We start from the raw sequence: 57,671 nt of genomic DNA on the forward strand, positions 1-57,671 counted from the left end.
TGATAGGCCTTTTTGCAACAGTTGGGCGATGACTTGCAGGTAGACCTCCGTCTTGCCGGATCCCGTCACCCCATGCAGGAGAAACGGCTGCACTTGTCCCAATGCCGCGAGGATCGACTCTACCGCTTTGGTTTGGGCCGCCGTCAGGGGTTTAGGCTGATCCTCCTCTGAGCACAGGGAAGCGCTCTCCCCCAGCCGCAGCAGAGGCCGTTCGTAAATGTGAATGCGGCCTTTGCGGGCCAGCCCTTGCAATACGGCGCGGCTCACCCCTGCTTTTGAAGCCCATTCCGTCAGCAGCAGTTCCCCACCCCCCTGCTGCAGACAATGCAGCGCTTTTTGTTGCGGAGGGCTCAATCCGTCTAGGGAAGGATCCGCCAGACTGGCCGCCTGCTGAGTTTTGAGTTTTCCACCCCCACTCTCCTGCCAGCGGCTTTCCACCCAACCCTGGTGCTGTAATTCCCGTAGGGCGACTGCGGCATTGGGCACCTGTTGTTGTAGGTAGCGCCAAGAGAGATCCCCACCCCGAGCACGCAGAACCTCCAGCAGTTTCTGAGCCGCAGCAGAACATTGGCCGGGATCCCGGCTAGCTGTGGCCAGTAACCGGATGCGGCGCTGGGAACGATTCAGCAACCCCGGCGGCAGAACAGTGCGCACCACCTGGGGCAGGGGGGTGAGGTAGTAGTTTGCCACCTGCTGCAACAGCGGCCAAAACTCGCTGGGTAGGATCCCTTTGGCCACTACCGCCTCGATGTCTCGAATGGACTGAGGATCCACCCCTTCGGGTAGATCAGAGCGCCAGCCCAAAGCCACGGCCCCCGCCGTTTGCTGACCAAAGGGCACGCTGAGCAAATCGCCCGCTTGGGGATCCCATTCTTCCGGCACGCGGTAGGTAAAACAGCCTCCTAGATGGGGATGATCCACCCACACCTCAAGCCAGCGGGGAGGCACCTGTTGCAGCACGGGATCCCTCACGGACGGGGCAAAAACCTCGGCAAGTCTACCGCCTTTTTGTTCACCCGCGCCGGTAGAGGCCGTGGTAGAGGCTGGATAGAAGGCTTGACAGGGGTAGGAGTTTTGGTTGTCGGCTCGGGGGGCATCTCCTGTCCCTTTCGCTCCAGAGCAGCCTTCAAGCTGAGGATATGCATCTGTTGCTCATCATATTTGTCTTTCAAGCCCCGGTTTTCTTCGTAGAGGGCGGCGCGTTCTGCCTGTAGGAGCCTCAGTTGCTCCTCCCGTTTCTCCGCCTGAGCTTGCAGTGCTTCGGTCTGTTCCTGTAAATGGGCGATGGTGGTTTGAGCAGCACGCAACTCCGGTTGCCAGTCCGGTTGGGCAGCGAGTTGGGCCAAAGCTGCTTGTAGCTGCTGCTGAACCTGGGTGTACTGTTCCTGCAGATGTTGGTGCGCCTGCTGCCAGTGGGTTACCTCTGCTTGAGCTTGGGATAGGGCCGCTTGCAACTCCTCAGCCTGGACTTGCCAGTATTGCTGTAGATGCTGCTGTTCCAGGGATCCCTGGCGCAGTTGTTCTTGACTGGCTTGGAGAGCGACCACTTGAGCTTGTACCGTCTCTAGGGCTGCTTCTAATTCCTGACGTTGCTCTTGCCAACGTTGCTCAGCTTCTGCTTCGGTTTCCGCATAGCCTGCCAGCCGCGCCTCCAGGTGTTCCCGTTGTTCCTGCCAGGCGGCCTGTTGGTCGCTGTGGAGAGCCCGCAAACTGCTGAGCTCGGTTTGGGTTTCGGAAATTTGCGTCCGGGCTAGAGAGAGTTCCGCCTTAAAGCGCTGCAACATGTCCACCCGTTTTTCCGCCAAATCCTGTGCTTCTAGGAGGGAGGCTTGTAACTCCTGTTGGCGATGTTCCCACTGGCGACGCTCCTGGGCATGGGCTAGCTGCAACTGCTCGATCTGTTCTTGTAGGGCTTCAATATCCTGCCGTTGACGGTCATTCAGCCGCTGACGGGCCGCGATCTGGGCCTCTCGATCCGCCACTTGCACAGCCTGATCCGCTAAAGCCTGTTGCGCCTGTTGCAGAGTCCGCTCCTGCTCCTGTAACCGCTGTTGCTGTTCAGCCACTTGCTGCCGCAGGGCTTGATGCTCTGCCTCCCGGCTGGGATCAGGCGTGGGCTGAGCCTTCAATTGCAGCAGTTCTAGCTGTTGCTGCTGTTTGCGCGCCTGCAGTTCGGTTTGGGCCAGTTGAGTGCGCAAGGCCTGCACCTGGGCTTGCAGTTGCTCCTGAAGGGTCTGCCGTTCCTGCAGTTCGGCCTCGGCTTTGAGCAGGCGGGCTTCTAGCTGTTGTCGCTGTCTCAGGGCTTGGTGGTGCTCTGCGCCGAGATCCCGCTCTGGGGGCAAGCCATCGACGGGCGGGATTGGATCCAAATCACCTGAGGGAGAGACATGCATAGGTTGAAGAGAAGATGAAGAGTCAGACAATAAAGTTCCTTGCAGTATAGAGAGATTTTTCAGGGGACTCAAGCGAGGAGAATTCCCCTGTAAAGATCCCTTCTCTGTGGGCGTTTTTGAACCTATTTCTTCCCCTTGAGCCGGTTCCAAATCGGGGAGTTGCCCATCTGCTGAAGTCGTTTTGCTTGTTCGTCTGGGGGCGCGAGTCCGGCGAGAGGATGCTTCCCCACGTTTAGGAGTGGACTCTGGCCCGTTGTTGCCTCGAGAACCTGCCACAATTGCCCCCTATCATCACCAACAACACTCACCCAATACACCCAGGATGGTTCGCACCATCTTAATCGGTTGCATTCAAAAGCGTCTCCGCCCCAATTGTAGGAGGGCTTTGGCAAAGCTTTAGAGGTCTGTTGAGGAGTATGACGAGCGGATCACCACAGCAACAGCCGTCCAGAGCAGAACGGGGGCCTGTGGAAAACCGTCTTACCTTTGTCCCTCACTTTGCGATACTGCTAAAGGTGATGTTAAGAACTACAACATTATGGTGATGCAGGATGTGGCAAAGGCTCGAGTTCAACTGCACCCACAGCACCGGCCCCGACAGGGATCCCGTTTAGCCTGTTCCACCCCTTGGAGCCTGCTATTTGGTTTGGTTAGCATAGCCCCTGCCTTGGCTCAACCAGATCCTTCTGCAACATCGTCCAACCCAGCTGCCAGCCCTGCCGCCTTTACCCTGCCGGATAGCCGCGAAATCGTCACCCCCCCCCTGCCCCCCTCCTTATCCGTACCCCCTGACGCCGCCCTCCCTGCTGCCCCGGTTCTGGAGGGATCCCTGACGGCAGAAGAATTGGTGGTACCGCAATCTCCCCTGGAAGTGCGGATTGAGCGCACCGAAGGTTTGTCTTTACAAGAGGCCCTGGATATCGCCATCGCCCAAAACCCCGCCATTCAACAGGCAGAATTGGCTGTACAACGAGCGGAGGCGGGAATTGCCCAAGCAGAGGCTGCCTATACCCCCACCCTCTCCAGTAGTGCCAACTACCAATACAGCGATGCCCCTTCCCCGGGGGGTGGGCCCAGCCGCGAATCCCACTCCCTCTCGGCGAGCGTGGTGCGGGTGGAGTACACCGCCTTTGACAGTGGCTTGCGGGATCAAAACCTGAAGCTAGCCCAAGAAGCGCTGCGTATTGCCCAGTTGCAACTGCAGCAAACCCTGCAGACAATAAAACAAAGTGTGGCCAATGCCTACTACGATTTACAAAGCTCCGATGCCAGGGTTGCCATCAGCCAAGCTGCCATCGAAAGCTCTGAAGCCACCCTCCGCGATGCCCAAGCCCGAGAACGAGCCGGACTGGGTACCCGCTTCGAGATCCTGCAAGCAGAGACAGAGGTGGCCAACAACCGACAAACCCTGCTGGCGGCCCAAAACACCCAACAACTGAACCGTCGCCGCTTGGCCGAATTGCTCAACTTTCCTAACCCCACCGATGTGGTGGCCAGTGACCGCGTTGAACCGATGGGGGAATGGGATTTGAGTCTAGAAGAAACAATTGTGGCTGCCTTTGCCCAACGGCAGGAATTGGAGATTCAACGGCAACAACTGGAACAAGCCCAAAGCCGTGTACGCTTGGCGCAAGCCAGCAATGGCCCGCGTATTGGCCTGTTTGCCACCCTCGACGCTGCCAACGATTTCAACGCCAGCCGCGACAGTTTCGATGTTGGCTATTCGGCAGGGGCCAATTTCAGCTTTACTTGGTTTGATGGGGGAGAGGCGGAGGCCCAAGCCCGCCAAGCCCAGATTGATGGGCAAGTGGCCGTGAGCAATTTTGTCGGATCCCGCAATGAAATCCAACGGGGGGTAGAAGAAGCCTTTCTCACCCTCAGCTCCAGCCGCGAACAGATCGATTCGGCCAAGGTGGCTATTGCCTCGGCAGAAGAAAGCCTGCGCCTAGCTCGGTTGCGCGTGCAAGCGGGGGTGGGCACCCAAACGGAGGTGATCAACGCCGAGACCGCCCTCACCACCGCTCGCGGCAACCTTTCCAACGCCGTTATTGCCTACAACCGTGCCCTTGTCCAACTGCGGCGGGCCATCGGTACCCTTTGACGGCGACTTAATTGGAGGCTTGACTGAGGTGTTTCTGCAGCCAGGTGCGCAACTGGATCACTGTCAGTCGTGGTGAGGGTTGCGGTAGAGGTTGCTCGGGATCCCCTGCCAGGCTAAGCACCGGAATGGCCAACTGATAGCGTTCCCACCAAGTGGAATTAGTGGTAATGTCGCGGATTTCCAGAGAGGGGATCTCGGGGATTTGCCGCAACTTGTCTGCCAAGCCTTCACAAAGGTGGCAGCCGGGTTTGCTATAGAGAATCAGGGGCGGCCAAGAGGGAGACATGGCTTGCCCTCAACGGGTGACCGCACAGGCCAGGCGACGATGTTGCAGGGAGGGCATCTGCCGCCGCACCGACTGAAGGCGTTCTGGGTCAATTGCGGCGATCGCCGCCCCCGGTTTTTCCCCGCCCGCATCCGCCAAGATCGCCCCCCAGGGATCCAAAATCATGGCATGGCCATGACATTGTCGCCGTTCGTAGTGGTTGCCCACTTGGGCAGGAGCGATCACATAGCAGGTATTCTCGATGGCCCGACATTGCAGCAAAATTTGCCAATGATCTCGCCCGGTGTAGGCGGTAAAGGCCGCTGGGATGAGCAAAATCTGGGCTCCTCGATCCACCAAGGAGCGGTACAGCTCGGGGAAACGCACGTCATAACAGACCGATAAACCGAGGTTCCCCAGAGGCTCTTGCTCGCAGGTCACCAGTTCATCTCCACTCACCACCGTGCTGGATTCGCGATAAGTGTTGCCATCGGGCAAATTGACATCAAACAGATGGATTTTGCGATAGCGGGCCAGTTCTCTGCCATCGGGGTCATAGAGGGCGGCGGTGTTGTAGACCCTGCCCTGGCGATCCGGTACAGGATACCCTCCACCCAAAACAAACACCTGATAGCGCTGGGCCATTTTGCCCAAAAAGGCTTCGGCCCGCTCCGAAATCTCTTGGGCGAGGCGGGTTTTCTCCGCTTCTGGCCCCATAAAGGCGAAGTTTTCCGGCAGTGTCACCAGCTCACAGCCCTGTCGCACCGCAAAATCGATCCACTCTTCCGCTTGCTGCAAATTGCTGGCCAGATCGGGAATGCTGGTCATCTGGATGGCGGCTGCCAGGTAGGGACGCATAGAGAAAACTCCGGAGGATGCTGAGGTGGGATCCCGAGGATCCTAAGAGGCTTAACCAGAGGCTTAACCGACCAAATGCCACCAGCCAAAGGTTGGGCCCACGAATCGTACTACGACCCAAAAGATGGCCAGCAGAATGATGCCCGCCCAGGCTCCACGGGTTGTCCAATCGTAGATCGTGCGCGCTTGCCCTTTGGTGAGGGGAATATCCTTGAGTTGGGGAAATACCAGTTCTTGATCAGGATCCTGGGGATCGCGGTTTTTGCGGCGCTTAGCTTCGCCCATAGGGTTGCCTCCACGTTGCCTACTGCATTGCCAGGGTGGCGACTCCTATCTTAATCGCAAGGGATCCCGAACCTGAGCGCGGGCTGCCAGTAGCGCCTGCAAAGCTTCGGGATCCGACTCCCCCACCTGAAAGACAAACGATCCGCTCACCGGATGGGAATCTGCAGAAATAGCCTGCCAACTGACGATGTAAATCCCCTCCGGGATCTCTTCCGACAAATCCGCCTGTGGCCCATCGCCCGTAGTCAGCAGGTTCTCCAGTTCCAGCGCTTGTCCGGTGGTATCCAAAACCTGCAACTGAGTGATTTGCACTGACTCATTGAACTGCAGCCGCACCTGTGCTGGAGCCTCCTGTAACACTGCCCCATCCGGTGGGAATGTGGAGAGCAAACTGGCATGGGCAAAACTGGGTTGGATCCCTATCAGCCACAGCAACAGACAGAGGATCCCGCTCGCACCAGGGAGACGGAGTCTTTTCAGGACGGACTTGGAGAAATAGGACAAATAGGACATAGTGACCCGGGATGCCTATCCAACTCAGTGGATCTGGTTACGGGGACTGATCTGCTAGAGCCTTTCAAAAGTTTCGCCCAGCTCTGTCCAGTTTCGGATCCTAGGGGTTGGAGTGCCCGTGGGAGTGGTCGTGACTGTGACCATGGCCATGGGAGGATTGATCTCCTGTAAGCTTCAACAGAGGGGCCGGTTTCGGCAGCGCATGGGGATCCTCACCGGGTTGAGCCACCTGGATGTCAAGCCCCGGATGTCGGAGAGCCCGGATACTATGGGGGCAGGATCCCAATCGAGTCCATGAGCGGTCTACCCCCTGATACGATCAACTTGGTGCGCCAAAAGGCTGACCTCGCTGAGGTGGTAGCCGAAAAGGTGGTGCTGCGTAAGCAGGGTAAGAACTTTGTCGGGCTTTGCCCCTTCCACAACGACCGTAAGCCCAGTTTTCAGGTCAGCCCCAGCAAACAGATCTACAAATGTTTCTCCTGCGGTGCTGGGGGGGATGTGCTGCGTTTTGTCAGCCAGATGGAGCACCTCTCCTTTGCTGAGGCGGTGCGTAAGCTGGCCCAGCGCTATCATGTACACCTTCCTGAGGGATCCCTGCAACAGCGACAAGTCTATGAACGTAAGCTCTCTCACCAAGAAAAGCTGCTGGACATTTTGGCCATGGCCGCCGATTTTTATCAGCATGCCCTCAGATCCAGCTTGGGATCCGCTGCCCGCCGCTACCTACAAAACCGCCAACTCAGCGAAGTCACCCTGCAAAAATTTCAGGTTGGCTTTGCCCCTCCTGGCTGGCAGTCCCTTTATGAGTATTTGGTCAATCAAAAACGCCAACCGGTTCATCTTTTAGAAGAAGCAGGATTGTTGGTGGCCCGCCAACAGGGATCCGGCCATTACGATCGCTTTCGTCACCGGATTATGCTGCCCATCTTTGATTTACAAGGGCGGGTGATTGGTTTTGCAGGCAGAGCACTTGGAGAGGAACAGCCCAAATATCTCAATTCCCCAGAAACAGAACTGTTTAGTAAAAGCCAGGTGGTGTATGGCCTCAATTTTGCCCGTGATGCCATTGTTAAAGCCGATCAAGTGTTGATTGTTGAAGGCTATTTCGATGTCATAGCCCTGCATCAAGCTGGGATCCCTCAAGCTGTTGCCGCCATGGGTACGGCCCTCACCTCACAACAGATAAAAACCCTCCTGCGCTATACTGAATCAAAGCGATTAATTTTTAATTTTGATGGGGATCGGGCTGGGCTAAAAGCAGCTGAGCGAGCAATTGAGGCAATCGAAGAGCAGGCGCGGCGTGGCGAAGTGGAACTGCGCATTCTCACCATTCCCGACGGCAAAGATGCCGACGAATTTCTGCGGGATCATCCGGTTGGTGAGTTTCAAGCTCTGCTAAATCAAGCTCCCCTTTGGCTGGATTGGCAGATCGAACAGGTGCTCTCCGGTCGGGATCTTAGCCGGGCTAGCGATTTTCAACAAGCCCATCAAGCCTTTGTCCAATTGCTCGCCGGTTTGGGTGGACAATGGCGCTCTTTATATTTGCACAAAGTGGCGGAATTACTCAGCCGGGGCAATGGCCGCCTTAGTCGGGATTTGGAAGAAGAACTACGCCGAGGAGTACGGCAATATCGCTGGGCCAAACCGGAGCAACTTTCTCCGGCTAAGGGATCCAAGTTGTTGCAATCGGAATCCCATTTGCTACAGATTTTTCTGCATTTTTGTGAGTACCGCCGCGAAATTCGTGAGGCTTTGTTGGAGCGAGAACTGCAATTTAGCTTTCGTCCCCACCGGGATCTGTGGCAGCGGATTTTGGAGCTGGTGTATGGGCAACCAGAATTAGAAACCCAAGAAGAAGCTCTGCTCACGGCCTTGCGTACCATTTGTGCCCATGATGAACAACTGAACGAGCGGCTCAGCCATCTGCTCTGGTTGGATGAAAATACCCGCGTGGCCCTAATGCGCCCCCGGATCGTGGTGCGGGCAGCCATCGCCAATATGGAGCTGGAAATTCGCCAGAAACGCTACCGCTACTGGACACAACTGTGGGATCAAGCCTTTTCCGAAGGCAACACAACCCTAGCCGCCCAATATCAAGCTAGCATTCAGCAGGAATACCAGGCGATTCAAACGCTGCAACGGGATGTGCAACTGAGCGTAGAAGACATGCTAGAGACGCCACTAACTGAAGATTTACTTTGATTGTCGATTTAATCCATGAGTTTAATCTATGAGTTGGAAATCTTATCTGTTGCGGCTTGCTGTCTGGGGATTGCCCCTTCCTCTACTGGTTCTCAACGGCTGGGCACTGCTCCTTTTGCTTGATTACTTTCGCAGCATCTTTACCGTAGTAGTAGCAGCAATTCTGCTAGCCTTTGTGCTGGACTATCCCGTACTTTGGATACAACACTGGCAGCGACAGCGATCGCGGGCTGTAATTCTGGTGCTTCTTCTGTTAGTTGTGGTGCTTAGTGTTTTGGGTGTTACCCTCATCCCTTTGCTTATTCAGCAGGGCAATGAGTTGGCGAAACGCCTACCCGAGTGGATTGCCTCTGGCAGCCAACAACTCAACAGTTTCCAGACTTGGGCAGCATCACGTCAGTTGCCAATAGATGTTAGCCATTGGACTATCGAGCTTGAAAACCAGGTGGCTGGCCAACTGCAGATGGCCACTGGGAGAGTGGCCAGCACACTCAGCAGTGCCATTGACGGTGTAATCAACATCATGCTTACCCTATTGCTAACTTTTTACCTACTGCTGCACGGTCAAACCCTTTGGGACAATGTGTTTCAGGTTCTACCGGTTCATCTGTCCAGACGGCTACGGCAAAGCTTAAAGCAAAACTTTCACAATTACTTTGTTGGTCAAGTCACAGTGGCATTATGTATGGCAGTAGCGATGGCGATCGCATTTGTAATTATTCGTGTGCCCTTTGGATTGGTCTTTGGCTTAAGCATTGGCATGATGGCACTATTTCCATTTGGGGCAGCGTTAGGCATTGTCATTGTTAGCTTTCTAACTGGACTCAATACGATTTGGCTAGGAGTTAGAGTGCTGCTGGTCGCTACAGCAATCGACCAGATTATTGAAAACGGCTTGGCTCCCCAACTGCTTGGAGGCTTCACAGGACTGAGTCCAATATGGATTTTAATCTCACTGTTGGTGGGAGCTAAGGTAGCTGGACTACTGGGGCTAATCGTGGCAGTACCTATTGCCGGATCAATTCGCGATACCTTAGTTGCGCTGATACCACCATCCAACCTATCAATGACAACCATGACTGATCCCAGAACATTAAACCCCTTGGATCATTGATAAAGCCGAATGAAATCTTTGCGTCGAGATGACATGAAAACAAATACTGATTGAAGTTATCTCAATAGCTGGATCTTATCCATATCTATCCATATCCAGATCTAGCCAACCCCACGTAACTTGGGCATCACTTGCATGGAGTATGTTAGACTCATTTTTGTTCTTAGTCTGTTTTTGTATTCTTAGCTTTATCGAACTGCATACCTAATATATATGTAATTGTAGACAAATAATGATTCTGATAGGTTATGATGATTGGATTTAAGCATAGGCAGAACCCAAATTTAGAGCAAGCTGCCATATATGTAGTGTCTGGGCTGATTGCCCTAGCTGGGTTAATCAATCTATGGTCGGCAGTTACCCCAAGTGTACCTGAGCGATTGGCTTGGTTGGACGGTATTTTTCCAGTTGAGTTACGAGCTGGTGCTCATCTCTTTGCTGCTTTGAGTGGATTTTTTTTGTTGATGATAGCTGCAAATCTACTGCGCCGCAAGCGACTGGCCTGGGGGTTGGCAGTGGGTCTATTAATCATGTCGATTGTGAGCAACTTGCTCAAAGGGCTGGATTATGAAGAAGGGCTATTGTCCTTCGGCTTGTTGGTGGTGTTAGTGGTATTGCAGCCTCTTTACACAGCTCAGTCTGACCGACCATCCTTAATTCAGGGATTTTGGGCGTTAGCTGGGGCGCTACTGTTCACGCTGGCGTATGGCACCTTAGGTTTTTGGGCTCTTGATCGCAATTATGCCAGGTCGTTTAGTCTGCCGGAGGCACTGGGCCAAACCCTGGCCATGTTTTTTTTGGCCGACAATGCTGGCTTGCAGCCCACTAACCGCTTTGGACGATATTTTGCCGACTCAATCTACATAGTGGGATCGGTAACCCTGTTGTATGCGGGGTGGATGCTATTTCGTCCAGTAATTCTTCGCGGTGGAGCCAGTGAGCTGGAGCGACAGCAGGCTAAGGCGATTGTGGAGCAGCATGGCCGCTCTTCGTTGGCTCGGTTTGCACTGTTAGAGGACAAATCCTATTACTTTACTCCGTCAGGACAATCAGTTGTTGCCTATGTAGCCAAGGGGCGAGGAGCGATTGCGCTAGGGGATCCGATCGGCCCAACTGAGGATCGGCCAGCAGCGATTGAGGGTTTCCGAGACTTTTGTGCCAAAAATGACTGGCATCCTGCCTTTTATCAAACCCTGCCTGATGATCTAGATCTGTATCAAAGTCTCGGCTTTCATATTTTGAAAGTGGGGGAAGAAGCTACAGTTGACCTGCATACTTTCACTCTGGAGGGTAAAGCTGGACGTAGTCTCCGCTCCGTGATGAATAAATTCATCAAGCTGAACTACCGAGTTGAGTACTATACACCACCGATTAGAGATGAGCTACTAGATGAGCTAAAGGTCATCAGTGACGACTGGTTAGAGCAAATGCAGGGGGCTGAAAAAAAGTTTTCCTTAGGTTGGTTTGATCATGAATATTTACAGGAATGCAATATCGCTGTGGTCAAAAATGCCCAGGATGTTCCTATCGCCTTTGCCAACCTAATTCCTGAATATCAGCACAATGAAGCCACCATTGACCTGATGCGTCATCGGCGCGATGCCGAGCGGGGAACCATGGATTTCTTATTTATTTCGCTGATTCAGCATTGCAAAGACCAGGGTTACGACAGCTTTAATCTGGGTTTAGTGGTTTTGTCTGGAGTTGGTGAATCTGTTACTGCATCGCGTCTCGAAAAGGTTTTGCACTATCTCTATCAGCACCTTGATGAATTCTACAGTGCGCAGGGACTGCGGGCCTACAAGGACAAGTTTCATCCCAATTGGGAGCCTCGCTACTTAGTGTATGAACATCTAGCTGATCTACCTGATGTAGTGATTGCTTTGGTTAGAGCTGATTCGGGTGATCGCCTACAGGACTATTTTGGGGCACAATTTTTTAGTATGGTGCTGACGCAGAGCCTGAAATGGGCATCTCAAGTTGCTCCAATTGTGCTGAGCCTGGGATTGTTTGTTCTCTCTGTCTGGGTGATCACAAATGAGCTGAGACACCACAGGCTCGGCGATGTTCTCAACAATATGGCAGCCATTCCGATCTGGACACTTGTGGGGGCAGTTGTACTAACAATCCTCAACTATGTTTTTCTGACCGGCTACGACACGCTGGCTACCCGCCTTGTGGGTTGTCCGCTTCCCTACCCTAAAACTGCTCTGGTCGCGGTGATTAGCTATGCCATCAGCAACAGCATCGGCCTATCACTGCTGAGTGGCAGTGCTATTCGTTACCGCTTCTACAGTAACTGGGGGTTTAGCCCTGGCCAAATTGGCCAGATTATTGCCTTTTGTAATCTGAGTTTCTGGGTTGGCTTATTTGCGGTGGGGGGAGTAGTATTTTCAGTTGAGCCCTTATCGGTGCCAGGTGTTTTGCATCTGCCCTTTTCAGGGGTGCATCCTCTGGGCATTTTATTTTTGGCAATTATCTTCACCTACCTCTTGCTCAGTAGTAGGAGTCGTCGCAGAATCAAACTTGGGGGGTGGGTATTGCCTCACATACCTCTGAAACTATCGTTAGGGCAAGTTGTTGTTACCTCATGCGACTGGGCCTTGGCGGCTGGCGCTCTCTATCTCTTGCTGCCTGATCATCCAAACCTTACCTACTTCATCTTTTTTGGGAACTATTTGCTTGCTCAAATTGCTGGTATTGTCAGCAACGTACCGGGTGGACTAGGTGTTTTCGAAACTGTGTTCATCTTGCTGCTCTCTCCTCCAATCGCTTCTGAGCAGATCTTGGGAGCGCTGCTTGTCTACCGTACGATTTATTATTTTCTGCCCTTTCTGGTTAGCATTTCGTTGCTAGTTCTGTGGGAACAAAGAAAACTCAGGTCTGTGTCAAAACTTCAATCTTAGTATTGTGTTTTTTTATTGGGCACCTTGATTTATTCCAAGGTAGTGAAAAGAGTGAGGGCTAGACCCTTATCGTCTTGAGCTGGTGGCAGGCTAAGGCCAACGCTTAGCATCCGTAATATCAATTCTCTAAATACCCGCTACACATAGAGAATCGACAATCCAATCCCACTGAGTCAGCGATCGCAGCGACTCAGCCGACAAACCCACTGGCTGATGGCGTGCTGGAGTTGGCCAACATCATCAAAGTGAACCCAAGCTAGCTCCCGCTTGAGTTCCCGCCAGACCCGCTCAATGGGATTGACCTCAGGGCAATAAGGCGGCTGAAACACCAAGATGACATTGTCCGCTATCGTCAGGTTCTGAGCCGTATGGGCTGCGGCATTATCCACCTGAATCAGATGTAAATCATCGGGGAACTGAGCCGCAAAGCTGTGCAAAAACGCCTCAAAACAACAACTGTCGAGATGAGAAAACTCGACCATCCACGAGGCACCGCTCAGCGGTTCCACGAGACCGTACAGCCACCGATACACAAACTCCCATTGAATTGAACCCATCGGCTGCACCCCAAAGCCCGTCAACTTGCGATGTTGAACCGTCAGCAGTCCGACGCGGCTCTCATCGCTGCACCAATAGCGGATTCGCCTCCTGTAGCGTTGTCTCAAGGCTGGCGGAAGCGACTGGCTGATCTGGGCTGCAAGGTTTGCTTAAAGGATTCGCACGCCCCAGGAGTCTGCTTCTTTGACACCGGACGGGGCACTTTGAGCTTCGCTTTGAGCCGATAGCGCACCGTCTTATGCACCGTCTTGTAGGGCACCCGTTGACCATGCACCGCTGCGAGCCACTGCTGCACCGCTCCATAACTGCTAAAGCCTTCTGGATCTTGCAGTTCCCGCTCTAAAGATGCCAGGACTTCACCGCTAATCGCTCGCGGTCGTCCACTGCGAGATGCTACCTCCACCAACCCTTCGAGTCCACTCTGTCGATACTGGCTCAGCCACCGAGACACGGTCGTGCGATGGCAACCGCTCAGTTGGGCTAACTGCTCAACACGCTTCGCTTGTCCTGTTTTGAGCCACCACAACACCTGTACTTTACGGCGCTGTGATGACCGTTGCTGTTGTTCCAAGACGGCTTTTAGTTCTTCTGCTGTTTCAGCGATATCGATTTTGAGGACTCCACTCATGGCGGTTGGCTCTAACGTCTTCTTATATGTAGCAAATCTTCGGAGATTTGATATGAGCTGCGATATTTGTAACTCGAATTAAGTCCTCGCTGTTCGATTGTCCATTGGAGCTTTGACTGGATGCCGAAGACACTCGTGGGAGTCTCATAGGGCGAAATGTAAAGTTTTATGTCTCCATTCAACACTTCTGCCCCTAACTAAACCTCCTGCACAGTTAAAAGTCGGGATCCGACCAATCGTTGTAGCCAAGGGGTGAGGAATTCCCGGTTTGCCAATTGTTGCTGGGGATCCTGAGTTTCTAGGGGAAAAGGAGCTAGGGCGCGCAAGGCAGCGGTGGTGACACAAAACATGGATTTCTGAAAGCTTAAACAGATTTTTACCCGCAGATCATCTTCTCCCCGCAGGCTACGGCGATAGTGTTCCCGTAAATAGGGGGGCAAATGCCGCATCATATCCTGCATCAGCAGGGTGGGTGGGATCCCAGCACTGCCCACTGGCAGCGGATCCGCATACAATGCCCCATAGGCAAAATCCGCCTGTTCCTCCGGGATCTGCCCGGCCTGGGCATTGTAAGACAGGGTACCCATGAAGGGAAACGAGCGGAAGAACACCGCCTCCACGTAGGGAATGGCGGTATCCGGCAGGAAGGTCAGCCCCACCGACTGCGGGATCACCTCATGGCGTTGACCCCAAATGCGCGGGGCATAAGTAATCGGTTTGTCAGCAGCATCCACCAACCCCTGCTGCACATGGGCCACCACATCGGTAATGGTCAGGTGAGGTTCCGTCTCGTAGCGCTTGGCCAAAGCCAAGAACAGATCGCTCATCACCCGCCAGAACTGGCCCAAACCGCTGTACATGGCCAGCATCCGCACCTGTTCCAGACCAAAATCGGGGAAGAACAGCCCCAAGCCCCGCAAAAAAGGGTTGAACTGGATCTTGGCTCGAATGGCGGCCTTGGCCCGTTCGATAAACTCCGGCGTATCCAGATGGGCATCCAAACCGCCCCCCCCATGCCAAAGCATGGCCTTCATGCAGTATTCAGCAAACTCGTAGTTGATGCGGTCATGCCAAAGGTAACGCAGCCACTTGCCAGGGGTAATCTCGCCATTGAAATACTTAAAGGCTGGGAACAGCTCCAGAAATTGGTGGTCGGCGATGAAGATCAAATTGCGGGAATAGGCATCCAACACCTCCCCGTAGCTGTGGAGGATCCCGATCACCTCCAGACGGTTGATCAGCGAATCCGGCAGCAGGGCACCCCCCGCCTCCAAGCGCTGCAAAATCGGGCGAATCCGCACCTGATCCAACGGATCCAGACCCACCAGCAGAAAACAGGAGGGAGAAAGAGAAGAGCCATCACGAGGCAAAGTGGAAGTCATGGGAGGAAGGAAGCATCAACAATCAGCCAAAAATCAAACTAAAAATTCAAAGCCATTCAAAGCAAAGTTGGATGACCTACATCGCTCACCGGGGCAAGCACCACCGCTGTTGAGGCCGGATCCAGGATATGAACCATCGTCGGCTCTACCCAGCCCGTCACCCAGGCCGGTTGCAACCCCAGCAGCACCACGATCACCGCCAACACCGCCGCTGGCAACCGTTCCCCCAAGCGTCGCCGGGGCATAGCAATCGCGACATCGGATAGACGGCCAAAGAAAGCGCGGTTCACCATCAGCAGGAAATAAGCTGCCGTCAGACCCGTCCCGATCATGCACAGCAGGGTCTGCAAGGGGAACACCGGAAAGCTGCCGCGAAAGACGATGAACTCGGCGATAAAGCCCACCATACCCGGCGTGCCGCCGCTGGCCATCACCCCCAACACCATCAAACTGCCGATCAACGGTAAGCCCCGCTCTGGATTGAGCAAGCCCTCTAGCAGCTTCAGATCTCGTGTGCCGGTGTTGGTGTAAACCGCCCCCACCAACAGAAACAGCAGCGCCGAGATCAGACCGTGGCTGATCATTTGAAAGATAGATCCCACCAAAGCCAGAGGAGTGGCCGCCGCCGCCGCTAGCAAAATGTAGCCCATATGGGCAATCGAGCTGTAGGCCACCAACTTCTTCATATCCTGCTGCACCAGGGCATTGAAGGAGCCGTACAGCACGTTCACCACCGCCAAACCCGCCAACCACGGCCCCGCCTGCTCCCAGGCATCCGGCAACAGCTGCAAGCCAAAGCGCAACAGGCCATAGGTGCCCAATTTCAGCAGCAACCCTGCCAAGAGCACAGAAATAGGGGTGGAAGCCTCCACGTGCCCATCCGGCAGCCAAGTATGAAAAGGCACCAAGGGGATTTTAATGGCCAATCCCAACAAAATCGGGATCAACAACAAGCTCTGCTGTACCAAGGGCAGGGGATGAGCCTGCAACACCGCGTAGGTGAAGCTGTTGGTATCACTCAGCCAACTGAGGCCAAAGAAGCCAATCAAAAGCAGGATCCCGGATAGGGCCGTATACACCAAAAATTTGGTGGCCGCATAGGTGCGGCGTGGCCCGCCCCAGATGGCAATGAGCAAATAAAGCGGGATCAGCTCGATCTCATAAAACAGGAAAAACAGCAGTAAGTTCTGCGCCAAAAAGGCCCCTGCCACTGCCGCCGCCAACATCAACAACAGACTGTAATAAAGGCGAGGCCGCTCCACTTTGCCACTAGCCCAAATGGCGATTAGCACCAGCAAGCCATTCATCACCACTAAAGGTAAGGAAATACCATCCACCCCTAACTCGTAGATCAAGCCCAATTGCGGGATCCAAGGCACCGTCTCCGCCAGTTGCAAAGATCCCAGACTGGGATCAAATTGCAGCAACAACCCCATACTCAGGCCGAACAAAATCAGCCCAAACGTTAGGGCTAATGTTCGATGGATCTGCCGATCCAATTGCTCCGGGATCAACCCAATCACCGCTGCCCCCAGCAATGGGATCCCGATCAATAGGCTTAACATTCTTCTCTCCTAGCCAATCGCACCCTCACCACAAAACCTCTGCTAATTGCAAGTCTGAAATGTTCTGATATGTTTTGATCCCGAGTTAACGCCCTCAAGTCGAAGCTAAAGGTAAAGCCACTGCTCATTCTTTAGGCCAACCCCAAGCCAGGAGAGCGCATCAACCAGGTCACCACCACCACCACCCCAATCAAAATCAGCAGCACATACAGTTGCATCCGCCCTGACAAGGTGTACTTCAAGGTTTCGCCACTAAATAAAAAGGCCAAGCTCACCCCGTTCACCAAGCCATCCACCCAGTTGCGGTCGAGCCATTCCAACCCCCGCGAGAGGGCACTGACCGGCTGCACCACCAGGGCTTGATATAACCGCCCTGTATAAAAGTCGTAGGCCAGCAGATCTTGCACCTCCGGCCAGGGGAGATGCAGCATCCGTTTGCCCCCCCAGTACAGCCAGCCGCCCACACCCGCTCCCACCGCACCGGAGAGAACCAGCAAGGCTGCCATTAGCTTCAATTTGGGGATCCACCCCGGATAGAGCTGCCAGTGCCAGAGCAGCCAGGGCATGAGCAGGGTTTGCACCGCCAGGATCCCCATTGGCAAAGCCATCAACCAGCCCACCTCCGGCGCACGGCGGGTCTTGGGCTGTATGGATCCCTGAAATACTAGGCCAAACACCCGCATCAGGTTTAGGGCAGTGAGGCCATTCACCAACAGCAGCACCCCCACTAAGGCCGGTTGCAAAACGCTATATACCAACGCTAGGCGGGCCATTGTCCAGAAGCAGCCCAGCGGCAACAGCGCTACCATTCCCAAAGATCCCACCGCAAAGGCGGTCACTGTAGCAGGCATGCGGCTGCGCAATCCCCCCAATTCCGTCAGGTTCTGGGTTGCAGTGGTGTAGATGATGGATCCCACCCCCGTAAATAGCAATGCTTTGGCCATGCCGTGCATCAACAACAGCTCCAGCGCCAAATCCGGCTGCTGCATCCCTACAGCTACGAACACCAAGCCCAAGTAGGCACTCGTGGAATAGGAAAAGGTGCGTTTGATATCAATTTGCGCCAGCGCCACCAGGGATCCGCCAATCGCCGTAACCGTACCGATAGTAACCAAAAAGCCATCCGTAATCGGGGAGAGAGCCAAAAGGGGTTGCAGTTTAATCAGCACAAAAGCCCCGCAGGCCACCACCACCGAGTTGCGCATAATTGAGGCCGGGTTTGGCCCCTCCATCGCCTCATCCAACCACAGGTGCAGCGGAAATTGCGCACATTTTCCCAGTGGCCCCGCCATCAAAGCCAACCCCATCAAGGCCGCCCAAGTGGGCTCCAAGCTGGCCGTCGCCGCCCAATCCCGCAAATCGGAAAACGTCAAAGCCCCCGAGAAATTGGAAACCGCCACCACCCCCATCAGCAGCAGCAGATCCCCTACCCGCTTGGTTAAAAAGGCATCCCGCGCCGCCGTCACCACCAAGGGCTGGGCGTACCAGAAGCCCACTAACAGATAGGTAGACAAAGTGAGCATCTCCAGCAGCGCGTAGCTCAAAAACAGCGAATCACTAATCGCAATGCCAGTGAGAGCTCCCTCAAAAAAGCCCATCAACGCCGAAAAGCGCCCCAGCCCCCAGTCTTTATCCAAGTAGCCGAGAGCGTAGATCTGCGCCAACAAACTGAGACCGCTGATCCAGACCACTGCCCCCATGGTGATGGGAGAGATTTCTAGGGACAGGGACAAATCTAGATCCGCCACCTGAAACCAGGGATAGTCCACGATGTAAGGAGCATGACCCCACACCTGCTGCAGCACCAAGGCACCGTGGGCCAGAGCCACCAAAGTCAGCGAAATGTTGATGTAGGCCGCTGGACGAGGGCCACGGCGCTTGACCCATCCTGTCGCCCAGGGAGTGGCCAAGGCTGCCCCCGCTAACCCGTAGGAGGGGATCCACCAACTGCTCTCTAATAAAACACTGCCTGACATTCGTTTGTTAAGAAACTTTTTAATTGTTTTGATCACCGTTTTGATCACTATATACCTTGTCCGGTCGGCCTCAAACTTGGGCCAAATCTCTCATTAGCCAGACTTGTATTTGAGCTGCGATGCGCTGAGCAGCACCAGGGGCTCCCATGCGTTGGCGTCCGTGAGCTTGCAGATGTGCGGTGTAGGTGGGATCGGTGGCCAAGCGCTCTAGAAGCTGGCGAAGTAACGTGGGGGCGTGCTCCACAGACGTGAGGTGAACCGCGGATCCCAGCAGGCGAGTTTGGGCTTCGGCAAAACGGGGGGTAAATTGTGGCCCTTCTCCCGGCAGCGTCATCACCGGCTTGCCTAGGCCTACGCATTGCTCCGTTGCGGTTCCGGCCATGGCCAGCACTATGGTGGCTCGTTGCGCGCAGGCGCCGAAATCTGTGCAGATGAGGGGCATATCACGTCGTTGCGGCGGGATCCAGGCCTGAAGTTGGGCTGGCTCTAGGTTGGGGCTGAGGGCGGCATAGACCTGAATCTCGGGTGGGATCCCCTGCACCACCTGCATCATCAAGGCCCAGTTGCGATAGGCTTCCGGCGGACGGGATCCGGGTAGCAGCAACAACGCCGGTCGGTTCGGATCCAGCGGCAAGTCCCTTTGTGCATCCAGCCCATCCATCATCGGGTTGCCCAGGTAAAAGGTTCTCAATCCGCGTTTGTACAGGGCGGTGGTCGTCAGTTCATCCCGCAGAAAGGATCCGCGACAGCGCTCTCGACCCATCAACCAGCGTTCCCAGGGCAAATAATCAGAAACCTGCTTTGCAAACGGGATCCAGGCTGGGTGATAGGGGCCTTGTTCATCCCGCCAGTAGTAATCCGACTTGGCCGTACCCACAAACCCATAGGGGATACCGCTCCACCAAGCCATCAGCAAGGGCACGATATCCCCCACCGCCAACATCAGATCCGTCTGAGGAGCTTCTTTCCGGATCACTGCCAGTTGTCGCCCTGTTAACCCCAGTAACCCTCCCCGCAGATCTCGCCACAGCTGCCGCCAATCCTGATAGATAAACCCTCCCGAGGGCATCACCTGAGGAGTTGCCAAAATCGGGATCCCTTGACGCACATAAGCTTTTCCTTCCCCCACAATCGGCAGGGCCCGCACTTGGATCCCCAACTGCACAAGGGCAAGAGCAATCCGACTAGCCACCTCATCTTCCCCGTGTCCATTGCTCAGACACAGCACCCGCGGCGGATCCAATCGGGATCTAGGCTGAATCGAGAGGGATCCCACATGACACCAGAAATCTCCTCCTAAAATAGAGCCAATCTGAGAGCGGAACTGAGGAGATGATCCGAAATGAGCGACAACGGGCCGAGTTCATCGCGGCAGTAGAAACCCTCCACCTAGAGGGCCCTTATTTCGTCGAGGAGCGTCTCACCCGCCATCGCGGCCCTTTTTGGCGGGCGGTGAAGGATGTGCCCGTCGGTGGCACCTGGTGGGAAATTCGCTACTTTCCCGATTGCGAGCGTTATGCCTGGGCCTACTTGCCAGAACAGCCTAGCCCGCGAGAATTTGCTTGGGGACATACCCTAGAACAAGCGTTTCTCAACGCACTGTGGCAGCAGCCGGAGGCTCCCTCCCTAAGCTCTGCAGAAGAAAACCATTCCGATTTACAGTGAAGAAAGCTTTTCCCACATGAAGGGAATATGAAACCTCAGGCCATTGCCCGTATTCTTGATGTCAACCTCGATCGCGCCCGCGAGGGTTTGCGGGTACTAGAAGAATGGTTCCGCTTCGGCCTGGAGGATCCGACCCTTTCTGGCGAATGCAAAGCCATGCGTCAGGCTTTGGCCCAGTGGCACAGCGATCCCTTGCGCTTTGCCCGCGATACTCCCGCCGATCCGGGCACGCGACTCTCCCATCCCCAAGAAGAGCAGCGTCGCGATCTCAGCCATCTGTTGCAGGCCAATTGCAGCCGCGTTCAGGAAGCTCTACGAGTCTTAGAAGAGTACGGAAAACTGGCCGAAGCTAGCCATTGGGTGGCTCCTGGCTTGGCCAAGCTGGCCCAAGACATGCGCTATCGCCTCTACGGACTGGAAAATGAACTGTTGGGGGGATCCCTGCGGCAACGCCTTTCGGAGGCTCACCTGTATCTGGTGACCAGTCCCGTCCCCCATTGGCTAGAGGCCGTGGAAAAAGCCCTGCGCGGCGGGGTAACCCTGGTGCAGTATCGCCAAAAAAACCTCTCCGACAGCGAAAAGCTGCGGGATCTGAAGCTGCTGCGGCAACTGTGCAACCGTTACTATGCTCTGATGATCGTCAACGACCGAGTGGATTTGGCCCTGATTAGCCAAGCCGATGGCGTTCACCTGGGGCAAACCGATTTGCCTGTCCCTTACGCCCGACAGTTGCTGGGATCCCATAAGCTGATTGGCCTTTCTACCACCAACCCCGAAGAATTGGCCCAGGCTCTAACGGCTAGCGTAGATTACATCGGTGTAGGACCTGTCTATGCTACCCCCACCAAAGCCGATAAGCCTGCTTCTGGGCTGGACTATGTGCGCTTAGCGGCCCAGCAGTCCCACATTCCCTGGTTTGCCATTGGTGGCATCGATACCCACAATCTGGCCCAAGTGCGGGAGGCGGGGGCCACCCGGGTAGCCGTGGTGCGTGCTTTGATGGAAGCCCCCGATCCGGCCCAAACAGCACGACTAATGTTAGGAGAATTGCTGCCCCAGGGGATCCCTGCTTTGTCTCAAATTGACCGATACCATGACTGATGCCGCAAAACACCTGCCTGAGAGCGAAAGCAGGTTAAATCTCTCCCCAAATGGGATCCCTTCGGGCCAAGCTTTGACCCACGAACCGCAAGCGCAGCTGGTCACCGCCCTTGATTTGATGATTCGGGCTCGTTACCCTCTGATTTACCTGGTTTCTCCAGAGGAGGAGCCTGCCGATGCGGTGCTGGCGCAAGTGGCCAAATGCACGGATCCCGCCCGCAAAGTGCTGATTTGGGATCTGGTACGCGGCTGGCAGGACACCGGCGAAGATCGAGGCTCGGTCATGGCCGCCCTAGGCCGGGTGATGCGCTCTGCCCCGAGCGAAGACACCCTGTTTGTGTTGCGGGATCTGCACTACATTTTGCGCAACGCCAGCAGCGACAAAAATGCCCCCATTGTGCGCGAGCTGAAAAACCTCAGCCGTGAGCTAAAACGCAGCCGCAAGATGTTGCTCCTTCTCAGCCATACCCTAGAGATCCCCACCGATCTGGCAGAAGAGATCACCGTCGTCGATATCCCCTTGCCCAGCAGCGACGAGATCAGCCGCCTGATCCAGCTCTATGTTGCCCCCGAGAAACTCAAACTCACCTCCCTCGCCCGCGAACAGCTGATCAAAGCCTGCCAGGGTCTGAGTCGAGAACGGATTCGCCGCGTTTTGGCCCGTGCCCTGGCGGCCAAACAAGAAGTGAACGAAGCGGATATTGATCTGGTGTTGGAGGAAAAAAAGCAGGCCATTCGCCAAACTGGCATTCTAGAGTTTTTCACCGCCCGCGAGAGCCTCAAAAGTGTGGGCGGGCTGGATAACCTGAAAGCCTGGGTGCGGGTGCGCCAAGAAGCCTTTACCGAAGAAGCACGTCGCTATGGCTTGCCCAACCCGAAGGGGGTGTTGCTGGTGGGGATCCAGGGCACCGGCAAATCCTTATCCGCCAAAACCATTGCCAACGAGTGGCGTTTGCCCTTGCTGCGGTTGGATGCAGGCCGCCTTTTCGCTGGGATCGTTGGGGAATCGGAAAGTCGCGTGCGGCAGATGATCCAACTCTCGGAGGCGATGGCTCCCTGCGTGCTCTGGATCGACGAGATTGACAAAGCTTTTGGCAATATCGCCAGTGGCGCCGATGGGGATTCTGGCACCAGTCGGCGGGTGTTTGGCAGCCTGATCACCTGGATGCAGGAGAAAACCAGCCCCGTTTTCATCGTGGCCACCGCCAACAATGTTCCCCTATTGCCGCCGGAATTGCTGCGCAAAGGCCGCTTTGATGAGATCTTTTTCTTGAACTTGCCCACCGAAGCTGAACGCAAAGAGATTTTTCGCGTCCATCTGCAGCGGTTACGCCCCAGCCGCCTGCGGGAGTTCGACCTAGGGGCTTTAGCCGCTCAGTCAGAAAACTTTAGCGGGGCGGAGATCGAACAAACGATTGTGGATGCCATGTACAACGCCTTTGGGGGCAGCGGGGGTAACAGCAGACGGGACTTCACCCAAGAGGACATTCTGCAAGCCATTGCCGAAACCGTGCCCTTGGCCTCGATCGCCCGCGACCAAATTGAGAACCTCAAGTGTTGGGCGGCCCAAGCGGGAGCCAGAACCGCCTCGCAAGATGCCAAGATACTACAGGAGATGAAACAGTGTTTTATCCCCTCCTGATACCCCCTGCAAAGCGGCATTAGCCCTCCGCCTCAGATGGGAGCGGATCCGGATCCCCATCTGCATCTACATCCTCAACAATGCGGGCTGATCGCTGCTGTCGCCACCATACCAGTAGAGGGCTAGCGATAAAAATGCTGGAATAAACCCCCAAGCTAAACCCTACCAACAGCGCCACCGCAAATCCCTTTAAGGTCGCTCCACCCAAAATGGCAATGGCAATCAGGGGCAACATCGTCGTCAGGGTGGTGTTGAAAGAGCGGGCAAAGGTTTGGTTCAAGGACAGGTTCACGACCTCAGCAAAGCTGACCTTGCGGCTGATCAGACGGCGGTTTTCCCGGATGCGGTCGTAGATGACCACCGTGTCATTCACAGAAAAGCCGATGATAGTGAGCAGTGCTACCACAAACAGGCTATCCACCTCCATGCCCACCGTCAGACCCAAGAGGGCAAACAGCCCCATCGTCAGCACCACGTCGTGCAAAAGGGCCAGAATGGCGAATACCGCGTAATCTAACTGGAAGCGCAGCGTCAGATAGACCACGATCAACCCGAAGGAGATCAACACCGCCAGAATGCCGGAACGCAGCAGCAGCCTTCCTACCGTCGGGCCGACAGTCTCGACCAAATTGCGCTCAAACGGGCCAACCTTCTGCTGAATTGTGGCTTCCACTGCTAGTCGTTCCTCTTCGGAAAGGGGGGGCATACGGATCAGGGCTTCTTGGCTGGTGTTGGTGTCCAGTTGAATCACACTGCTTGCCAAGTTGTGTTCCTGAAGAGCTTGCCGCAGTTCCTCGGTGGTGATGGGTTGCTCGAAGCTCAAATCCAACAGGGTACCGCCGGAAAAATCCAACCCCAGCCGCAGGGGGGTGCCGAAGGAGGCCAGGGAGAAGGCCATACTGGTTAACCCCACTACCAACACCACCAATGAGATGGTGAACCACAGCTTACTGCGCCTGACAATATCGAAGCGATAACTCAGTTGAGGGAGGACTTGTAGTGTTGGATCTGTCGGGGATATCTCCTGAGTGGTCATGATTGGGACACCTCCATCCGAACACCATAAAGCTGAGGTTTGCGCAAACTCGGGATCCCCATTGCTGCCAAGAGCAAGGTACGGGTACAGGTGAGCGCCGTAAAGAAACTGACCAAGATGCCAATGCCAAGGGTCACCGCAAACCCTTTCACTAGACCCACCCCCAGCCAGAAGAGCACGCCACAGACCAAGAGCGTGGTGACGTTGCTATCCAAAATGCTGCTGAAGGCGCGGTTAAACCCTTCCGAAATGGACTTGTAGAGGGATTTTCCTTCCCGCAGTTCTTCCTTGATGCGCTCAAAAATCAACACATTGGCATCCACTGCCATGCCAATACTGAGGATAAAGCCCGCGATCCCCGGCAGGGTCATGGTTACCCCCAGTAACTGAAACAGGGCAAAGGTACAGAGGGCATAAATCAGCAGCGCCACATCGGCAATCAACCCCGGCAAACGATAGTAAGCCACCATGAAGATAAACACCAGCACAATGCCACCGATGCCGGCATAGAGGCTGCGCCGCACACTCACTTCCCCAAGAGTGGCTCCAACGGTGCGGTTCTCGATTACCTGGATGCGGGCTGGCAAGGCTCCCGCTTTTAGTTTGACCGCCAGATCGTTGGCGGTTTCCACCGAAAAGTTTCCCGTAATCACGGCTGTTCCGCCGGTAATGCCAGTGCGAGCAAACTCCGCCCCCACCACCGGCGCGCTGATCAGCACATCATCCAGGAAAATGCCAATCGAGCGACCGGTTCCGGCCAAATCACGGGTCAGCTGAGTGAATCTTTCTGCCCCTTCCGGCTTAAACTCCAGCAGCACCTCCCAATTTTGGGATCCCCGTCGGGGCGCTTGGGGGTAAGCATTGCGCAGCAGATCCCCGGTTAAGCCCACATGCTCAAATAAAGCATCAGGCTCCTCACCAGCGGTCACCTCCCCCAATTCATTACGGGGCAGGGTATTCGCGGGTACCAAACCTTTGCGAAAGTCCAGTTGGGCAGTATCCCCCAGTAGGGCAATAGCGCGATCCGGATCCGCCACCCCTGGCAACTGTACAAACAGGCGATCTTGACCACTGATTTGCACCAACGGCTCGGCTACTCCCAACCCATTGATGCGCTGCTGGATCACAGCCTCCACACCCTGCATCACATTAGGGGTGATCTCGGTCACTTCCTCGGTGGGCAGAGCTTGCAGGGTGAGTTGGGTTCCCCCCTTGAGATCCAGACCCAGGCGCACTTCGCGACTGAAGCCCACGTAGACAAAAGCTACCACCACCGCCAGGATGAGGAGCAGTCCCCGCAAAAAGGCAAGCCGATTGAGCAATGAACCCGAGGATTTAACCATATTGCTGGAGATGTGACTGGAGGTGTGAAGAACACTGACGCACTCAACCTGAACTCCTCAGGATTTTGGCGCTCACTGATCCTATCTCACACGGGATCCCTGCTTCGACAATGCTAGGAACCGTGGAGCACGTGGCAGGGTCCCGAATGACCAACCTCTAGCCCAGGGATACCCCATTCCTCAAATCAGCTAGGGATATGAAGTCTAGAAGAAAGTCTAGAAGAGCTTCATCCAAGGCTTCCTAAAGCTTTCAATGGCTGGTTTTGAGCGGCAGCTTGGACAACCCTGAGGTGGTGAGGGTAATAGGTGCGGGCATAATCGCTACGCCAGATGCTGGATCCTTGTAAAACCTCACGATCAGCCCGGATCGCCTTGACCCCAGTTCGATAGGCATCGGCAAAGCGCTCTAGGGGCAAGTAAATGTGGGCGGGCATGTGCAAGAGATGTCCGGCAGCGGGCACGAGTGTTTCCAAGCGTTCGGCACTGGCCAGCGCTTTCTCGGGGGTTGGGGATCCCTCTAAAGCGTGGATGTAGAGGTGATTGGCACCTGGATGGTCGGGATCCTGAGTGAGTACCCCTTCTAAGGTGGTGAGGATTTCTTGCGTGTAGGGCTGCGGCTGGCCGGTCGCCGTCCAGTAGTGCCCTGGAGAGAGCAGCATCAAGGCTTCGGCGTAGAGAGTGGCTGCATCCAGATCCTCTGGGAAAAGGGTGGTCAGGCTGCGCATCGCCCCGGCATAGTTTAGGGCCTGTTGTCGGTCATCTTCTGGCTCAGGGGAGGAGTAGCGTTGAGAGAGTGCCCAGAGATAAGCGCGGGTTTGTCGGTCGGTTGCCAAAGTTTGCCCTTGGGCCAGCAGATCCAGAATCTGGGGTTGAAACGGTTGAAATCGGTGGGGTCTGGGATCCGCCAAGTTGGGCCCCAGAGCGTAGGCCATTCCCCAGTAACACAGAGCACAGCCGGGATCCCGCTCTATGGCCCTTTCAAAAGAGTGAATTGCCGCCTCTAGGTTAAACCCGTACAGCCAGACCCATCCCTGGTCAAAATAGCGTTGGGCGACGGGATCCTCCGTTTCAATGGGGTGATGATGGGATCCCAATCCGGCCATGAGGGGAAATGCTGACTGTTTTGCTGGGATCCAATGTCCGCCACCCACACAGCCGATGCACAGGAGCAGACTGAGAATAAACCCCACAACCTGACTGAACATGTCCTCAAGAATCGGATCCCTCAATGTAGGAATAGGGCTCCAGATGAATGGTGGCCCGCACTGCTCCATAGCGCTCCCGCAGCAGTTGCTCCACTTCTTCGGTGATACGATGGGCCGACTCGATATCTTGAGGTTCCACCACCATGTGCATCTCGATAAAAATCATCTGCCCAGGGATCCCGCGGGAGGTGATCTCATGGCAATCCAACACCCCTGGCAAGCTCATGATCAGCTCTCGTAAAGCTTTGGGGGGAATGGCTACACTGTCAGTGAGATAGGGAACATTTTCTCGCAACACCTGCCAGCCGCTCCAAAATACCAGCAAGCCCACCGGAAAGGCCAAGGCTTGATCCAGCCAGGTCAACCCCAGGCGCACCCCAACCAACCCCAGCAGCACCGCCAGGGTTACCCAAACATCACTGAGGGTATGGCGGGCATCTGCCAGCAACAAACGACTAGACAGAGCCTTACCTCGTTGGTGCTCGTAAACCGTGACGAAAAGATTGATCACCAAAACCCCTACCATCAGGACGAGGGTAAGTTGATTGATCTCCAATGTTTGATTGGGTTCAAAGAAGCGGACAACCGCCGACTGCAAAATTTCAAAACTGGCCATGCCCAGAAAGGCAGCAATCCCCAAGGCCCCAATGGACTCAAACTTTCGGTGTCCATAGGGATGATCAGCATCCGGCTCTGGTGAAGAAAAGCGCATGGCCAATAGGCCTAAAATGTTGCTGGCGCTGTCGGTAAAGCTGTGCAAGGCATCGGCAATCAAGCTCAGGGATCCCGTCGTTAGTCCCAGAATGAGCTTGACCCAAAATACCAAGATATTCAGCCCCAGGGTGATGTACAACACCTTTTGCACCTGGCGCTGACGATGTCCTGAGACTGCACTAGAAACCGACAGACTCATCCATCCAAAAAGGAAACCACCCCTTATTCTGCCATTGGCCTCAGAAGGAAACAAACAGAAGGAAACAAATATCTCCCAAGCTAGAATTTCTCCCCAACGAAGTATCTTGGAAGCAGCATCCGCAGAAGTCATGTTCAAAATAACACGATCAAGTTAAGGATGACTGATCTATGCATGTTGCGGTCATTGGAACCGGCTATGTCGGGTTGGTCACGGGAGCTTGCCTGGCTCACCTCGGCCATTCAGTCATTTGTGTGGACAACAACCCAGCCAAAATCGAAGGACTGCAGCGGGGGCGATTGCCCATTTACGAGCCTGGCTTAGAGGAATTGGTGCGGCGGGGCTCCGCCAGTGGCCAGTTACGGTTCACCACCGATCTCCGCAGTGGGATCGAAAACAGCCAGGTCATCTTTATTGCTGTCGGTACGCCCGCCTTACCCAGTGGGGATCCAGATTTGCGCTATGTAGAGGCGGTGGCTCGAGAGATTGGCCAACATCTAGATGAGCAGTATCGGGTGATTGTTAACAAATCCACCGTCCCGATTGGCTCCGGTGACTGGGTGCGCATGATCATCCTGGATGGGGCAGCCGAGGCCGCCAAGCAACGGTTCAACAGCTCAGGAGAAAGTCACCTCGAGGAACTGCGGCAAGCAGGAAATCCAGAAACAGTGACTGGGCAAGGGAGCGTTGCCACTCTGCAGGGATCCCGTTGGATGCCCCACTTTGATGTGGTTAGCAACCCAGAATTTTTGCGGGAGGGCAGCGCCATTCACGACACTTTTAACCCCGATCGCATCGTGGTGGGATCCGACAGTGAGCGGGCCATCGAGATCATGCAGCAACTTTACGAGCCAATCCTCAGCCGCCAGGGGGGGCTAAGCGGGGATCCGGTTCCTTGGGTGGTGACCGATTTGGCCTCTGCTGAAATGATCAAATATGCCGCCAACGCCTTCTTGGCCACCAAGATTAGCTTTATCAACGAGATCGCCAACATTTGTGAGCGCACTGGGGCGGATGTGACGCAGGTGGCCGATGGGATCGGCTTAGATAAACGGATTGGCCGCGCTTTTTTGAATGCGGGCTTGGGCTGGGGGGGCAGTTGCTTCCCCAAGGATGTGGCGGCTCTGATTCAAACGGCAGCCGACTATGGCTACGAAGCCCGTCTTTTGCGTGCCACAGTCGAGGTGAACCAAGAGCAACGGCAACGCTTGGTGGAAAAGCTGCAACAGGCGCTGAAAGTTCTGAAGGGGAAAACCATCGGCTTACTGGGCCTTACCTTTAAGCCCAATACTGATGATATGCGGGATGCCCCGTCTCTGAGCCTGATCGAGCACCTGCACAAGCTGGGGGCCAAGGTGAAAGCCTATGATCCGGTGGTGTCGGGATCCGGGATCCGCGAGGGCTTGGCCCATGTGGTGGTGGAAACCGATGTGCTGCGGCTGGCCCAGGATTGTGATGCGCTGGTCTTGGTCACTGAATGGCAGGAGTTTCAGACTTTGGATTACGGTCGTTTAGCGGGCTTGATGCGGCGGCCCTTGCTGATCGACGGGCGTAACTGTCTAGATCGGCAGGCGTTGCGGCAGGTAGGCATGACTGTATTGGGGGTGGGTTGGTGAGTCATTTGAAGATTCTGGTCACCGGCGGCATGGGGTTTATCGGATCCCATCTGGTAACGCGGCTGCTACAAGAAGGGCACCAGGTGATCTGCCTAGACAATGGTTATACCGGTCGCCAACTCAATATAGAAGCCCATCTGCAAAACCCTGCTTTTCAACTCATCCATCAAGATATTGTTGATCCCTTGCCGCAAGTCCTAGAAAAATCTGGGATCCAGCAAATCTATCACTTGGCCTGCCCCGCCTCCCCCCCCCACTACCAAGCGGATCCAATTCGCACCATTCGCACCAGCGTTTGGGGCACCTACAACCTCTTGCAATTGGCCCAGAAGATCCAGGCCAGGCTGCTGTTGGCCTCCACCTCGGAAGTATATGGGGATCCCTTAGTCCACCCACAACCGGAGGACTACTGGGGTCATGTCAACCCAATTGGCCCAAGGGCTTGCTATGACGAATCCAAGCGGTTAGCGGAAACCCTAGCTTTTGATTGGCAGCGGCAATATCAAATTGAGATCCGGGTGGCCCGTATTTTCAACACCTATGGCCCTGCCATGCGGGAGGATGATGGCCGGGTGGTGAGCAACTTCATTGTGCAAGCCTTGCGGGGGGATCCCCTGACGGTCTACGGAGATGGCTCCCAAACCCGCAGCTTTTGCTATGTCTCCGACTTGGTGGAGGGCCTGCTGCGGCTGATGCATGGATCCCATCCTGGCCCGATCAACTTGGGCAACCCGCATGAGTTCACGGTGTTGGAGCTAGCCCAACAGGTCTTGGCCCTAACGGGGAGCGCTTCAGAAATTGCCCATCATCCCCTGCCCGCAGACGACCCCAAACAACGGCAACCGGATATTCACAAGGCCCGCACCCTCCTAGACTGGGAACCGCGGATCCCGTTGCACTCGGGCCTGCAACTGACCATTCCCTATTTCCGCAACCGGCTGGGGTTGGGCTAAAGAATCCGAATCTCAGGGGATAACCGCGGGGCAACCCTCACCAAAACCTCCCCAGCCTCCCCCTCAGGTGAGGGGATAGGTGGATCTTCAGCAAAACGTCGGTAGAGATTCAGCGATTTTACTGAATAAGCAGGTGAGTGAAGTACTTTAATCTAAGGGAGTATTACTTAGAAGATACTGCCTAAGCCCTTCTCACCTCTAATTGCAATCCATGGCCCTGTCCGTTATGCCCCTTGATTCCCCCTCCCCCTATCAAGAGGAGCCCACCACCCAAATTCCGAAAGAGGCCTCTGCACAGGGATCCCGTGGCAAATCTGCAGAGGCATTTTTGACCGTACTGAGTGGAGCCAATACCGGCATGACCCTACCCCTGCAGGATGGTTTGTTTTTGGGACGCAGCGGCAATGTGGATATTCAACTGACAGACCATGGCATTTCCCGGCAGCATTGTCGGCTGGATGTGGAGAACGGGCGCTACATTCTCACCGATCTCAAAAGCTTAAACGGCACCTACGTCAATGGCGAGCGCATTACCCGCATTCCTCTTCTAGAGGGGGATCGCATTCAAATTGGGGCTAGCACCCTCAAGTTTGCCTACTACGACTGGGTGGAAGAGGCCTTCTTTCTACAAATGGCCAGTGCCGCCATCTACGACCCCCTCACCGGGCTTCACAATCGGCGCTTTTTTATGGAGCAACTGGAGTTGGAGATTCAGTTTGCCCTGCGCCACCAGACCTCCCTTTACGTGCTCTACTTCGACTTAGACGGGTTCAAGCTGGTCAATGATCAATGGGGCCATTTGGCCGGGGATCAGGCCCTGATACAAGCGGCACACCAGTTGCAAGCCCAAGTGCGCAAAGAAGATCTGTTAGCCCGTTTGGGTGGGGATGAATTTGCTCTCATGGTGCGAGGCATCGAAGAATCCCAGGTCTTGCAGTTGGCGGAACGGTTTCGCTGTGCAATCGAGTCTTTATCCTTAGAGATAGGAAAGATAGGATCCGAGCTTGTTTCCTTTACCTGCAGCATCGGTATTGCCGCGATGGGGAACCTTCAGGGAGAAGTGAACCGACAAAAGTTACTGGCTGCAGCCGATCATGCTCTCTACCAAGCCAAAGCTAGGGGGCGCAACCGTGTGGTTTTACTGTGAGCTAAAGTTGGGGAAGCTGCGGATCCCTGGTACAACAGAGACAGTCTTTCCCCTTTCTTCATGCCTGACATTCTCTTGCTCTCGGGGAGTCCTAGCGCCAACTCTCGCTCAGAAGCAGTCTTGCACCATGCCGCCGGGCTACTTCCCAGACAGGGTTTCACCACTCCGTTCGTCTCGGTGCGAGATCTCCCCCCAGAGGATTTGGTGCTGACCAAATTCGATAGCCCACAGCTCAAGCAAATTCAGGCCCAAGTCGCCCAGGCAGACGGGATCCTCATCTCCGCCCCAGTTTACAAGGCCTCCTACCCAGGGGTTTTCAAGGCGCTATTGGATCTGCTCGATCAAGATGCCCTGACGGGGAAAGTGATCTTACCGATGGCCACAGGAGGAACATTAGCCCATTTGCTCGCCATTGACTTTGCGATGAAGCCGGTGCTGTCGGTGATGGGGGCAACCCATATTTTGAAAGGAATTTACATCCTCAGCGCTCAAATTCAGTTTGATGCTGATGGAAAGCTACAGTTAGAAGCGGAAATTGAGGAGCGGCTGCAAGCCGGGATCCAATCTCTGGTGGAGGCGGTGAACTCTTAAGTCCTACAACTTTCTTCACCCCTTACTTAGCCAACCTGTGCAGATCCAAATCCGTCATCTCATTGAATATCGCTACAGCAGCCCAGCCCAACTGGAACCCCATACTCTGCGCCTACGCCCTCGCTGCGATGGGATTCAGAACCTCTTGGCCTTTGATCTGCAGGTGGATCCGCTCCCGATTGGCCAATCTCCACTGGTGGATTTAGAGGGCAACACTACTGTTCAAGTTTGGTTTGGGGATCCCACAGAACATCTGCGCATCCAAACCCAAGCCACGGTGCTCACCCTGCGGCAAAACCCCTTCGACTATCTTCTCTTCGATTGGGCCACCCACCTCCCCATTGATTATCCCAGTACCTTGGCTGCTCAGCTACAGCCCTACTTAGGGTCTCAACCTGAAGCCGCAGTGCAAACCCTTGCCTGGGAAGTTTGGGATCAGGTCCATGGAGACAGCACTGCTTTTTTGCAGCAGCTGAACCAGCGCATCCACAGCGAATGCCGCTACATCCTGCGGGAAAAAGGGGATCCCTGGCCTGCCAGCCTGACATGGCACCGCAAAACCGGCTCCTGCCGGGATCTGACCCTGCTGTTCATGGAGATCTGTCGCACAGTCGGCTTAGCAGCACGATTTGTCAGTGGCTATCAAGTGAGTGAGCCGGAGTTGCCCGAAGCATCTGAAGAATCTGATGAAACAGAATCGGATCCCGTTCCCACCCAGAGCCTGGCCCATTCTCATCTTCATGCTTGGGCGGAAGTGTATTTGCCAGGGGCAGGATGGCGAGGGTTTGACCCAACCCAAGGGTTAGCGGTAGCCGAACAACACATCGCCCTGGCCGCCAGCCCTCATCCCAGTGGCGCAACCCCGATCAGTGGCCATTGGCTAGGACGGGGCATTCAAAGCAGCATGCACTACAGCATCGCCCTCAGCACCTCTGTGCAAAGCCAAACCCAATTCCCTGCGGGTTGCCCTTTGCGCCTCACCTAATCCGGGTTTCTGGGCGAAAAAGTCCCTGGCTGGATCCCAAAGTGGCGGTGTAAGATGGCGGAGTTTAGCCAAGCTTCTGCCGAGGGATCCCGTTGACCCAGTCTATTGATATCTCCGCTAACGTCGATACGTTTTTGCAGGAGTTGGCCGCCATTCAGCAGGTCGGGCCGAAGCGAGTTGCAATCCTGGGTAGTCGTCATGTGCCTATTACCCACCAGTATTTGATCGAAACCCTCAGTTACGCTTTAGCCCTAACCGGCAACCACATCCTCACCTCTGGGGCCATCGGCACCAATCTGGCGGTGATCCGCGGGGCGATGCGAGCAGATATGAAATCCCTGACGGTGATCCTGCCGCAAAGCTTGGAGCGGCAACCCGCGGAGTCGCGAGCCAGCCTCGAGCAGGTACTACACCTGGTGGAACACCCTGAGAACGACCATCTCTCTTTGGCGGAGGCCAGCCACCTGTGCAACCTCGAGATCATCAGCAAGTGTCAGCAGTTGATTTGCTTTGTTTTCCACGACAGCGTGACGCTGTTGGATGCCTGCAAGCATGCGGAAGATCAACACAAATTGGTGACCCTCTTCTATTTCGACTGATTCGACTGAGAGGCCGGCTGGGAGAGTGGAAAGTGCTCCTTAAGCCAAGTTTCGGCCTCTGCTGGGGTAGCAAGCTGGCCATTGAGAGTGTGGTAGCGCAGCTGATCCAAAATCTCCTGGAAATACCGACCCGGCGCATAGCCCAGACGATGCAAATCGTGCCCGTTCAGCAGTGGTTTCACCCAATGCCACTCCTGTAGGTAGCACCAGATCAGCCGCCGTGCCGGTTTGGGGGCGATCCCGATCATCAAAATGACCGCCAGGATCCGCAACCCCTGGAGCAGCTGCACCACCTGATCGGGGGAAAGATCTGGGTGCAATCGGGCCAAGAGGGTTTGGTAATGGGGGGAGTTGCGGAGGCGCTCGATGCCTGCTTGGGTGAGGTGCAGTTGGCTGGCCACCTGGGGGGCTTGGGGCAATGTCAGTAGCAGTGCCTCTAGGCGCAGTTGCCAGATCTCATGGGATCCCAACTCTGGATACCGACGGCGAAAATGGTTGGCCCAAGCGCCGACCCGCTGTAGCCGCTGCTGCAAGGAGGGATCCCACTCCAAATCGGGGTGAATACAGCGCAAGGCCCCCCACTCCGATAACCGCTGAAAAGCCAGAGGCCAATCGCGGGATCCGAGAATATAGGCCAACTCCTGCTTGAGACGATCCCCGCCCACAGCATCATGTAAACCACTGGCCACGGCAGCCCGAATGCGTTCTTCGGTGCTGGGATCCAGGGAAAAGCCTAGACGCACTGCAAAGCGCACCGCCCGATAAATGCGGGTGGGATCCTCGATGAAGCTGTTGGGATGTAAAACCCGGATCAATCCCTGGCGCAGATCCGCCTGCCCGCCGAAAAAATCCAGCAGTTGCCCCCGTTGGGAGCCATTCAGGCGGAGGGCCAGGGCATTGATGGAAAAATCCCGCCGATACAAATCCTGCTGGATGGATCCCATCGCCACTTCCGGAGGAGAGGCCGGATAGGGGTAAAACTCCGTGCGGGCACTGGCAATATCCACACAAAAGCCCCCCGGCCAGATCAGGGCAGCCGTTTGAAATTTGCCGTGGATCTCCAGGCGCGCTTCCGGGAAGTGCTGTTGCAAGGCTTGCCCCAAAATCAAACCCCATCCGGTCGGATCTGCACCATCCCCCCGCAGCGGGTAGGGCCCATCCACCACCAAGTCCAAATCCAGTCCATCCAGATCCGGTAGTGGCTGTCGTCCCCACTGCTGCAAAAGCAGATCCCGTACCGCTCCCCCTACCAAGTACACCTTCAGCCCCCGTTCGTCCGCGATTTGGGTGGCCTGTTGCAACAGGTGCCGATGGTGTTCCGATAAGGCTGCGAAGGTGAGATCGAAGCTGGGGTGCGAATGGGGATCCCGCCCGGTCACCGGGGCACAAAACGGCGAATAAGAGGGCAACTCGTGCAGATGGCGCAACACATCGGTGCGGGTGACAATGCCCACCAACTGCCCATCCTTGAGAACCGGCAGCCGACCAATATCCCAATTCACCATCAGCTGTTGGATCTGGGCTAGAGGCGTGTCTGGGGAGAGGGTTTTCACTTCATGAGTCATGTAGCCTTTGACGGGGGCATGACCAAAGCCGTGGTGCAGGGCAATATCGATATCCCGCCGCGAGATCACCCCCACCAACTGCGCCTCGGCATCCACCACCACCAACCCCGAATGTCCGTAGCGCAACAGCACTCGCTGAGCTTCGTCAATCGTAGTTTCCGGGCGAATCGTCCGCACTGGGGCCGACATCAGATCTTGTGCAGTGACGGGAGCCGGGATCCGTTCTTCTAGGGCGCTCATCAGCTCTTGGGCCAATTCCGCTGGGTTGGGTAGGGGTTGCTCCCAACTGGCTTTGAGCGTGGCTGCTGCCGCACAATCGTGTCCACCCCCCCCATAACGACTCATCAGTTTGCCCAGCTGAGCAAAATCCTGTCTCGCCCGCCCGATCAAACTCAGCCGTTCCCCCTGTCGCGCCACCAGGATCAGCACATCCACATCCGTCAGATCCATCAGCCGCATCACCAAACCGGCTAGCCCCGGCACAAATTCCGGCAAATCCAGCAGCCACTCCCCCAACCGATACCCCCCCACCTGGCGCACCTGCATCTGGGTCAACCCTTGGCTGAGCAGTTCCCGCATTTCTGGAGTGAGCCCATCCCCCAAAAAACGCCGTAGCAGGATCAAATTCACCCCTTGGCCCACCAACCAAGAGAGAGCCTCAGCATCCCGTGCTGTGGTCTCAGGAAAGGTGAGGGATCCCGTATCCATGTGAATGCCCAAGGCCAGCGCCAAGCGCTCGAACGGACTGAGCGGGATCCCGGCAGCCCGAATCCGTTCCACCAGTAACGTACAGGTCGCCCCTACCGCTTCGATATGGCTGGTAACCCGCTGCTGGGGCCAGAAGGCTTCGGCTGGGGTTTCTGGATCGTCCACATGGTGGTCGAAAATTTCAATGGCAACCCCAGGGGCACTCAGCCACGAGGCCGCCTTGCCCAAGCGATCCGGGTCATGACAGTCCACCAAAATCCACTGCTGAACCTGCTGGGGATCCACCGAGCGCATCTCAATCAAGGGAAACTCATCCCGGTGCAAGGACAAAAATTCCTGTACCCCCGGCAGGGATCCCCCAGTCAAGACGATACGCGCCCCCGGATACAGCCGCGCTGCCCCCACTGCCGCCCCAAGGGTATCGAAATCCGCCGATTGATGACAGAGGATCAAGTCCATGGATGCCAAACTTGTGTTGCTCCTGCTCTCCATCCTGACATTCGTTGTTTTCAAGAACATGAGGGTTCGAGTCCCTCTGATCCCATCACTAACGATCACGACGTGATCTCCGTGATGATCAACTTGATCCGCGAAGGCCGGATGATTTGAACCCGCCCCATTTGTCGATGCACGGCTCGGATATGAATTGCCCCTTAAACAGAACACCAGAACTTCCTCCGCCTTCGAGCACAGATGAGCAATGGATGCTCCACGCAATCGCCCAGGCGCGCAAGGGCGAGGGTCTGACGCGCCCGAATCCGCCCGTCGGCGCAGTCCTTGTGAAGAACGGATACCTGCTAGCCGAGGGGTTTCATCCAAAGGCAGGCAGCCCTCATGCGGAAATCGTTGTGCTGACAACAGCGGGCGGGCAGGCGCACGGCGCCGATCTTTACGTCACGCTCGAGCCGTGCAGCACGTGGGGCCGCACGCCGCCCTGCACAGACGCGATCATCCGCGCTGGCATCCGCCGCGTGATCGCAGGGACGACAGACCCGAATCCCAAGCATGCTGGGCGCGGTTTTCAACTGCTGCGCGAGGCAAATGTCGCCGTGAGTGTGGGCGTGCGCGAACCCGAGTGCAGGGCGCTCATTGAGCCATTTGCGATGCTCCAGCGCGATAGCCGTCCGTTCGTCACGCTCAAATTGGGCATGTCGCTCGATGGACGGCTCGCGGACATGTATGGCCGCTCACGATGGATTACAGGTGCAGCCGCACGATCACAGGTTCATGCTCTGCGGCGGCGGGTAGACGGGATCCTGATCGGACGTGAGACCGCGCTTCAGGATGATCCCTCACTGCTGCCGAATCCCGCAGACGGGCGCACGCCGTGGCGGATCGTGCTTGATCCCCACGGACGGCTGCCGATGCAGCTCAAGCTCTTTTCGGATGCTCATCGACAACAGACGATTGTGTTCCTCGGGCCGGAGGCGCCTGAGCCGTATCGCAAAGCGCTGGAGACCCGCGGAGTCAACTGCGAGACACTGCCAACACAGAATGGACGCTTTCGGATGCGTTGCGTCTTGCGAGCACTGGGAGCACGCGAGCTGTTACATGTGCTCTGCGAAGGCGGCGGCGTACTGGCGGCAGCCTTGTTGGCGGAGAACTTGGTCGATGAAGCATGGTATTTCATCGCCCCCAAACTACTGGGCAGCGAAGGCCGTCCGGCTGTTGGTGGGCCGGGCTGGCCGCTAGCAGATGCGCCGAATTGGCGCATTCTCGATGTGCAGATGCTCCCGCCAGATGTTTGGATTCGGGCGAGGCCGCAAAGAGAAGAGGAGTGAACTGAACCATGTCTTCAAGTCTTTCTTCACATCCTTGTCTTCACATCCTTGAAATAGACAGAAGACGAAGGGAAATCGAAGGAGAGGTTGACAGTTGCTTTTTGAGGTGTCAACAACTGCACCCACAAGGGGATACGGCTTCTCGGAGGTGTTCATGAACTGAAACATTGGATATCATCAATGTTTCGGAGAATTCACCAGCAATCGTGGCAAGCGGGCGGAAAGGCCACACAGCAGTTCATAGGGAATCGTGCCCAACTGATCCGCCCAGTCCTGAACTGATGAGCCCAGGCTCGCCGCCTGCAGATTGGGGCCGAGCAATTCCACCACATCCCCTACCTGAATATCCGGTCTCTCCGTCACATCCCACATACACTGATCCATGGTGATTGTCCCTACCTGTGGGATCAAGCCGCCACGCACCCATCCCCGCAACCGACCGGAAAGCCGCCGCGGGATCCCGTCCGCATAGCCAATGGCCAGAGTGGCAATACGACTGGGGCGGGAGGTGATGTAGCGATGCCCATAGCTCACCCCTGTCTGGGCGGGCACCGTTTGAATGTGGGTCAGTCGTGCCTTCAGCCGTAGGATCGGCTGCAAACCCGGCACCTGCAAATGGGGAGCGGGGGGTAACCCGTAAAGCACCAGCCCTAAACGCACCCGTGCATAATGCCCCTGCAGATGGCTCAATGCCCCGGCTGAGTTATCTAGATGCAGGCTCGGCAAGGGATCCCCAGCCTGTTGAATCTGTTCGATAACCTGAGCAAAGCGAGTGCGTTGCTGTTCCATGGCCGGGCAGTGGGGTTCATCTGCTGTCGCCAAATGGGAAAACAAGCTACACCCCTGCAACTCCGGGATCCGACCAATCTGCCCCCACAGAGCTGCCGCCTCTGTCCAGGGGATCCCCAGCCGGGTCATGCCCGTATCCACATTCACATGCACCGGAAAAGGCCGCCCCGCCAACCGTGCCACCTGACACACCAGAGGGATCTGGTCGGTACAGGTGAGGCTAATCTCTAAGCGGGCCGCCATCGCTTGCCACAACTCCGCCCAGGTGTTCAAGGCTCCCAACACCAGAATGGGAGCCTGCAGCCCCATTTGCCGCAACTCGATCCCTTCTGACAGAGTGGCCACACAGAGGCCCTTTGCCCCGGCTGCGATAGCCAAGGGAGCCACCAACCTTGCCCCATGGCCATAGGCATTGGCCTTCACCACCGCCCAAATTTCTGTGTCCGCCGATAGCCGCGCCTGCAATAGCCGCAGGTTCTCCCGCAATTGGGCTCCATCGATCTCCACCCAAGCTCGACTGGTCAGCAGATCTGGGTCAGGCAGCTCTGATAAATCTAAGCCGTTGAGAGCCTTTGTCCCTGAGGCGGCTTCAACGGACAAGGGGCCTGCCAAAACGTCTGCAACAACACCGGCAACCGGCCTTGCCCCATTGCCCTGCAACCCTGGAGCTGCCATCGCTCCCATCGACGGTTGATTCACCTGTTCACCCCACAACACCCTTCAGCGAGGCTAGCGCAAAGCCCACTCCGGCGCCATCCACAACAGCGGTACACCTGGGATCCGTGTGGCCTCATTGCGCTCAAAAAATCTGGCCAACCCAGAGTTTTGCCCTTGTGAAGTCAGTCCCTGGCTTAACAGCCGCCGCAGCGTGCGTTGGAAGTTATCCGCCTCACCCCCCGGAGACAAGGAGGGATCCCCAGTCATCAAACGCAAATCCTCCACGGCTTCGGTATAGCCTCCCAAAGCATCCACCAAGCCCACTTCCAGAGCCTGTGCCCCCGTAAAGATGCGGCCATCTGCCAACTCTCGTACCCGCGCTTCGTCTAGCCCTTCCCGGCGGGCAATCATCTCGGCATCCAGCACCTCATCGGCCCCTTCTTCCGGCAAATGCTGACGGCCCTGGGCGACATCTCGAATAAATTGATCCAAGGTATTTTCCACCAAGTCCTGCAGCAGACGTTGCTCTTGAGGCGTAGCGGTGCGGAAGGGAGAGAGAATGTCCTTAAATTCGCCGGTTTTGAAGGTTTGGGGCTCGATGCCGTAGTTTTCCAGCAATTCGCCAAAGCTAAGGCCGCTGATGATTACCCCAATGCTGCCGGTTAGGGTGCCGGGATTGGCGTAAATCTTGTCGGCAGCACTGGCCACGTAATAGCCCCCGCTAGCAGCAATATCTTCCATGATCGCGATCACCGGTTTGCCCACCTCATGTAAGGCGGTTACGGCACGATAGAGTTCCTGGCTGGATCCCACCGCGCCGCCTGGACTGTTAATACGCAGCAGCACTGCCTTCACAGAGCGATCCTGTACTGCATCCCGGAGCTGATCTAGAGGGGAGGTGGGCAAACTGACAAACCCTGAACCGCGAGATCCGCCTATGGTTCCTTCTAGGTTGACCAACTCGATTCGATCGCCGCCGCGAGCTGCTTCAAAGCTGACACCCCCCCGAGGAGGTTCCGGTGTGGGACGTGTTCCCCCGATGATGGCGGCAATCAAGCAGATCACCACCAAAGAGACGGCCAAGATGTGATTGAGCTGGTTCCCTTGTGTCACGATCCCCTCGATAGCCACTGACTCCGTTCTATCACCCTGCAGGCCTCTCCGGTAATAAGAGGTCGTGGGTTAACGGACCCGAATCTATGGCATTGACTATTGACAGGGATCCCTTGCCTTCTTAGGATGAATATCCGGTACTTTTGTCTTCCAAAGCCGCTTCTCAAGTCACGGGCGTGGGTTTGAAAGGGGGCTTGCGGGCTTGTGTTTGTCTGATTTGGGGCTTTAGCTCAGTTGGTAGAGCACTTCAATGGCATTGAAGGGGTCAGCGGTTCGAATCCGCTAAGCTCCATAGTTTTCGATTCCGAACCCAGGCTTCTCCTGTCTCTTTTGTTTTGTAGGTCAAGTTCAACACCAAGACCCCGCGGGTACAGTCCGGAACTTATAGCCCCTGCTTATTAGTTCTCATTAGCTTTAATCTAGAGTCTGGAACAGTCTAAAGTTCCGTTAGGACTTCGTCCAAATTCACGAATTTACGAACGGGATCTGCATGTGGTGCCCACCTTCAAAACCCGTTTCACTGCAATCCGCTGGCTGTTAGGTGGTCTGTGTGTGCTTTTGGCTTTGGGGTTAGGGCTATTAACCGGATCTCCGCTCAGGACTGCGGAGGAGACTGCCCCTGTCTCTCTGCCTTTCCCGCTAGATGCGGATTCACTGCGGATGTCATCCCACCGTCAGGAACAGCCTTTCCCCGAGACCTTACCGGCGCTGGCGCGTCAGGCGATCGCCCACTACTTCGCCACCGGCCAGGTGCTGCCCACTCCAGACGGGATCCCACCCCATTGGCGACGCTCAGCAGGCGTTTTTGTAACCGTGAGCACCGACCGGCAACCGCGCGGCTGTTGGGGCAGTTTGGAACCCAGTAGCGGAGACTTAGCGACTGCCACGATCCGGGCGGCGGTGGGGGCAGTGAGTCGAGATTGGCGCTATGTGCCATTGCGAGCTACAGAACTGGAGACGGCTTCGATTCAGGTGGCGATGGTGCGGCGAGTGGTGCCCATTGTCTCTGTGGAGGGAGTGGATCCGACGCGCATGGGGCTGTTTATCCGGTCGGGTGCGCAAGGGGCGGTGTTGCTACCAGGGGAAGCCCTGACAACAGAATGGCAGCTGTCCACAGCCAGACGCTGGGCCGGGATCCCTGCTGGACAGCCTGTAGAACTGTTTCGGGTGGAGGCGGAGCTGCTGCATGAGTTTTGAGGAGGAAATCCATGGGGATCCTGCGGCTGAACTGTGGTTGGCGGCGGTGCTGGGCAATACCCATGTGCGCTGGGGCTGGTTTCAGGATCAGACATTGCTCAGAGTGGAACTCTTCTCTGCTCAACAGCCGTTGCCTTGGCCTGACCAGACAGAGCTTTGGCTAGTGGGGGTCGGCTCCGCCCCGGTACCAACGGGATCCAATTGCGTGCATCGATTGCAGCTGCAGGATGTGCCGTTGGGGAATCTCTATCCCAGCTTGGGGTTGGATCGGGCCTTGGCCCTTTGGGCTGCCGGAATCCACTACGGTTGGCCCTGTTTGGTGATCGATGGGGGTACGGCTCTGACCTTGACGGGGGCGGATCGGGCGGGATCCCTCGTGGGAGGGGCGATTTTGCCCGGTTTGGGGTTACAGACGCAGGCTTTGTCGGATCACACGGCTCGCCTGCCGAAGATCGATTGGGATCCTGACCTGGCTCTTCCCCCTCGTTGGGCCAACGATACGCCCACCGCCATTCGCAGTGGCATTCTCTACACGGTGCTGGCAGGTGTGCAGAGCTTTATTGCCGATTGGCGGCAGAGGGGTTCCGATGGGCCGGTGCTGTTGACCGGAGGGGATGGCGAGTGGCTGTACTCACAGCTCCAAAACAGCGGGACAGATTCAGACTTACATTGGGATCCCCATCTGGTGCTCCGAGGGATCGCCCAGTGCCGGCGGCTGAAACATCTGGCGAAGAACCCGCTGAGGATAAAATAAGACTCCCTGCTTGCAAGTACCACATCCTGCTGACACGACAAAGGATCCCATGGCCAACGGCAACTGCTTCGGTGTTTTATTTTCAGTAACCACCTACGGCGAATCTCACGGTGGAGCCGTGGGGGTGGTGGTGGATGGATGCCCACCGCGCTTACCGCTGACGGAGGCGGACATTCAAGCAGAATTGGATCGACGGCGACCGGGCCAAAGCCACATCACCACACCACGCAAAGAGGCGGATCGCTGTGAGATCACCTCCGGCGTATTTCAAGGGCTCACCCTGGGCACGCCGATTCATGTGATGGTGCGTAACCAGGATGCTCGCCCGCAGGACTATAGCGAAATGGCTACAACGTTTCGTCCTTCCCATGCGGATGCCACTTACCAAGCCAAATACGGGATCCGCAACTGGCAGGGGGGAGGACGCGCCTCGGCCCGTGAGACCATCGGCCGGGTGGCAGCCGGGGCGATTGCCAAGAAAATTCTGCGGCTGGCTGCTGGAGTGGAGATCCTAGCCTATGTACAGCGGGTGAAAGATCTAGAAGCAAAAGTGGATCCCGCTCAAGTGGCCCCAGAGCAGGTGGAAGCCAACATCGTCCGCTGTCCGGATCCCGAAGTTGCCGCCGCCATGATCCAGGCCATCGAGGCTGCCGGTCGAGAAGGAGATTCCCTGGGGGGGGTGGTAGAATGTGTGGCCCGCCAAGTGCCGCGGGGGTTGGGATCCCCGGTGTTCGACAAATTAGAGGCAGACTTGGCTAAGGCGGTGATGTCTCTGCCGGCCAGCAAAGGGTTTGAAATTGGCTCGGGGTTTGCCGGTACCTATTTGACGGGCAAGCAGCACAACGACGAGTTTTACATGACCCCTTCTGGGTGGCGCACCCGCAGCAACCGCTCTGGCGGAGTTCAGGGGGGCATTGCCAACGGCGAAGATATTACCCTACGGGTTGCCTTCAAGCCCACAGCCACGATTCGACAAGCCCAAAACACCGTCACCCTCGATGGAGAAGACACGGTTTTGGCAGCGCGGGGGCGGCATGATCCCTGTGTGTTGCCTCGGGCGGTACCGATGGTAGAGGCAATGGTGGCCTTGGTGCTTTGCGATCATCTGCTGCGGCATCAGGCCCAATGTGGATCTCTAGGGTTACCGGAGGGTTCTCTCCCTAACTCCCCAGAAACGGCCCAAGCCTTAAGGTAAAGCGGGGATTGCTTATCAGCAGATACCCTGAGAAGGTGCTGGGATTCCCATCATGGCTAAAGCAAAAACCGTCTGGGAATGTAGCAACTGCGGCGAGCGTTACCCGAAATTTTTGGGCCGTTGCGAAAACTGTGGTTCCTGGAACACCTTATCGGAAGTTGTTGTCGCCCCAGCACCCAAATCCTCCCGGGCCCAAGCCCTTACTCCCAAGTCCAACGGGATCCCTCAGTCTGCCCTCCCGATTACGCAGGTGCAACCGGATGATCACCCTCGCCTTGCGTCTGGCTATGGCGAGTTCGACCGCGTCTTGGGGGGAGGCATTGTAGCCGGATCCCTGGTGTTGATTGGCGGGGATCCGGGGATTGGAAAAAGCACGCTGCTATTGCAAACTGCCGAGCACCTGGCCAAGAGCGGGCGAATGCTTTACGTGTCAGGGGAAGAATCGGCCCAACAAATTAAACTGCGAGCGGAGCGCCTGGGGGTGGGATCCGAGCAGCTCTATCTCTTGGCTGAAACCGATCTGGAAGCGATTCTGCTGGAGATTCAGGCTTTGCAGCCTCGTGTGGCGGTCATCGACAGCATCCAGGCCATTTTTTGGGGGCAAATCACAGCCGCCCCGGGATCCGTCTCGCAGGTGCGCGAGTGCACCAGCCTGCTGATGCGGGCGGCAAAAAAATGGGGGGTAGCGCTACTGATCGTGGGCCATGTCACCAAAGATGGATCCCTGGCGGGGCCGAAGGTACTGGAGCATTTGGTGGATACGGTTTTGTACTTTGAAGGGGATCGCTTTCAAAGCCATCGTCTGCTGCGCTCCGTCAAAAACCGCTTCGGGGCAGCCCAAGAAATCGGCGTGTTTGAAATGGCGGAATCGGGCTTGGTGGAGGTGGAAAATCCCTCGCAACTGTTTTTGAGCAGCCGGGATCAGGCCACACCCGGAACCGCCACCATCGTCGCCTGTGAGGGTACTCGCCCCCTAGTGGTGGAGGTGCAGGCGTTGGTCAGCCCCACCAGCTACAGTTCCCCCCGCCGTACCCCCACCGGCATTGAAATGAACCGCTTTTTGCAGATCTTGGCGGTCTTAGAAAAACGGGTCGGGATCCCGCTCTCCAAATACGATGCCTACATTGCCTCCGCCGGTGGCATCAATGTGGCCGAGCCGGCTGCCGATTTGGGGGTAGCCGTGGCCGTGGCGGCCAGCTTTCGGGATCGGCTGGTGGATCCCTTCACCGTCTTGATTGGGGAAGTGGGGTTGGGGGGGCAGGTGCGCCCAGTCTCGCAACTCGAGCAACGGCTGAAGGAAGCCAGCAAACTGGGGTTCCGTCATGCCATTATCCCCAATAGCCCTGTGATGTCAGATTATGGACTGCGCCTAAGCCGGGTAAATCGGGTTCTAGAAGCCTTGATCGTTGCTTTACCCAGTTCCGAAGGTTCAGAGTGACAGACTCCCGACGTCATACCTTAGGTACTCGAACACCATCCCCTTCGCACCCTATTCTTGGGCGACTGAGACGATCTGCCTAGAGACTGAGCGATATAGCCTTTTCCGACTTCACACAGGCCCTTGAGCTAGGCAAAAAACCTGATGAAGCAACGGATTGACCTAAATCTGCTGTATCAGGCAACGCTGGAAAAAGCTGTATTTTGATTGATGTTCCGTTCCGAGCCTTGCAATACAACAGCAACCCGAAACTCTGAGAGAGTTGATCAGTATCTCTGGCTTGACGTCGAATCCGTTGCAGTCGAGTTTGAGGGGGTAAGCCAAACCACCAGACCAGTTCCTGAGTTTAACAACTGTACTGGTAGACTTACTGGCAACTGTACCGCTGGGATCCGTGCGGGGATCGTTTAGGCTGCACCTAAGGTGTTCTTCCTCCGGGTGAACGAGATGCGGATCCTGCTTGATCGTGATTCTTCTCAACCGATGTATCTGCAGATTCAAGATCGTCTGCAGGCTTTGATCCAGTCGGGATCCCTGTTGCCGGGGGAGCGGTTGCCCTCGATCCGCACCTTGGCCAAAACCCTACAGGTGAACAAACTGACGGTGATCGAAGCCTACGATCGGCTGTTGGCTCAGGGATTGATCCAGGCTCGCCAGGGATCCGGCTATTTTGTCGATCCGATCGGGATCCCGGCTCCCAGCAAACCGAGTGGCTTTGAGCCCGCCCAAAATGTGGTGCTTTGCGAGAGCCAGTCCAACCGTCCCTTCGCCATCTATGCCCGCTCGATCCAGGCCAAGCAACAGCCAGGGGTGATCGATCTCAGTTGTGCCCTGCCGCAAACCCCCCCCAGCGATTTGGCCCGCATCGTTCGTCGGGTTTCCAACGACAGCGACGGTATCTTTTTCTACGACGCCATCGAAGGACAAAGTCAGCTACGCCAACAGATCGCCAACCTAGTGCTGCAGTTGGGGCTAGAGGCCAGTGCCGATGAGATCTTGATTGTGAATGGGGCGATGCAAGGCTTGTCTTTGGCGATGCGACATCACCTACAACCGGGAGATTGGGTGGTGGTGGAGAGCCCGACCTTTTTTAGTACACAAGCCCTTCTGGAGCAACTGGGCTGTCGCCTGATCGGGATCCCGATGGATCGAGAGGGCATGAATCTAGACCTGCTAGAGCGCTACCTGCAAAGCCATCGCCCCAAGCTGATCTACACCATCAGTTCTCTGCACAATCCCACCGGCCTAACCACCCACAGCTCCCACCGGCAACAGCTGCTGCACCTCGCTGCTCAGTACAACTGCCCGATTTTGGAAGACAATGCCTACGAGGCTCTGCATTTTGGGTCTGCCCCACCTCCCCTCAAAGCCCTAGATAGCGAAGGCCTGGTCACCTACGTGGGCACCTTTTCCAAAACCCTGTCTCCTGGCTTGCGGGTGGGCTACTTGGTGGTGCCACCCTCCCAATATTCGGCGCTGCTAGAGCAGCGTTACCTGACGGATATTCACACGGCTTCTTTGCCCCAGGCAGTGGTGAGTGAATACCTGGCCAATGGCCATTATCGCCGCCATCTGCAACAGGTACGGGCGCGACTGCTGCAAAATCGCAACCAAATGCTCCGTGCACTGGAAACCCATTTCCCGGAAGAAGCCCGCTGGACGATCCCGGAAGGAGGTATGTACCTCTGGGTGCAACTGCCGGAACACTACCGCTTTCAGATGCAAAAGCTGGCCCAACAGGCGCGGGCCACCAATGTGCTGGTGTTGGAGGGATCCGCTTTTTTCCCGGATGGGGTGGGCTATCCAGCCCTGCGACTCTCCTATGCCAATGTTTCCCCCGAGATGATCGAAGTGGGGGTGGCCAGAGTGGGCTCCCTGCTGAAAACGCTGCATGAAGAGGTTAGGTTCAACTGAATAGAAGGGGCGCAAGTTTTGATGGGATGCGGTGTGAGCCGAGTCAGAATTTGGGCAGAACTTGGGCAGGATTAAGTTCTCTAAAGGGAATGCCAAAAAATCAGAAAGGCAATCCGCAATTCTCGGGTCATCTGGCAATCTTCGGGTTGAAATAGAGGTAACCTTCTTTGCGGGGGATCCGACCATGATGGATGTGGCCCAACTGCTTGCTAAGTATCAAGAAGGGGAGCGGGAATTTCCTTTGGCGGATCTGCGTCGGGTGGATCTGCGGGGAGCCGATCTGCGGGATATCAACCTGCATCGCGCCAATTTGTCAGGGGCAGACCTGAGCGGAGCCAACCTGACAGGGGCCAATCTGCGGCGGGCCATCCTGATCGAAGCCAAGTTGTCGGAAGCAAATCTCAGCCATGCCGATCTGCGGCGAGCCAGTCTCGACTATGCCCAGATGCAAAAAGCCAACCTCTCCAGTACCAACCTGATGTGGGCCACCCTCAACGAAGCGGATCTGAGCGAGGCGAATTTACAGCACGGATCCCTGCAACGAGCGGTACTCAAACGGGCCAACCTCAGCCATTGCCAATTGCAATCTGTGGATCTGATCAGCGCCGATTTGTCGGGGGCCAACCTGACGGCGGCCAACCTGACCCAAGCCCACCTGAATTTGGCGGAACTCAACCAAGCCATCTTCCAAAACACCACCATGCCTGACGGCAGCCTGCGGTAAGGCCCTCAGAGGGCTGGGATGTCCTTGGTAAAATCGGTCGGGTGATCTCTATCATGAGGGCTTTCAAAACGTCGGCCCTACCTATCAACACCTCGATTCTTCCCTTTAAGGATGTTGGATGGCACTCAAACTTGTGATCTTCGACTTTGATGGCACCCTCGTCGATTCCGAACCCGGCATTCTAGAAGCCATCTGTCATACCGTCGCGGCCCTGAATCTGCCCGAAGAAGCGATAGAATCCTGGCGGCAAATGATCGGGATCCCGTTGGAAAAACAACTGGCTGCTCTGCTACCAGAGGGCGCTCAAAATCGGATCCCTGAAGGAGTGGAGATCTACCGCCGCTTTTATGATGCCATTCGCTCCCTCCACAGCCAGCCCTTCCCCGGTATTCTCGAGCTGTTGGCCGATCTGGCAGAGCGGATCCCGTTGGCCATTGCTTCTAGCAAACGACGGGAATCGATTTTGCCCGTTCTCGACCAATGGGGTTACGGCGACCTATTTGAGCCGATCATCTCCCCTGCCGAAGTGACCTATCCCAAGCCCCATCCCGACTCCGTGGAGCGCATCCTCGCTCACCATGACTTGGCTTCCGATCAGGCGGTTTTAATTGGTGATACCGAGTACGACATCGAAATGGCCCGTCGTGCCGGTGTCGGGGCCTGGGGAGTTGGCTGGGGCATTCACCCCCTAGAGCGTCTGTACCAGGCTGGGGCAGACCGGGGCTTTCGGGATGTCCAGGCCCTGCATCAAGCACTTGCGGAACTTTGGGTTTAAGAGATTTGAAAAATATTCGGAAAATCCCTTCGTCCAGCTCAATTGCCTGGCAAGTTCGGTGTAAAGCCGGATGTTCTCTCCTGCAGGGGGGCACTAGTGTAAGAGTATTCTCATCGATCTGCCGCTGTGACTCCTATTTCCTTTGCCAACGTTGAGATGCCTGGGACAATCAGGATGCCCGAAACGACTGCTCTAGAGCCAAGGGATGTCAGCCACCTTTTGGTTGTCGATGATCAGCCCAACAGCCGCATGTTGCTAGGGGATCTGCTAGAGGGCATTGGCTATCGGGTGAGCGAGGCCGAAAGTGGCAATCAAGCCCTGCACATGTTGGAAACCTTTCAACCGGATCTGATCCTGTTGGATGTGATGATGCCGGGGTTAGATGGGTTCGAGGTCTGTCGGCGGATTAAAGCCAACGAGGAGACGCGCTTGATCCCAGTGGTGTTAATTACAGCCGCCAGCGATCGCAAAAATCGGGTGCGGGGCATCGAAGCAGGGGCAGATGATTTCCTCAGCAAGCCCTTTGACGAGTCGGAATTGTTGGCGCGGGTGCGTTCTCTGGTTCACCAAAAGCACCTGAACGAAGATTTGGATCATGCCGCTCAGGTTTTGTTCGTCATTGCCCGCAGCGTGGAAAGCCGGGATCCCACCACAGGGGATCACTGCGAACGCTTGGTGAAAATGGCCAAGGATTTTGGCGAATTTCTACAGTTGCCCCGTCCCATGATTAAGGTATTGGCTTGGGGGGGATATCTACACGACATTGGCAAAATTGGTGTGCCCGACGCGATCTTGGGTAAACCAGACAAGCACACCCCGCAAGAGTGGGAGGTGATGAAATCCCACGTCCTGATTGGGGAGGAAATTTGCCGTCCCCTGCGCACCATGAAAGAGGTGTTGCCTCTGATCCGACACCACCATGAACGCTGGGATGGCGGTGGTTACCCAGATGGCCTTAAGGGGGAGGAGATCCCGTTGGTGGCCCGAGTCTTTCAGGTGCTCGACATTTACGATGCCCTCACCTCAGAGCGGCCCTACAAACGTGCCTTCACCGTTCAAGAATCCATGGATACTCTGCGAGAAGAGACAGCCAGAGGCTGGCGGGATCCGCAATTGGTGGAGTCTTTTTTCCAGTTTCTTCGGTCGCGGGTACCCCAACTGGATTGAACCGGTGAGTAGGGATCCCTTACGTCGTTGTGTGGCCTGTCGCCAGCTGTTTCCCCGCTCCCAACTGTGGCGGTTGGTCAGGCAATTTGATTCTCACCAAGTTCTTCTGGAGGAGGGCATGGGACGTTCTGCCTATCTCTGTCGCCAGTTTGGATGTTTACAGGCAGCCCAACGCAAGCAACGGCTGAACAAAGCCCTGAAAGCTCCTGTCCCTGACGAATTGTTTCAACGCCTAGAGGCACAACTGGTGAGTAATCAGCCTTCCGATGAACCCACCGAGACAGTAGTCCATATAGGCTAACCCCCCGTCTGACGGAGGTTTTGGGCTGCTTCAGAACCTCTGTGAAGTTGGAAAAAGCTGTAAAGCTACACGGCACCCCAACTCACCTGTCAGAATAGGGATCCGTGTAGGGATCCATCTAGGAAATCTGAGGCAAGCCTGTTCGGGCCGCAGAAAGGTTATTCTAGACTAGCGCCTTAGACGTTTGTTCACTTCCCCGGTTGTTCCACTCTATGCCCCATGTGGATATTTCCAGAGCAGTTTCAGATCTAGATTCCCTCCAGTCCGGATCCCTGGAGGCCGACCCAGCTGTTCTCAATAAGCCTGAGGAAGAACCCGCAAATTCGAAGGGCTCACCCCCTACTGATTTAGGTTTGGATAGCGAAACCGACGAGGAAAGAGGAGCAGAGGCTAGCAGACGAATGACCGATAAAGTTCGACTTTACGATATTGCCCGTGAAATGGGGCGTGAAAACCGCGATGTTTTAGAGGTTTGTGAACAACTGGGGATCCCTTTCAAAAGCCACAGCAGCACTATTTCTCCGGAGCAAGCAGAGCAGGTGCGCAGCAAACTGAGCAAAGCCCGTCTTGTGCAGCCTCCTCGCCCCCGTCCGAAGGCACAACAACAGGTACAACAACCCGAGAGCCACCCACCCGAGCCTACCCCTGAATCTCGAAGTGGTGAGGGCCCTCGGCAGATCATCGGCATTCGTCGGCCTGTACCTGCTCAGCGGCAAACCCCGGCTGCTGAGGCTACTCCCCCCAGTGCTTCGCTGGCTGCCAAACCCTCACTGCAACGACCTGAACGGGGTTCTTCTGAAAAAAAGGTCTCCGGTGGCCATGCCCAGTTGATAGGCCCGCCGCGCCGACAATCTGGCCCCCTTGTCCGTCCAGATGAGGTGGCCCAAGAACCGGAGCCAACTTCTCCTACCCCGGTTCGTCCTGATCCCCCTGCCGCCAAAACCAGCAGCCCTGAGCCCAATCCTACTCCGGTGGCCAAACGCCCGGCTGTGCTCACTTCCCCTCGACGAGCCACCCCCGAGCCCGAGTCGCCAGTAGAGCGTCCTGAACCTCTACAACGCGCTCCTGAATCCAGTCGTAGTCGTCCCAGCTCAGAAGCACCCTCACCCAGCCGTCCCCGGGCTCCTCGTTCCACGGAAGAAGGGGCTCCTTCTCCTCAACCTGTGCAGCGCCCGCGTCCCCAACTGGTGGGTGCTTCCATGCGCCCTGGCAGTCGCCCACAAGAACCCCGCTCCCCGGTGGCTAAGGAAGAGGGTTCAAGCGGAAGTAGCGATACCCCTCGTCCGCAGCGGCGGATGGAGTTGGTGGGTCCCCCCACCCGTCCTGCGGCTAAGCTGACTCTCCCAGACCTGGATGACTCCCCGCGCTTACCAGGAGGGATCCCTGGCGAAGAACGTCCCAGCCCGGTGTTGGCGGATGCCCCTGTGCGTCCTGCAGTGCCCAAGGTGAAGCGCAAAACGGCTGAGGAGGAGGACGAGGAGTTACAAGCTCTCAATCGACGCACCACTCGCACTCAAGCCAAACGCAAACGCAGTCGTAGACGTGGGGAGGGAGACGGAGATCCACTGGATTTGGATCCCATAGCTATCGTTTCGGCAGTCAAGCAGGCGGAGCTGAATGCTCTCAAGCCACTGGCCCGTCCCACCGCTAAGCCCACCTCCTATCGGCCACCAGCGGCTGTGACGGTTAGCAGTGCCCGTCCTCGTCCGGCTGCTCGTTCCCAGCGACAAGTTGCCTCTGCCGAAGCCAACGCTGCTGATGTGGCAGCCGAGCCGGAAGAGAAGGTGTTGCTGTTGAATGGCAGCCTCACGGTGCAAGAACTGGCCCATCGCCTGCGTTTGGCCGAAACCGAGATCATCAAAACTCTCTTCTTCAAGGGGGTAATGGTAACCATCAACCAAGTGTTGGATGAGTCGATTGCCGAGTCAGTAGCCAGAGAGCTGGGCTACGAAATTCGGCGGCCAGAGGCAGAATCCAAAGCCAAGAAAACAGAAATGCTGGATATGGAGGATATTGACCATCTGGTCTTGCGTCCTCCCGTGGTCACCATCATGGGCCACGTCGATCACGGCAAAACCACCTTGCTCGATGCCATCCGCGATGCCAATGTCGCCCGGGGAGAAGCCGGCGGGATCACCCAGCGCATCGGTGCCTACCACGTTGATGTGGACTTCGAGGGAGAAAGTCGCCGTGTGGTTTTCCTGGATACTCCTGGTCACCAAGCCTTTACCGCCATGCGTGCTCGTGGCACCCGTGTGACCGATATTGCCGTTCTGGTGGTGGCTGCCGACGATGGGGTACAGCCACAAACCCTAGAAGCAATCAGCCATGCACGGGCCGCTCAGGTGCCGATCATTGTTGCCATCAACAAGATCGATAAACCGGACAGCCAACCGGATCGCATTAAGCAGCAACTCTCCGAGCATGGCCTGCTGCCGGAAGAGTGGGGTGGGGATACCCCGATGGTAGAAGTCAGTGCGCTGGCTCGCCTCAATCTCGATAGCCTGTTGGAGATGATCCTGCTGGTGGCGGATGTGGCGGAGCTGCAAGCCAATCCCAACCGCCCGGCCCGTGGCACAGTGGTGGAAGCCCACCTCGATAAGGCGCGTGGCCCCGTAGCCACCTTGCTGGTGCAAAATGGCACGCTGCGAGTGGGGGAAACCTTGGTGGCAGGGGCTGTTTTGGGCCGTGTCAAAGCCATGGTGGATGACCGTGGCAACCGTCTACAGGAGGCAGGGCCCTCTTCTGCGGTGCAACTGCTCGGTCTGGATGAAGTGCCGGCGGCGGGGGATGAGTTTCAGGTCTACCCAGACGAGAAAGAAGCCCGTCGCATTGCTCAGGAACGGGCTGATGCGCTGCGGCAAACTCGGCTGCAACAGGCGCTCCTCTCCCGTCGAGTCAGTTTGGGCAGCATTTCCGCCAAGGCTCAGGAGGGCCAGCTGAAGGAGCTGAACCTAATCCTGAAAACCGATGTCCAGGGATCCGCTGAAGCCATTCAGGCAGCATTGCAGGATCTGCCCCAAGAGGAAGTGCAACTGCGGGTATTGTTAGCCTCTGCTGGCGAGATTACAGAGACAGATGTGGATTTGGCGGCAGCCAGTGAGGCGATCATCCTCGGGTTCAACACCAGCATGGCCCCTGGATCCCGACAAGCTGCCGATGAGCAAGGGGTGGATGTGCGGGAATACGACATTATCTACAACCTGCTCGACGATCTGCGGGCCGCCATGGAGGGTCTGCTGGATCCGGAAGAAGTGGAAGAACCTCTAGGCCAAGCGGAAGTGCGGATGGTGATCCCGATCGGGCGCGGTGCGATTGCCGGCAGCTATGTGCTTTCCGGTAAGGTGCAACGGAACGCCTTGGTGCGAGTCCGGCGCAAGGGGGAAGTGATCCACGAGGGTCGCCTCGATTCCTTGAAGCGCTTCAAAGACGATGTGCGAGAAGTGGCTTCCGGCTTCGAGTGTGGGATCGGCGTCGATAAGTTCCAATCTTGGCAGGAAGGAGACATTATCGATGTATATCTAATGGTCTCGAAACGGCGGACACTAACTCCGGCCTAGACTAACCGAGACGGGCCTGAGCGGGTTAAGTTGTGGAGGCAGGGATCCCTGTGGGTGGGGGGATCCCTGCGGCAGGACGATGACGCTCCGTATCGTGCGGAGCAGGATGGAGATCTCAGCTTGAAGATGGGGAGAAGGAATGCGACTGAGCCAGATGTTGTTTGTGACGCTGCGAGAGGATCCCGCCGAAGCCGAACTAACCAGCCATAAGCTGCTGTTGCGGGGCTGTTTTATCCGGCGACTGTCCCCCGGCACCTACACCTATCTCCCCTTGCTCTGGCGGGTATTGCAGAAGATCTCGGACATTGTCCGGCAAGAGATGAACACCATCGGCGGACAGGAATGCCTGATGCCCCAATTGCAGCCGGCGGAAATCTGGCGGGAATCCGGTCGTTGGGATGTCTACACCCAAGCGGAAGGGATCATGTTTGCCCTCACAGACCGGCAGGGACGAGAACAGGGCCTTGGCCCTACCCACGAAGAAGTGATCACCCTCCTAGCCCGGGATCTGATCCGCTCCTACCGGCAGCTGCCCCAAACCCTCTACCAAATTCAGACCAAATTTCGGGATGAGATTCGGCCTCGCTTTGGCCTGATGCGCGGTCGGGAGTTCATCATGAAAGATGCCTACTCTTTTCATGCCGACGAAGAAAGCCTGCGCCGAACCTATCAGGATATGTATCGCGCCTACAGTCGCATTCTCAGCCGCTGTGGGCTGCAATTTCGCGTGGTGGATGCCGATGCCGGGGCGATTGGCGGGCCTTCAGCAGCTTCCCAGGAATTTATGGTGCTGGCCTCTGCCGGAGAAGATGACATTCTCTACACCCCCGATGGCTCCTATGCGGCTAACGTGGAAAAGGCAGTGTCTATCCCGCCGGAGGCCGCTTCCTCTCCTTATGATCCTGTTCAGACTCTGGACACCCCCGACACAGAAACAATTGATAAATTGGCGGACTTCCTCAAGATTTCTCCCACGATCATTCTCAAAAATATCCTCTACCAAGCCCTTTACGACAACGGGATGCGGGTGGCGGTGCTCCTGAGCATTCGGGCCGACCAACAGGTGAATGAGGTAAAACTGTCCAATCATCTCAGCCGCTTGGCGGATCGCTACAAAGCCAGCAAATTGCTCACCCTCACCCTGGCCGATGCCGATACCCAAAACAGTTGGCAGGGGGATCCGATTCCTGTGGGTTATATCGCCCCCGATTTGCCGGATAGCTGCCTGGGCAAAAAACAGGAAAACCTAGCCCCAAAAATCTTGCGGTTGGCGGATCAAACGGCAGCCCTGATGAAAAACTTTGTGACAGGAGCCAACCAACCCGGCAAGCATGTAGGGGGGGTGAACTGGGGCGAACAATACCCTTTACCAGAAGTAGTAGATGTGCGCAAAGCCCAAGCAGGGGATCGCTCCCTCCTCAACCCGGAACAGATCCTGGAAACCACCCGCGGCATTGAGATCGGCCATATCTTCCAGTTGGGGCGCAAATTTTCGGTTCCCATGCAGGCCACCTTCACCGACGAACAGGGATCCGAGCATCCCCTGTGGATGGGTTGCTACGGCATTGGCGTGTCTCGCTTGGCCCAAGCCGCCGTGGAACAATCCCACGATGCCAATGGCATCATCTGGCCGGTGGCCATTGCCCCCTATCACGTGGTGGTGGTGGTGCCCAACATCTCCGATGAACAGCAGATGAGCGTGGCGGAAAAGCTAGTCATGGAGCTGACCGCCGCCGGCATTGAAACCCTCTGGGATGACCGGGATGAGCGGGCGGGCGTGAAATTCAAAGATGCGGAACTGATCGGGATCCCCTATCGAATCACCACAGGCCGCAGCCTCAAGCAGGGCAAAGTGGAACTGACCGAACGGGCCACTGGCCAAGCCACCGAAGTGCCTATTGAAGAGGTAGTAACCACCCTCAAAGAGCGGATCGAGGCGGCCTTGGCTGTGCCAGACTGAGCGTGGTTTCCGTTGAGCCAAAATGCTGAACATCTCGATCCTGAAAGAAGACGAATCCTATACGTTTCGCTCTTATTTCGAGATGCCCTATGAGCCAGACGAAATTCTGGCTCAATTCGGCTATCAACTGGACATTGGGGAATGGGAATGGCCCGCCGCCCCTGCCCCACCCCAAACCCAAACCCTGAAAGAACGAATCCGGCAACTACTGCCTCTAGTCAGCCTTAGTAGCGAAACGGCGCGGCGAGAATTGCTGGTTGCCCCTGTACTCACCGAAGTGGCCCTCCACTGTCGAGTCCCTTTGCGGTTGGAGTATCCCTTGATAGTGAGTAATTGGCTGAAGGGCAGCCTTGATTACCTCATGCGAGGGAAGAATACCCTGTTGGTGGTTGAGGCCAAAAAAGATGACCTAACCCGGGGATTTGTGCAGATGGCCGTTGAGATGATCGCCCTCGCTCAAGTGGAACAACACCATATTTACGGTGCGGTGACCCTGGGATCCATCTGGCAATTCGGCCAAATTCTTTTAGAGGAAAAGGTGATTAAGCAGGATTTGACCTTGTACCGAGTACCTGAGGAACTAGAGACCATTGCGGGTATTCTCACTGGAATTGTTGGTAACAGTCGCTAATAATTTTATGAATCGAGAAACGGGCTGGTTTGGGCTGAAGTTAATGGTGGCTGCCGCCGGAATCAGTGTGGCGGTAAAATACGGCGGCCCTTATTTGGCCTTACCTGAAGAAATGCCAGTGGTGATCGGTATGATCCTTCTACCTACCCTAGTCCTGTCCGGGATCCTGTGGCGCTGGCAACTCCAGTCCTCTACTGTTCCAGAAAGGCAGGGATCCCTTGCCTCCCAAGAAGAGGAGACAGAAAAAAACCCCCAACCCGATTCAGATTGAGAGCTTAATTGTAGTAGAAACAGATTTCAGGATTGCCAGACCGTCAGCGTCTTGAAATGGGCCTGAACCAACTTACTGCTGGGTGAGACGCAAGGTTACGGTTGGGCTGGTTTGGCTGCCGGAGGTAGCCGAGAGATTCACCTGATACACCGTGCCAGAAGCGGGAATAGCAGGCCGAACAGTGACGGTGAAACGCCCCTGAGCATCCGCCTGTACGGTTTGGTTAGCCACAGTCTGTTGGGCACTGATGATGCCGCCCAAAGAGGTAGAGGCCGTCACATTCACCCGCACCGAAGCATTGGGAGCTGTGGTTCCTTGCAGCGTGAAAGAGGAACCAGAAACCCGATCCCCATCCCGCACATTGGTGATCTGGGGTAGTAGCGGGCTGCTAGTCGGGGTGCTGACCGTAGCCGAAACCTCCTGGGTGGTCAGCCGCTGCACACCGCCGGTAGCCCCTTCGATCAATCGAGCCGGTTGCTCTGCGGTCATGAAGCGCACTTGACCGCTATTTTCCAAGCGAGCGACGACGATTCCCTCACGGGTGGTATCTTTGGCCTCGATCAGGGCATTCACCACGTAAGTGCCGCTAGAAACCTCTTGGGCTTGCAGGGTTTGCACCTGCCGTCCATCCTGTACCAAATACACCGTTACCCGGCTGGAGGGAGTACCTTGTACCGTCACCAGCAGGATTTCACCGGCAGCTAGGGGGCGATTGCCAGCGTTGTGATCTACCAAATCGATGGAAGCCCGGATGGGGCTGCCGACATTAAAGCTCCAGGTGACGCGACGGGTCACCCCTTGGGTATTGGTGAACTCCAACAAGACTTCACGGCGGCCCGCAGGCAAGGGCTGAGCAGGGCGGTAGGTGAAAAAGTCTCTAGTAATCACCGACTGAGAGGTAACATCTTGCCCATCCACAAAAATCTTCACCGTTTCCGGACGTACACTAACACCGTCTTGGGTACGAAAGGAGGCTGAAATCGGAGAACCCGGTTCTACATTGGTGGCCGCTTGAGCTGGGCTGGGATCCGTAATTTGCTGGGCCCTCACCGGGAGGCCCGACAACCCCACAACCGCAGCGCCGATCACCAAGGCACGGGGAAACCAGGAATGAGAGTTATCGCTCATGAGACCATCCAAAAGAAGAAAAGATAAGAACAGATAGACCACATAGATGACGGGCACAGGGGCTGTCAGGACATCGACCTCGATCATCCTGTTCGCATCCTGTCATGGGAGCTTTCCCCTGTCGATACGCCTGACCCACAGATTTACCCTCCTATAGGCTCAACCCCAGCGTCAGGCTTGAGCAAGCTCAGTTGCCATCTGCCGTGCGGGATCCCGCCTCCATCTTTGCAAAGTATAGAAAGCAGCCGTGAAAATGGTGTGAAGGGATCCATTTTGATCGGTTCAACCGAATCAATTCACGAAAATCGCCCCTGTTGCTTGCAGATCCAGGCAATGATCGCCGGAGACATCATTCACCAGGCGCACTTCTACCGTAATCACATTCGTGGGATCCACACTTACCCGATAGCCTACGGGAGCCAACATCGGCGTGTTAATGGCCATGCAGTTGGGGATCCGGTAGTTGCTCAGGCGCAGGGTTTCTTCTGGAGGAAATTCAAA

At 56.1% G+C, this 57,671-nt stretch carries 49 protein-coding genes and 1 tRNA gene (2 of these 50 cut by a window edge); 29 read left to right on the top strand and 21 right to left on the bottom strand.

What is annotated here, in order from left to right; all coding sequences use genetic code 11:
* Positions 1-960, bottom strand: the 5' end (the start) of a protein-coding gene (gene priA / locus L1047_RS15730; RefSeq protein WP_235279995.1) for a primosomal protein N'. 1,476 nt of this gene lie to the left of the window's left edge; only the first 960 of its 2,436 coding nucleotides appear in the window; it begins with the start codon at positions 958-960; the stop codon falls past the left edge of the window.
* An 8-nt stretch (positions 961-968) separates the two neighbouring features.
* On the bottom strand, positions 969-2,369 hold the full coding sequence (locus tag L1047_RS15735) for a hypothetical protein (RefSeq protein ID WP_235279997.1): 1,401 nt from the start codon (positions 2,367-2,369) through the stop codon (positions 969-971).
* Between the two features lie 562 nt (positions 2,370-2,931).
* Here L1047_RS15735 and L1047_RS15740 point away from each other — a divergent pair.
* The gene (locus tag L1047_RS15740; protein ID WP_235279999.1) at positions 2,932-4,494 is read left to right on the top strand and encodes a TolC family protein; all 1,563 of its coding nucleotides are present in this window, start codon (positions 2,932-2,934) and stop codon (positions 4,492-4,494) included.
* Between the two features lie 7 nt (positions 4,495-4,501).
* On the opposite strand, the gene L1047_RS15745 is transcribed toward L1047_RS15740, so the two are convergent.
* From L1047_RS15745 to L1047_RS15760, 4 genes are all read right to left on the bottom strand, one after another.
* Complete coding sequence (locus L1047_RS15745) at positions 4,502-4,780, bottom strand: glutaredoxin family protein (protein WP_235280001.1); 279 nt, start codon at positions 4,778-4,780, stop codon at positions 4,502-4,504.
* 9 nt (positions 4,781-4,789) lie between these two features.
* Positions 4,790-5,617: a carbon-nitrogen hydrolase family protein gene (locus tag L1047_RS15750; RefSeq protein ID WP_235280003.1), complete on the bottom strand. Its 828-nt coding sequence runs from the start codon at positions 5,615-5,617 to the stop codon at positions 4,790-4,792.
* Between the two features lie 63 nt (positions 5,618-5,680).
* Complete coding sequence (locus L1047_RS15755; RefSeq protein ID WP_235280005.1) at positions 5,681-5,902, bottom strand: DUF2839 domain-containing protein; 222 nt, start codon at positions 5,900-5,902, stop codon at positions 5,681-5,683.
* Positions 5,903-5,947: 45 nt separating this feature from the next.
* Entirely contained in the window at positions 5,948-6,415 is a 468-nt protein-coding gene (locus L1047_RS15760; protein WP_235280007.1) for a copper resistance CopC family protein, read from the bottom strand.
* A gap of 130 nt (positions 6,416-6,545) precedes the next feature.
* Between L1047_RS15760 and L1047_RS15765 the strand changes: the two genes are divergently transcribed.
* The 4 genes from L1047_RS15765 (at position 6,546) to L1047_RS15780 (ending at position 12,637) form a co-directional block, all read left to right on the top strand.
* Complete coding sequence (locus tag L1047_RS15765) at positions 6,546-6,713, top strand: hypothetical protein (protein WP_235280009.1); 168 nt, start codon at positions 6,546-6,548, stop codon at positions 6,711-6,713.
* Positions 6,710-8,617, top strand: coding sequence for a DNA primase (gene dnaG / locus L1047_RS15770; RefSeq protein WP_235280011.1), 1,908 nt, complete (start codon positions 6,710-6,712; stop codon positions 8,615-8,617). Before L1047_RS15765 ends, dnaG begins: the two co-directional genes overlap by 4 nt.
* Before the next feature lie 28 nt (positions 8,618-8,645).
* A complete protein-coding gene (locus tag L1047_RS15775) occupies positions 8,646-9,731 on the top strand; it encodes an AI-2E family transporter (protein ID WP_235280013.1) in 1,086 nt (361 codons plus the stop codon).
* Between the two features lie 248 nt (positions 9,732-9,979).
* Positions 9,980-12,637 carry a phosphatidylglycerol lysyltransferase domain-containing protein gene (locus tag L1047_RS15780; protein WP_235280014.1) on the top strand — a complete coding sequence of 886 codons (2,658 nt, stop codon included), beginning with the start codon at positions 9,980-9,982 and terminating at the stop codon, positions 12,635-12,637.
* A gap of 173 nt (positions 12,638-12,810) precedes the next feature.
* Here the strand turns inward: L1047_RS15780 and L1047_RS15785 are convergent, their stop codons facing one another.
* The 6 genes from L1047_RS15785 to L1047_RS15810 all read right to left on the bottom strand — a co-directional run bounded on the left by L1047_RS15785 (position 12,811) and on the right by L1047_RS15810 (position 20,022).
* Positions 12,811-13,302 carry an IS630 family transposase gene (locus L1047_RS15785; protein WP_235278655.1) on the bottom strand — a complete coding sequence of 164 codons (492 nt, stop codon included), beginning with the start codon at positions 13,300-13,302 and terminating at the stop codon, positions 12,811-12,813.
* A complete protein-coding gene (locus tag L1047_RS15790; protein ID WP_235278654.1) occupies positions 13,299-13,823 on the bottom strand; it encodes a helix-turn-helix domain-containing protein in 525 nt (174 codons plus the stop codon). The genes L1047_RS15785 and L1047_RS15790 overlap by 4 nt, the downstream gene beginning before the upstream one ends.
* 197 nt (positions 13,824-14,020) lie before the next feature.
* Positions 14,021-15,205 carry a CO2 hydration protein gene (locus tag L1047_RS15795; protein WP_235280016.1) on the bottom strand — a complete coding sequence of 395 codons (1,185 nt, stop codon included), beginning with the start codon at positions 15,203-15,205 and terminating at the stop codon, positions 14,021-14,023.
* 56 nt (positions 15,206-15,261) lie between these two features.
* A complete protein-coding gene (locus L1047_RS15800; RefSeq protein WP_235280018.1) occupies positions 15,262-16,770 on the bottom strand; it encodes an NADH-quinone oxidoreductase subunit M in 1,509 nt (502 codons plus the stop codon).
* Positions 16,771-16,901: 131 nt separating this feature from the next.
* Positions 16,902-18,746, bottom strand: coding sequence for an NAD(P)H-quinone oxidoreductase subunit F (locus tag L1047_RS15805; protein ID WP_235280020.1), 1,845 nt, complete (start codon positions 18,744-18,746; stop codon positions 16,902-16,904).
* 70 nt (positions 18,747-18,816) lie between these two features.
* On the bottom strand, positions 18,817-20,022 hold the full coding sequence (locus tag L1047_RS15810; RefSeq protein ID WP_235280022.1) for a lipid-A-disaccharide synthase-related protein: 1,206 nt from the start codon (positions 20,020-20,022) through the stop codon (positions 18,817-18,819).
* Between the two features lie 56 nt (positions 20,023-20,078).
* On the opposite strand from L1047_RS15810, the gene L1047_RS15815 reads away from it, so the two are divergent.
* The 3 genes from L1047_RS15815 to L1047_RS15825 all read left to right on the top strand — a co-directional run bounded on the left by L1047_RS15815 (position 20,079) and on the right by L1047_RS15825 (position 23,154).
* On the top strand, positions 20,079-20,411 hold the full coding sequence (locus L1047_RS15815) for a hypothetical protein (RefSeq protein WP_235280024.1): 333 nt from the start codon (positions 20,079-20,081) through the stop codon (positions 20,409-20,411).
* 27 nt (positions 20,412-20,438) lie between these two features.
* Positions 20,439-21,512, top strand: coding sequence for a thiamine phosphate synthase (locus L1047_RS15820; RefSeq protein WP_235280026.1), 1,074 nt, complete (start codon positions 20,439-20,441; stop codon positions 21,510-21,512).
* A gap of 118 nt (positions 21,513-21,630) precedes the next feature.
* The gene (locus tag L1047_RS15825; protein WP_235280102.1) at positions 21,631-23,154 is read left to right on the top strand and encodes an AAA family ATPase; all 1,524 of its coding nucleotides are present in this window, start codon (positions 21,631-21,633) and stop codon (positions 23,152-23,154) included.
* Positions 23,155-23,173: 19 nt separating this feature from the next.
* Here L1047_RS15825 and secF read toward each other — a convergent pair whose 3' ends face one another.
* The 4 genes from secF to L1047_RS15845 all read right to left on the bottom strand — a co-directional run bounded on the left by secF (position 23,174) and on the right by L1047_RS15845 (position 27,651).
* The gene (gene secF, locus L1047_RS15830; protein WP_235280028.1) at positions 23,174-24,190 is read right to left on the bottom strand and encodes a protein translocase subunit SecF; all 1,017 of its coding nucleotides are present in this window, start codon (positions 24,188-24,190) and stop codon (positions 23,174-23,176) included.
* Positions 24,187-25,533 (bottom strand): protein translocase subunit SecD, encoded by a 1,347-nt coding sequence (secD, locus tag L1047_RS15835; protein WP_235280029.1) that lies wholly within the window; start codon positions 25,531-25,533, stop codon positions 24,187-24,189. Before secD ends, secF begins: the two co-directional genes overlap by 4 nt.
* Before the next feature lie 227 nt (positions 25,534-25,760).
* Positions 25,761-26,738 carry a hypothetical protein gene (locus L1047_RS15840; protein WP_235280031.1) on the bottom strand — a complete coding sequence of 326 codons (978 nt, stop codon included), beginning with the start codon at positions 26,736-26,738 and terminating at the stop codon, positions 25,761-25,763.
* 4 nt (positions 26,739-26,742) lie between these two features.
* Positions 26,743-27,651, bottom strand: coding sequence for a cation diffusion facilitator family transporter (locus L1047_RS15845; RefSeq protein WP_235280032.1), 909 nt, complete (start codon positions 27,649-27,651; stop codon positions 26,743-26,745).
* Positions 27,652-27,821: 170 nt separating this feature from the next.
* On the opposite strand from L1047_RS15845, the gene L1047_RS15850 reads away from it, so the two are divergent.
* The 6 genes from L1047_RS15850 to L1047_RS15875 all read left to right on the top strand — a co-directional run bounded on the left by L1047_RS15850 (position 27,822) and on the right by L1047_RS15875 (position 33,542).
* Entirely contained in the window at positions 27,822-29,267 is a 1,446-nt protein-coding gene (locus L1047_RS15850; RefSeq protein WP_235280034.1) for a UDP-glucose dehydrogenase family protein, read from the top strand.
* A gap of 5 nt (positions 29,268-29,272) precedes the next feature.
* The gene (locus L1047_RS15855; protein ID WP_235280103.1) at positions 29,273-30,220 is read left to right on the top strand and encodes a UDP-glucuronic acid decarboxylase family protein; all 948 of its coding nucleotides are present in this window, start codon (positions 29,273-29,275) and stop codon (positions 30,218-30,220) included.
* 211 nt (positions 30,221-30,431) lie between these two features.
* Positions 30,432-31,367 carry a diguanylate cyclase gene (locus L1047_RS15860; protein WP_235280036.1) on the top strand — a complete coding sequence of 312 codons (936 nt, stop codon included), beginning with the start codon at positions 30,432-30,434 and terminating at the stop codon, positions 31,365-31,367.
* A 60-nt stretch (positions 31,368-31,427) separates the two neighbouring features.
* The gene (gene ssuE, locus L1047_RS15865; protein WP_235280037.1) at positions 31,428-31,958 is read left to right on the top strand and encodes an NADPH-dependent FMN reductase; all 531 of its coding nucleotides are present in this window, start codon (positions 31,428-31,430) and stop codon (positions 31,956-31,958) included.
* Positions 31,959-31,995: 37 nt separating this feature from the next.
* Positions 31,996-32,943 carry a transglutaminase family protein gene (locus tag L1047_RS15870; RefSeq protein ID WP_235280039.1) on the top strand — a complete coding sequence of 316 codons (948 nt, stop codon included), beginning with the start codon at positions 31,996-31,998 and terminating at the stop codon, positions 32,941-32,943.
* A 92-nt stretch (positions 32,944-33,035) separates the two neighbouring features.
* Positions 33,036-33,542 (top strand): DNA recombination-mediator protein A, encoded by a 507-nt coding sequence (locus L1047_RS15875; protein WP_235280040.1) that lies wholly within the window; start codon positions 33,036-33,038, stop codon positions 33,540-33,542.
* Here the strand turns inward: L1047_RS15875 and L1047_RS15880 are convergent.
* Positions 33,530-36,274: a CBS domain-containing protein gene (locus L1047_RS15880; RefSeq protein WP_235280104.1), complete on the bottom strand. Its 2,745-nt coding sequence runs from the start codon at positions 36,272-36,274 to the stop codon at positions 33,530-33,532. The two genes, L1047_RS15875 and L1047_RS15880, sit on opposite strands and share 13 nt — an antisense overlap.
* A 182-nt stretch (positions 36,275-36,456) precedes the next feature.
* Here L1047_RS15880 and ribD point away from each other — a divergent pair, with 182 nt between their 5' ends.
* The gene (ribD, locus tag L1047_RS15885; protein ID WP_268836740.1) at positions 36,457-37,596 is read left to right on the top strand and encodes a bifunctional diaminohydroxyphosphoribosylaminopyrimidine deaminase/5-amino-6-(5-phosphoribosylamino)uracil reductase RibD; all 1,140 of its coding nucleotides are present in this window, start codon (positions 36,457-36,459) and stop codon (positions 37,594-37,596) included.
* A 177-nt stretch (positions 37,597-37,773) separates the two neighbouring features.
* Here ribD and alr read toward each other — a convergent pair whose 3' ends face one another.
* Together alr and sppA are read right to left on the bottom strand one after the other, a co-directional pair.
* Positions 37,774-39,084 (bottom strand): alanine racemase, encoded by a 1,311-nt coding sequence (alr, locus tag L1047_RS15890; protein ID WP_235280043.1) that lies wholly within the window; start codon positions 39,082-39,084, stop codon positions 37,774-37,776.
* Positions 39,085-39,114: 30 nt separating this feature from the next.
* Entirely contained in the window at positions 39,115-40,155 is a 1,041-nt protein-coding gene (sppA, locus tag L1047_RS15895; RefSeq protein WP_235280045.1) for a signal peptide peptidase SppA, read from the bottom strand.
* A gap of 219 nt (positions 40,156-40,374) precedes the next feature.
* Here sppA and L1047_RS15900 point away from each other — a divergent pair.
* From L1047_RS15900 to L1047_RS15965, 14 genes are all read left to right on the top strand, one after another.
* Positions 40,375-40,447: transfer RNA gene (locus L1047_RS15900), tRNA-Ala, on the top strand.
* 200 nt (positions 40,448-40,647) lie between these two features.
* Positions 40,648-41,352 (top strand): AMMECR1 domain-containing protein, encoded by a 705-nt coding sequence (locus tag L1047_RS15905; protein ID WP_235280047.1) that lies wholly within the window; start codon positions 40,648-40,650, stop codon positions 41,350-41,352.
* Positions 41,342-42,106 (top strand): pantothenate kinase, encoded by a 765-nt coding sequence (locus L1047_RS15910; RefSeq protein ID WP_235280048.1) that lies wholly within the window; start codon positions 41,342-41,344, stop codon positions 42,104-42,106. Before L1047_RS15905 ends, L1047_RS15910 begins: the two co-directional genes overlap by 11 nt.
* A gap of 49 nt (positions 42,107-42,155) precedes the next feature.
* Positions 42,156-43,301: a chorismate synthase gene (gene aroC, locus L1047_RS15915; protein ID WP_235280049.1), complete on the top strand. Its 1,146-nt coding sequence runs from the start codon at positions 42,156-42,158 to the stop codon at positions 43,299-43,301.
* 52 nt (positions 43,302-43,353) lie between these two features.
* Positions 43,354-44,739 (top strand): DNA repair protein RadA, encoded by a 1,386-nt coding sequence (gene radA, locus L1047_RS15920; RefSeq protein WP_235280051.1) that lies wholly within the window; start codon positions 43,354-43,356, stop codon positions 44,737-44,739.
* A 447-nt stretch (positions 44,740-45,186) separates the two neighbouring features.
* Positions 45,187-46,653: a MocR-like pyridoxine biosynthesis transcription factor PdxR gene (gene pdxR / locus L1047_RS15925; RefSeq protein ID WP_235280053.1), complete on the top strand. Its 1,467-nt coding sequence runs from the start codon at positions 45,187-45,189 to the stop codon at positions 46,651-46,653.
* A 184-nt stretch (positions 46,654-46,837) separates the two neighbouring features.
* Complete coding sequence (locus L1047_RS15930) at positions 46,838-47,377, top strand: pentapeptide repeat-containing protein (RefSeq protein ID WP_235280054.1); 540 nt, start codon at positions 46,838-46,840, stop codon at positions 47,375-47,377.
* Between the two features lie 118 nt (positions 47,378-47,495).
* On the top strand, positions 47,496-48,152 hold the full coding sequence (locus L1047_RS15935; RefSeq protein ID WP_235280056.1) for an HAD family hydrolase: 657 nt from the start codon (positions 47,496-47,498) through the stop codon (positions 48,150-48,152).
* Positions 48,153-48,326: 174 nt separating this feature from the next.
* Complete coding sequence (locus tag L1047_RS15940) at positions 48,327-49,319, top strand: response regulator (RefSeq protein WP_235280058.1); 993 nt, start codon at positions 48,327-48,329, stop codon at positions 49,317-49,319.
* 4 nt (positions 49,320-49,323) lie between these two features.
* The gene (locus tag L1047_RS15945; protein ID WP_443081736.1) at positions 49,324-49,620 is read left to right on the top strand and encodes a YlxR family protein; all 297 of its coding nucleotides are present in this window, start codon (positions 49,324-49,326) and stop codon (positions 49,618-49,620) included.
* A 401-nt stretch (positions 49,621-50,021) separates the two neighbouring features.
* On the top strand, positions 50,022-53,180 hold the full coding sequence (gene infB / locus L1047_RS15950) for a translation initiation factor IF-2 (RefSeq protein WP_235280060.1): 3,159 nt from the start codon (positions 50,022-50,024) through the stop codon (positions 53,178-53,180).
* Positions 53,181-53,319: 139 nt separating this feature from the next.
* Complete coding sequence (locus tag L1047_RS15955) at positions 53,320-55,140, top strand: proline--tRNA ligase (protein ID WP_235280062.1); 1,821 nt, start codon at positions 53,320-53,322, stop codon at positions 55,138-55,140.
* Between the two features lie 22 nt (positions 55,141-55,162).
* On the top strand, positions 55,163-55,771 hold the full coding sequence (locus L1047_RS15960) for a hypothetical protein (protein WP_235280064.1): 609 nt from the start codon (positions 55,163-55,165) through the stop codon (positions 55,769-55,771).
* A 7-nt stretch (positions 55,772-55,778) separates the two neighbouring features.
* Entirely contained in the window at positions 55,779-56,042 is a 264-nt protein-coding gene (locus tag L1047_RS15965) for a hypothetical protein (protein ID WP_235280066.1), read from the top strand.
* A gap of 72 nt (positions 56,043-56,114) precedes the next feature.
* Here the strand turns inward: L1047_RS15965 and L1047_RS15970 are convergent, their stop codons facing one another.
* Entirely contained in the window at positions 56,115-57,257 is a 1,143-nt protein-coding gene (locus L1047_RS15970) for a hypothetical protein (protein WP_235280068.1), read from the bottom strand.
* 204 nt (positions 57,258-57,461) lie between these two features.
* Positions 57,462-57,671 carry the 3' portion of a hypothetical protein gene (locus L1047_RS15975; RefSeq protein ID WP_235280070.1) on the bottom strand. It continues 267 nt past the right edge of the window, so only the last 210 of its 477 coding nucleotides appear in the window; its start codon lies beyond the right edge, outside the window; it ends in the stop codon at positions 57,462-57,464.

It is taken from the genome of Synechococcus sp. Nb3U1 (assembly GCF_021533835.1).
Lineage (GTDB): Bacteria > Cyanobacteriota > Cyanobacteriia > Thermostichales > Thermostichaceae > Thermostichus.

Excerpts from the sequence above, each read along its gene's own strand:
- L1047_RS15935 (WP_235280056.1), top strand. The coding sequence starts at position 47,496 with ATGGCACTCAAACTTGTGATCTTCGACTTTGATGGCACCCTCGTCGAT.
- L1047_RS15825 (WP_235280102.1), top strand. The coding sequence starts at position 21,631 with ATGATTCGGGCTCGTTACCCTCTGATTTACCTGGTTTCTCCAGAGGAG.
- dnaG (WP_235280011.1), top strand. The coding sequence starts at position 6,710 with ATGAGCGGTCTACCCCCTGATACGATCAACTTGGTGCGCCAAAAGGCT.
- L1047_RS15960 (WP_235280064.1), top strand. The coding sequence starts at position 55,163 with ATGCTGAACATCTCGATCCTGAAAGAAGACGAATCCTATACGTTTCGC.
- L1047_RS15930 (WP_235280054.1), top strand. The coding sequence starts at position 46,838 with ATGATGGATGTGGCCCAACTGCTTGCTAAGTATCAAGAAGGGGAGCGG.
- aroC (WP_235280049.1), top strand. The coding sequence starts at position 42,156 with ATGGCCAACGGCAACTGCTTCGGTGTTTTATTTTCAGTAACCACCTAC.
- L1047_RS15740 (WP_235279999.1), top strand. The coding sequence starts at position 2,932 with ATGGTGATGCAGGATGTGGCAAAGGCTCGAGTTCAACTGCACCCACAG.
- L1047_RS15745 (WP_235280001.1), bottom strand. The coding sequence starts at position 4,780 with ATGTCTCCCTCTTGGCCGCCCCTGATTCTCTATAGCAAACCCGGCTGC.
- L1047_RS15965 (WP_235280066.1), top strand. The coding sequence starts at position 55,779 with ATGAATCGAGAAACGGGCTGGTTTGGGCTGAAGTTAATGGTGGCTGCC.
- L1047_RS15910 (WP_235280048.1), top strand. The coding sequence starts at position 41,342 with ATGAGTTTTGAGGAGGAAATCCATGGGGATCCTGCGGCTGAACTGTGG.
- L1047_RS15970 (WP_235280068.1), bottom strand. The coding sequence starts at position 57,257 with ATGATCGAGGTCGATGTCCTGACAGCCCCTGTGCCCGTCATCTATGTG.
- L1047_RS15800 (WP_235280018.1), bottom strand. The coding sequence starts at position 16,770 with ATGTTAAGCCTATTGATCGGGATCCCATTGCTGGGGGCAGCGGTGATT.
- L1047_RS15790 (WP_235278654.1), bottom strand. The coding sequence starts at position 13,823 with ATGAGTGGAGTCCTCAAAATCGATATCGCTGAAACAGCAGAAGAACTA.
- radA (WP_235280051.1), top strand. The coding sequence starts at position 43,354 with ATGGCTAAAGCAAAAACCGTCTGGGAATGTAGCAACTGCGGCGAGCGT.
- secF (WP_235280028.1), bottom strand. The coding sequence starts at position 24,190 with ATGACCACTCAGGAGATATCCCCGACAGATCCAACACTACAAGTCCTC.
- L1047_RS15820 (WP_235280026.1), top strand. The coding sequence starts at position 20,439 with ATGAAACCTCAGGCCATTGCCCGTATTCTTGATGTCAACCTCGATCGC.
- L1047_RS15760 (WP_235280007.1), bottom strand. The coding sequence starts at position 6,415 with ATGTCCTATTTGTCCTATTTCTCCAAGTCCGTCCTGAAAAGACTCCGT.
- secD (WP_235280029.1), bottom strand. The coding sequence starts at position 25,533 with ATGGTTAAATCCTCGGGTTCATTGCTCAATCGGCTTGCCTTTTTGCGG.
- L1047_RS15955 (WP_235280062.1), top strand. The coding sequence starts at position 53,320 with ATGCGACTGAGCCAGATGTTGTTTGTGACGCTGCGAGAGGATCCCGCC.
- infB (WP_235280060.1), top strand. The coding sequence starts at position 50,022 with ATGACCGATAAAGTTCGACTTTACGATATTGCCCGTGAAATGGGGCGT.
- L1047_RS15845 (WP_235280032.1), bottom strand. The coding sequence starts at position 27,651 with ATGAGTCTGTCGGTTTCTAGTGCAGTCTCAGGACATCGTCAGCGCCAG.
- ribD (WP_268836740.1), top strand. The coding sequence starts at position 36,457 with ATGAATTGCCCCTTAAACAGAACACCAGAACTTCCTCCGCCTTCGAGC.
- L1047_RS15850 (WP_235280034.1), top strand. The coding sequence starts at position 27,822 with ATGCATGTTGCGGTCATTGGAACCGGCTATGTCGGGTTGGTCACGGGA.
- L1047_RS15805 (WP_235280020.1), bottom strand. The coding sequence starts at position 18,746 with ATGTCAGGCAGTGTTTTATTAGAGAGCAGTTGGTGGATCCCCTCCTAC.
- ssuE (WP_235280037.1), top strand. The coding sequence starts at position 31,428 with ATGCCTGACATTCTCTTGCTCTCGGGGAGTCCTAGCGCCAACTCTCGC.
- L1047_RS15880 (WP_235280104.1), bottom strand. The coding sequence starts at position 36,274 with ATGGACTTGATCCTCTGTCATCAATCGGCGGATTTCGATACCCTTGGG.
- L1047_RS15755 (WP_235280005.1), bottom strand. The coding sequence starts at position 5,902 with ATGGGCGAAGCTAAGCGCCGCAAAAACCGCGATCCCCAGGATCCTGAT.
- L1047_RS15815 (WP_235280024.1), top strand. The coding sequence starts at position 20,079 with ATGATCCGAAATGAGCGACAACGGGCCGAGTTCATCGCGGCAGTAGAA.
- L1047_RS15780 (WP_235280014.1), top strand. The coding sequence starts at position 9,980 with ATGATGATTGGATTTAAGCATAGGCAGAACCCAAATTTAGAGCAAGCT.
- L1047_RS15860 (WP_235280036.1), top strand. The coding sequence starts at position 30,432 with ATGGCCCTGTCCGTTATGCCCCTTGATTCCCCCTCCCCCTATCAAGAG.
- L1047_RS15940 (WP_235280058.1), top strand. The coding sequence starts at position 48,327 with ATGCCCGAAACGACTGCTCTAGAGCCAAGGGATGTCAGCCACCTTTTG.
- L1047_RS15750 (WP_235280003.1), bottom strand. The coding sequence starts at position 5,617 with ATGCGTCCCTACCTGGCAGCCGCCATCCAGATGACCAGCATTCCCGAT.
- L1047_RS15840 (WP_235280031.1), bottom strand. The coding sequence starts at position 26,738 with ATGTTCAGTCAGGTTGTGGGGTTTATTCTCAGTCTGCTCCTGTGCATC.
- L1047_RS15775 (WP_235280013.1), top strand. The coding sequence starts at position 8,646 with ATGAGTTGGAAATCTTATCTGTTGCGGCTTGCTGTCTGGGGATTGCCC.
- pdxR (WP_235280053.1), top strand. The coding sequence starts at position 45,187 with ATGCGGATCCTGCTTGATCGTGATTCTTCTCAACCGATGTATCTGCAG.
- L1047_RS15795 (WP_235280016.1), bottom strand. The coding sequence starts at position 15,205 with ATGACTTCCACTTTGCCTCGTGATGGCTCTTCTCTTTCTCCCTCCTGT.